General features: G+C 62.8%; 54 protein-coding genes and 2 pseudogenes (2 of these 56 running past the window's edge). 28 read left to right on the top strand and 28 right to left on the bottom strand.

All coding sequences use genetic code 11. From position 1 onward, the window contains the following. Positions 1-212: 212 nt before the first annotated feature. The 4 genes from pssA to CNQ84_RS17145 all read right to left on the bottom strand — a co-directional run bounded on the left by pssA (position 213) and on the right by CNQ84_RS17145 (position 4,454). Positions 213-1,037: a CDP-diacylglycerol--serine O-phosphatidyltransferase gene (gene pssA / locus CNQ84_RS17130; RefSeq protein ID WP_083726749.1), complete on the bottom strand. Its 825-nt coding sequence runs from the start codon at positions 1,035-1,037 to the stop codon at positions 213-215. 126 nt (positions 1,038-1,163) lie between these two features. Next, a complete protein-coding gene (ilvC, locus tag CNQ84_RS17135) occupies positions 1,164-2,225 on the bottom strand; it encodes a ketol-acid reductoisomerase (protein WP_268877919.1) in 1,062 nt (353 codons plus the stop codon). 5 nt (positions 2,226-2,230) lie between these two features. After that, positions 2,231-2,722, bottom strand: coding sequence for an acetolactate synthase small subunit (ilvN, locus tag CNQ84_RS17140; RefSeq protein WP_096006057.1), 492 nt, complete (start codon positions 2,720-2,722; stop codon positions 2,231-2,233). A 1-nt stretch (position 2,723) separates the two neighbouring features. Beyond that, positions 2,724-4,454 carry an acetolactate synthase 3 large subunit gene (locus tag CNQ84_RS17145; protein ID WP_096006058.1) on the bottom strand — a complete coding sequence of 577 codons (1,731 nt, stop codon included), beginning with the start codon at positions 4,452-4,454 and terminating at the stop codon, positions 2,724-2,726. A 411-nt stretch (positions 4,455-4,865) separates the two neighbouring features. On the opposite strand from CNQ84_RS17145, the gene CNQ84_RS20840 reads away from it, so the two are divergent. Then, positions 4,866-5,300 (top strand): DUF4124 domain-containing protein, encoded by a 435-nt coding sequence (locus CNQ84_RS20840; protein WP_096006059.1) that lies wholly within the window; start codon positions 4,866-4,868, stop codon positions 5,298-5,300. Positions 5,301-5,407: 107 nt separating this feature from the next. On the opposite strand, the pseudogene CNQ84_RS20845 reads toward CNQ84_RS20840, so the two are convergent. From CNQ84_RS20845 to mrcB, 3 genes and pseudogenes are all read right to left on the bottom strand, one after another. Continuing rightward, positions 5,408-5,743 (bottom strand): annotated as a pseudogene (locus tag CNQ84_RS20845) (YqcC family protein); the annotation flags it as partial. Next, on the bottom strand, positions 5,656-6,324 hold the full coding sequence (locus CNQ84_RS17160) for a tetratricopeptide repeat protein (protein WP_096006060.1): 669 nt from the start codon (positions 6,322-6,324) through the stop codon (positions 5,656-5,658). The pseudogene CNQ84_RS20845 and the gene CNQ84_RS17160, both read right to left, overlap by 88 nt. 57 nt (positions 6,325-6,381) lie before the next feature. After that, positions 6,382-8,709, bottom strand: coding sequence for a penicillin-binding protein 1B (gene mrcB, locus CNQ84_RS17165; protein WP_096006061.1), 2,328 nt, complete (start codon positions 8,707-8,709; stop codon positions 6,382-6,384). A gap of 122 nt (positions 8,710-8,831) precedes the next feature. Between mrcB and CNQ84_RS17170 the strand changes: the two genes are divergently transcribed. The 3 genes from CNQ84_RS17170 to CNQ84_RS17180 all read left to right on the top strand — a co-directional run bounded on the left by CNQ84_RS17170 (position 8,832) and on the right by CNQ84_RS17180 (position 11,805). Then, positions 8,832-10,376 carry a bifunctional aminoglycoside phosphotransferase/ATP-binding protein gene (locus CNQ84_RS17170; protein ID WP_096006062.1) on the top strand — a complete coding sequence of 515 codons (1,545 nt, stop codon included), beginning with the start codon at positions 8,832-8,834 and terminating at the stop codon, positions 10,374-10,376. A 186-nt stretch (positions 10,377-10,562) separates the two neighbouring features. After that, entirely contained in the window at positions 10,563-10,832 is a 270-nt protein-coding gene (locus CNQ84_RS17175; RefSeq protein ID WP_096006063.1) for a TfoX/Sxy family protein, read from the top strand. A 175-nt stretch (positions 10,833-11,007) separates the two neighbouring features. Beyond that, entirely contained in the window at positions 11,008-11,805 is a 798-nt protein-coding gene (locus CNQ84_RS17180) for a cyclic nucleotide-binding domain-containing protein (RefSeq protein ID WP_096006064.1), read from the top strand. A gap of 476 nt (positions 11,806-12,281) precedes the next feature. Here CNQ84_RS17180 and CNQ84_RS17185 read toward each other — a convergent pair whose 3' ends face one another. From CNQ84_RS17185 to CNQ84_RS17195, 3 genes are read right to left on the bottom strand one after another with little or no spacing between them, the layout of a single operon-like run. Next, a complete protein-coding gene (locus tag CNQ84_RS17185) occupies positions 12,282-13,703 on the bottom strand; it encodes an efflux transporter outer membrane subunit (protein ID WP_096006065.1) in 1,422 nt (473 codons plus the stop codon). Further along, positions 13,700-16,837 carry an efflux RND transporter permease subunit gene (locus CNQ84_RS17190; protein WP_096006066.1) on the bottom strand — a complete coding sequence of 1,046 codons (3,138 nt, stop codon included), beginning with the start codon at positions 16,835-16,837 and terminating at the stop codon, positions 13,700-13,702. The genes CNQ84_RS17185 and CNQ84_RS17190 overlap by 4 nt, the downstream gene beginning before the upstream one ends. Positions 16,838-16,849: 12 nt before the next feature. Beyond that, positions 16,850-17,977, bottom strand: coding sequence for an efflux RND transporter periplasmic adaptor subunit (locus CNQ84_RS17195; RefSeq protein WP_096006067.1), 1,128 nt, complete (start codon positions 17,975-17,977; stop codon positions 16,850-16,852). A gap of 197 nt (positions 17,978-18,174) precedes the next feature. On the opposite strand from CNQ84_RS17195, the gene CNQ84_RS17200 reads away from it, so the two are divergent. After that, positions 18,175-18,834, top strand: a complete 660-nt coding sequence (locus CNQ84_RS17200; RefSeq protein WP_096006068.1) for a TetR family transcriptional regulator — start codon at positions 18,175-18,177, stop codon at positions 18,832-18,834. Here the strand turns inward: CNQ84_RS17200 and CNQ84_RS17205 are convergent. The 5 genes from CNQ84_RS17205 to CNQ84_RS17225 form a co-directional block, all read right to left on the bottom strand. After that, on the bottom strand, positions 18,807-19,670 hold the full coding sequence (locus CNQ84_RS17205; RefSeq protein ID WP_096006069.1) for a ChaN family lipoprotein: 864 nt from the start codon (positions 19,668-19,670) through the stop codon (positions 18,807-18,809). The two genes, CNQ84_RS17200 and CNQ84_RS17205, sit on opposite strands and share 28 nt — an antisense overlap. A 7-nt stretch (positions 19,671-19,677) precedes the next feature. Continuing rightward, positions 19,678-20,442, bottom strand: coding sequence for a heme ABC transporter ATP-binding protein (locus CNQ84_RS17210; RefSeq protein ID WP_096006070.1), 765 nt, complete (start codon positions 20,440-20,442; stop codon positions 19,678-19,680). Continuing rightward, positions 20,442-21,485 carry a FecCD family ABC transporter permease gene (locus CNQ84_RS17215; RefSeq protein ID WP_096006071.1) on the bottom strand — a complete coding sequence of 348 codons (1,044 nt, stop codon included), beginning with the start codon at positions 21,483-21,485 and terminating at the stop codon, positions 20,442-20,444. Before CNQ84_RS17215 ends, CNQ84_RS17210 begins: the two co-directional genes overlap by 1 nt. A gap of 87 nt (positions 21,486-21,572) precedes the next feature. Further along, on the bottom strand, positions 21,573-22,415 hold the full coding sequence (locus CNQ84_RS17220) for a heme/hemin ABC transporter substrate-binding protein (protein WP_096006072.1): 843 nt from the start codon (positions 22,413-22,415) through the stop codon (positions 21,573-21,575). A 20-nt stretch (positions 22,416-22,435) separates the two neighbouring features. Beyond that, positions 22,436-23,497 (bottom strand): hemin-degrading factor, encoded by a 1,062-nt coding sequence (locus tag CNQ84_RS17225; RefSeq protein WP_425439979.1) that lies wholly within the window; start codon positions 23,495-23,497, stop codon positions 22,436-22,438. Between the two features lie 258 nt (positions 23,498-23,755). On the opposite strand from CNQ84_RS17225, the gene CNQ84_RS17230 reads away from it, so the two are divergent. Beyond that, positions 23,756-24,097: a Rieske (2Fe-2S) protein gene (locus CNQ84_RS17230; protein ID WP_096006074.1), complete on the top strand. Its 342-nt coding sequence runs from the start codon at positions 23,756-23,758 to the stop codon at positions 24,095-24,097. Here the strand turns inward: CNQ84_RS17230 and sfsA are convergent. Further along, positions 24,087-24,794, bottom strand: coding sequence for a DNA/RNA nuclease SfsA (sfsA, locus tag CNQ84_RS17235; protein WP_217350122.1), 708 nt, complete (start codon positions 24,792-24,794; stop codon positions 24,087-24,089). The genes CNQ84_RS17230 and sfsA overlap by 11 nt on opposite strands. Next, positions 24,794-25,975: a pyridoxal phosphate-dependent aminotransferase gene (locus tag CNQ84_RS17240; RefSeq protein WP_096006076.1), complete on the bottom strand. Its 1,182-nt coding sequence runs from the start codon at positions 25,973-25,975 to the stop codon at positions 24,794-24,796. The genes sfsA and CNQ84_RS17240 overlap by 1 nt, the downstream gene beginning before the upstream one ends. Before the next feature lie 219 nt (positions 25,976-26,194). Here CNQ84_RS17240 and dksA point away from each other — a divergent pair, with 219 nt between their 5' ends. The 13 genes from dksA to CNQ84_RS17305 all read left to right on the top strand — a co-directional run bounded on the left by dksA (position 26,195) and on the right by CNQ84_RS17305 (position 43,737). After that, a complete protein-coding gene (dksA, locus tag CNQ84_RS17245; protein ID WP_083726794.1) occupies positions 26,195-26,638 on the top strand; it encodes an RNA polymerase-binding protein DksA in 444 nt (147 codons plus the stop codon). A gap of 54 nt (positions 26,639-26,692) precedes the next feature. Next, positions 26,693-27,583 (top strand): tRNA glutamyl-Q(34) synthetase GluQRS, encoded by an 891-nt coding sequence (gene gluQRS / locus CNQ84_RS17250; protein WP_096006077.1) that lies wholly within the window; start codon positions 26,693-26,695, stop codon positions 27,581-27,583. A gap of 146 nt (positions 27,584-27,729) precedes the next feature. After that, on the top strand, positions 27,730-27,906 hold the full coding sequence (locus tag CNQ84_RS17255; RefSeq protein WP_090475058.1) for a hypothetical protein: 177 nt from the start codon (positions 27,730-27,732) through the stop codon (positions 27,904-27,906). Further along, positions 27,890-30,841, top strand: a complete 2,952-nt coding sequence (locus tag CNQ84_RS17260; protein ID WP_096006078.1) for a sensor histidine kinase — start codon at positions 27,890-27,892, stop codon at positions 30,839-30,841. The genes CNQ84_RS17255 and CNQ84_RS17260 overlap by 17 nt, the downstream gene beginning before the upstream one ends. Before the next feature lie 34 nt (positions 30,842-30,875). Beyond that, positions 30,876-32,303, top strand: a complete 1,428-nt coding sequence (locus CNQ84_RS17265) for a sigma-54-dependent transcriptional regulator (RefSeq protein ID WP_096006079.1) — start codon at positions 30,876-30,878, stop codon at positions 32,301-32,303. An 814-nt stretch (positions 32,304-33,117) separates the two neighbouring features. Beyond that, positions 33,118-34,488, top strand: a complete 1,371-nt coding sequence (locus CNQ84_RS17270; RefSeq protein ID WP_096006080.1) for a polynucleotide adenylyltransferase PcnB — start codon at positions 33,118-33,120, stop codon at positions 34,486-34,488. Beyond that, the gene (gene folK / locus CNQ84_RS17275; protein WP_096006081.1) at positions 34,488-35,018 is read left to right on the top strand and encodes a 2-amino-4-hydroxy-6-hydroxymethyldihydropteridine diphosphokinase; all 531 of its coding nucleotides are present in this window, start codon (positions 34,488-34,490) and stop codon (positions 35,016-35,018) included. Before CNQ84_RS17270 ends, folK begins: the two co-directional genes overlap by 1 nt. A 162-nt stretch (positions 35,019-35,180) precedes the next feature. Continuing rightward, complete coding sequence (panB, locus tag CNQ84_RS17280) at positions 35,181-35,975, top strand: 3-methyl-2-oxobutanoate hydroxymethyltransferase (RefSeq protein WP_096006082.1); 795 nt, start codon at positions 35,181-35,183, stop codon at positions 35,973-35,975. Positions 35,976-35,979: 4 nt separating this feature from the next. Beyond that, positions 35,980-36,831: a pantoate--beta-alanine ligase gene (gene panC / locus CNQ84_RS17285; RefSeq protein ID WP_096006083.1), complete on the top strand. Its 852-nt coding sequence runs from the start codon at positions 35,980-35,982 to the stop codon at positions 36,829-36,831. Positions 36,832-37,193: 362 nt separating this feature from the next. Then, complete coding sequence (gene acs, locus CNQ84_RS17290) at positions 37,194-39,134, top strand: acetate--CoA ligase (protein ID WP_096006084.1); 1,941 nt, start codon at positions 37,194-37,196, stop codon at positions 39,132-39,134. A gap of 117 nt (positions 39,135-39,251) precedes the next feature. After that, complete coding sequence (locus CNQ84_RS17295; RefSeq protein WP_096006085.1) at positions 39,252-40,433, top strand: acetyl-CoA C-acetyltransferase; 1,182 nt, start codon at positions 39,252-39,254, stop codon at positions 40,431-40,433. Positions 40,434-40,570: 137 nt separating this feature from the next. Further along, on the top strand, positions 40,571-41,662 hold the full coding sequence (locus CNQ84_RS17300) for an acetyl-CoA C-acetyltransferase (RefSeq protein ID WP_133065915.1): 1,092 nt from the start codon (positions 40,571-40,573) through the stop codon (positions 41,660-41,662). Continuing rightward, the gene (locus CNQ84_RS17305; protein ID WP_096006087.1) at positions 41,659-43,737 is read left to right on the top strand and encodes an enoyl-CoA hydratase-related protein; all 2,079 of its coding nucleotides are present in this window, start codon (positions 41,659-41,661) and stop codon (positions 43,735-43,737) included. The genes CNQ84_RS17300 and CNQ84_RS17305 overlap by 4 nt, the downstream gene beginning before the upstream one ends. Here the strand turns inward: CNQ84_RS17305 and CNQ84_RS17310 are convergent. The 6 genes from CNQ84_RS17310 to CNQ84_RS17335 all read right to left on the bottom strand — a co-directional run bounded on the left by CNQ84_RS17310 (position 43,717) and on the right by CNQ84_RS17335 (position 48,838). Continuing rightward, a complete protein-coding gene (locus CNQ84_RS17310) occupies positions 43,717-44,397 on the bottom strand; it encodes an MOSC domain-containing protein (RefSeq protein ID WP_096006088.1) in 681 nt (226 codons plus the stop codon). The genes CNQ84_RS17305 and CNQ84_RS17310 overlap by 21 nt on opposite strands. A 57-nt stretch (positions 44,398-44,454) precedes the next feature. Next, entirely contained in the window at positions 44,455-44,883 is a 429-nt protein-coding gene (locus CNQ84_RS17315) for a hypothetical protein (protein ID WP_133065916.1), read from the bottom strand. A 97-nt stretch (positions 44,884-44,980) separates the two neighbouring features. Continuing rightward, on the bottom strand, positions 44,981-45,550 hold the full coding sequence (locus tag CNQ84_RS20850; RefSeq protein WP_245841465.1) for a CPCC family cysteine-rich protein: 570 nt from the start codon (positions 45,548-45,550) through the stop codon (positions 44,981-44,983). Positions 45,551-45,813: 263 nt separating this feature from the next. Continuing rightward, on the bottom strand, positions 45,814-46,188 hold the full coding sequence (locus CNQ84_RS17325; RefSeq protein ID WP_096006090.1) for an MmcQ/YjbR family DNA-binding protein: 375 nt from the start codon (positions 46,186-46,188) through the stop codon (positions 45,814-45,816). 10 nt (positions 46,189-46,198) lie between these two features. Next, entirely contained in the window at positions 46,199-47,770 is a 1,572-nt protein-coding gene (locus tag CNQ84_RS17330) for a sensor histidine kinase (RefSeq protein ID WP_096006091.1), read from the bottom strand. Positions 47,771-47,824: 54 nt separating this feature from the next. Further along, positions 47,825-48,838, bottom strand: coding sequence for an AraC family transcriptional regulator (locus tag CNQ84_RS17335; RefSeq protein ID WP_096006092.1), 1,014 nt, complete (start codon positions 48,836-48,838; stop codon positions 47,825-47,827). A 108-nt stretch (positions 48,839-48,946) separates the two neighbouring features. Between CNQ84_RS17335 and CNQ84_RS17340 the strand changes: the two genes are divergently transcribed. Further along, positions 48,947-49,879: a sterol desaturase family protein gene (locus tag CNQ84_RS17340; RefSeq protein ID WP_096006093.1), complete on the top strand. Its 933-nt coding sequence runs from the start codon at positions 48,947-48,949 to the stop codon at positions 49,877-49,879. Between the two features lie 26 nt (positions 49,880-49,905). Further along, positions 49,906-50,615, top strand: a pseudogene (locus tag CNQ84_RS17345) (pseudouridine synthase). Here CNQ84_RS17345 and CNQ84_RS17350 read toward each other — a convergent pair. The 3 genes from CNQ84_RS17350 to CNQ84_RS17360 are packed head-to-tail and all read right to left on the bottom strand — an operon-like array spanning position 50,594 to position 52,429. Further along, a complete protein-coding gene (locus CNQ84_RS17350; RefSeq protein ID WP_096006094.1) occupies positions 50,594-50,962 on the bottom strand; it encodes a cupin domain-containing protein in 369 nt (122 codons plus the stop codon). The pseudogene CNQ84_RS17345 and the gene CNQ84_RS17350 sit on opposite strands and share 22 nt — an antisense overlap. Continuing rightward, positions 50,962-51,495: an RNA 2',3'-cyclic phosphodiesterase gene (thpR, locus tag CNQ84_RS17355; RefSeq protein ID WP_165771321.1), complete on the bottom strand. Its 534-nt coding sequence runs from the start codon at positions 51,493-51,495 to the stop codon at positions 50,962-50,964. The genes CNQ84_RS17350 and thpR overlap by 1 nt, the downstream gene beginning before the upstream one ends. Further along, positions 51,470-52,429 carry an AraC family transcriptional regulator gene (locus tag CNQ84_RS17360; protein WP_133065917.1) on the bottom strand — a complete coding sequence of 320 codons (960 nt, stop codon included), beginning with the start codon at positions 52,427-52,429 and terminating at the stop codon, positions 51,470-51,472. The genes thpR and CNQ84_RS17360 overlap by 26 nt, the downstream gene beginning before the upstream one ends. A 39-nt stretch (positions 52,430-52,468) precedes the next feature. Between CNQ84_RS17360 and CNQ84_RS17365 the strand changes: the two genes are divergently transcribed. The 3 genes from CNQ84_RS17365 (at position 52,469) to CNQ84_RS17375 (ending at position 54,227) form a co-directional block, all read left to right on the top strand. Continuing rightward, complete coding sequence (locus CNQ84_RS17365; protein WP_096006097.1) at positions 52,469-52,930, top strand: carboxymuconolactone decarboxylase family protein; 462 nt, start codon at positions 52,469-52,471, stop codon at positions 52,928-52,930. 83 nt (positions 52,931-53,013) lie between these two features. After that, positions 53,014-53,457 carry a MarR family winged helix-turn-helix transcriptional regulator gene (locus CNQ84_RS17370; RefSeq protein WP_165771322.1) on the top strand — a complete coding sequence of 148 codons (444 nt, stop codon included), beginning with the start codon at positions 53,014-53,016 and terminating at the stop codon, positions 53,455-53,457. A gap of 14 nt (positions 53,458-53,471) precedes the next feature. Beyond that, positions 53,472-54,227, top strand: a complete 756-nt coding sequence (locus CNQ84_RS17375; RefSeq protein ID WP_096006099.1) for a siderophore-interacting protein — start codon at positions 53,472-53,474, stop codon at positions 54,225-54,227. Here the strand turns inward: CNQ84_RS17375 and CNQ84_RS17380 are convergent. Together CNQ84_RS17380 and CNQ84_RS17385 are read right to left on the bottom strand one after the other, a co-directional pair. Next, entirely contained in the window at positions 54,212-54,814 is a 603-nt protein-coding gene (locus CNQ84_RS17380; RefSeq protein WP_096006100.1) for a GNAT family N-acetyltransferase, read from the bottom strand. The genes CNQ84_RS17375 and CNQ84_RS17380 overlap by 16 nt on opposite strands. Continuing rightward, entirely contained in the window at positions 54,811-55,731 is a 921-nt protein-coding gene (locus CNQ84_RS17385; RefSeq protein WP_096006101.1) for a LysR family transcriptional regulator, read from the bottom strand. Before CNQ84_RS17385 ends, CNQ84_RS17380 begins: the two co-directional genes overlap by 4 nt. A 184-nt stretch (positions 55,732-55,915) precedes the next feature. On the opposite strand from CNQ84_RS17385, the gene CNQ84_RS20555 reads away from it, so the two are divergent. After that, on the top strand, positions 55,916-56,065 hold the full coding sequence (locus CNQ84_RS20555) for a hypothetical protein (RefSeq protein ID WP_165771323.1): 150 nt from the start codon (positions 55,916-55,918) through the stop codon (positions 56,063-56,065). A gap of 297 nt (positions 56,066-56,362) precedes the next feature. Next, on the top strand, positions 56,363-56,554 hold the full coding sequence (locus CNQ84_RS17390) for a hypothetical protein (protein WP_096006102.1): 192 nt from the start codon (positions 56,363-56,365) through the stop codon (positions 56,552-56,554). Positions 56,555-56,659: 105 nt separating this feature from the next. Further along, positions 56,660-57,055: the 5' portion of a hypothetical protein gene (locus CNQ84_RS20975; protein WP_342745779.1), read on the top strand. 6 nt of this gene lie beyond the right edge of the window; only the first 396 of its 402 coding nucleotides appear in the window; the start codon lies at positions 56,660-56,662; its stop codon lies beyond the right edge, outside the window. Next, positions 57,051-57,055, top strand: partial view of an HAD family hydrolase gene (locus tag CNQ84_RS20980; RefSeq protein ID WP_342745780.1) — the beginning only. It continues 583 nt past the right edge of the window; the window shows 5 of its 588 coding nt (coding positions 1-5); the start codon lies at positions 57,051-57,053; the stop codon falls past the right edge of the window. The genes CNQ84_RS20975 and CNQ84_RS20980 overlap by 11 nt, the downstream gene beginning before the upstream one ends.

A 57,055-nucleotide genomic window follows, 5' to 3' on the forward strand; every position in this document is an offset into this window, starting at 1 on the left:
TCTCATCTCACTCGATTCGGGCTCTTTCGAAGCACCGTTCCAAGGTGGCGCATTCTACGCCGTTTCGCTGGACTGTCAAGCCTTATTTTCAAGCTAACTTATTGATTAATAAGCGCTTTCGAATGAGCGTCCTGCCCTGCGAGAGCGCGAATTATAGAGACCTCAGCGGACGCGTCAAGCCTTTTCTTGCAGATTTATTACCCGCACCGAATTTACTCGGCTGCAGCCGGGCTTTTACGCCGCCGCCACAGGGCAAGCAACGGCCCGGACAGCGTGTAGCAGACAAAGATGGCCCAGAGGATCCGCGAGGGGTCCGACGAGATCACCGCAAACACCAGCACCACAACCAGAATGGCGAAGAACGGCACGCGCCCTTTGAAGTCCAGGTCCTTAAAGCTGTAATAACGTACGTTGCTGACCATCAGCAGGCCACCCAGCGCAGTGAGAATGCCAACCAGCAGCGCGATATTGCCGCCATCGATACCAAAGTCCGCGAGCGACCAGACCATGCCAGCAACCAGACCGGCACCAGACGGACTCGGCAAGCCGGTAAAGTAGCGCTTATCGTCATCACCAATATGCGTATTGAAGCGCGCTAGCCTGAGAGCGGCACCCGCGACGTAGATAAAAGCGAACACCCAACCGACCTTGCCCAGATCGGTCAACGCCCAGCTGAACACGACAACCGCCGGCGCAATGCCGAAAGCGACCATATCCGACAACGAGTCGTACTCGGCGCCGAATGCGCTCTGGGTATTGGTCAGGCGCGCGACGCGACCATCCAGGCCATCAAGCACCATGGCAATGAAAATGGCGACCGCCGCATGGGTAAAGTTGCCATCCATTGCACTGACAATGGCGTAGAAGCCGGAAAACAGCGCCGCCGTGGTAAACAGGTTGGGCAGCAGGTAGATGCCTTTGTGGCGGACCTTGTTGCCATCCGGCCCGGGCACTTCCTCGACGTGCTCGTCAATCGGCAGCAGGGTATGTGCGCCCTCTGCGTCGGTGTCCTTCGGGGTATTCTGATGCTCTGTCATAGGGTTACCTTGCAACAATGCCGGGCCCGACAGTGTGGCAAGTTGGCGGGCAAATGACCAGCCAGCTCAACCTCGAGGCATAAAAAAACGCGGCTGGAAGCCGCGTTTTCTTCAAGCTCAATCGACTCAGTTCTTGGACTTGTCGACGATCTTGTTGGAAGCAATCCACGGCATCATGCCACGCAGCTTCTCACCTACCTGCTCGATCGGGTGCGCGGCGTTGTTACGACGGGCAGCGGTCATGGACGGGTAGTTGTGTGCGCCTTCAGCGATAAACATCTTGGCGTATTCACCGCTCTGGATGCGCTTGAGGGCATTGCGCATAGCTGCACGGGACTCATCGTTGATGACTTCCGGGCCAGTCACGTACTCACCATACTCGGCGTTGTTGGAGATGGAGTAGTTCATGTTGGCGATGCCGCCTTCGTACATCAGGTCGACGATCAGCTTCAGCTCGTGCAGACACTCGAAGTAAGCCATTTCCGGCGCATAACCTGCTTCGGTCAGGGTTTCGAAGCCGGCCTTGACCAGTTCAACCGCACCACCACACAGAACAGCCTGCTCGCCGAACAGGTCGGTTTCAGTCTCATCCTTGAAGGTGGTTTCGATGATGCCGGTACGACCGCCGCCCACGCCGCTGGCGTAGGACAGGGCAACGTTCTTGGCATTGCCGGACGCGTCCTGGAAGATCGCGATCAGGTCGGGGATACCGCCGCCCTTGACGAACTCGGAGCGCACAGTGTGGCCCGGCGCCTTGGGAGCGATCATGATGACGTCCAGATCGGCGCGCGGCACGATCTGGTTGTAGTGGATGGCGAAACCGTGCGCAAAGGCCAGCGTAGCGCCCTGCTTCAGGTTCGGCTCGATCTCACCCTTGTACAGTTGAGACTGGAACTCGTCCGGGGTCAGGATCATGACCACGTCGGCAGCTGCTACAGCGGCCGGTACATCGCTGACTTTCAGGCCGTGTGCTTCGGCCTTGGCGATGGAGCTGGAACCAGGACGCAGACCGACAGTCACGTCTACACCGGAATCTTTCAGGTTGCAGGCGTGGGCATGGCCCTGCGAACCGTAACCGATGATGGCAACCTTCTTGCCCTGGATGATGCTCAGATCACAATCTTTATCGTAATAGACTTGCATGAAGTTCCCCTGCTTACTTGTGCGGACCGCCTGGCCCGCGACCAATTAGTTTAGATACTCAAAACCTTTTCACCGCGGGCAATGCCCGACACACCGGTACGTACCACTTCGAGCACCGAGGTCGGCCCAACGGCCTCTATGAAGCTGTTCAGCTTGTCGCTGGTGCCAGTCAGCTGCACGGTATAGACGCTTGCCGATACATCCACGATCTGCCCGCGGAAGATGTCGGTAGTGCGCTTGACCTCTGCGCGCTGGGCGCCAGTGGCCTTGACCTTGATCAGCATCAGCTCGCGCTCGATGTGAGCGCCCTCAGACAGATTGACCAGTTTGACTACCTCAATCAGCTTGTTGAGGTTTTTGGTGATCTGTTCGATCACCTCATCCTGACCAACCGTGGTAAGCGTCAGACGCGACAATGTCGGATCCTCGGTCGGTGCCACTGTCAGGGTCTCGATATTGTAATTGCGCTGCGAGAACAGCCCAACCACCCGAGACAACGCGCCCGGTTCGTTTTCCAGAAGAACGGAAATGATATGTCTCATGTCAGGTGCGCTCCGTTTTGCTCAGCCACATATCTCGCATCGCACCACCACGAATCTGCATCGGGTATACGTGCTCGCTGGTATCCACCGCGATATCGAGGAACACCAGGCGATCCTTCATCGCAAAGGCTTCGGCCATCTTGCTCTTGAGTTCCTTGGGATCGGTGATACGGATACCGACATGACCATAGGCCTCGGCCAGCTTGACGAAGTCCGGCAGCGACTCCATGTAGGAGTGCGAGTAGCGGCTGTTGTACTGCATGTCCTGCCATTGGCGAACCATGCCCAGCGCACCGTTATTCAGGTTGACGATCTTCACCGGCATGTCGTACTGCAGGCAGGTAGAAAGCTCCTGAATGTTCATCTGAATACTGCCTTCACCGGTGACACAGGCAACCGTTGCGTCCGGGAAGTTCTGCTGTACGCCCATGGCCGCCGGAAAACCGAAGCCCATGGTGCCCAGGCCGCCGGAGTTGATCCAGCGATTGGGCTTGTCGAAGCGGTAGTACTGAGCTGCAAACATCTGGTGCTGCCCAACGTCGGAGGTAATGAAGGCGTCGCCACCTGTCACTTCCCACAGCGCCTCGATAACCGCCTGCGGCTTGATGATGCTGCCGTCGCCCTTGTCGTAAGGGAACAGGTCACCATCACCGCGCCATTCGTCGATCTGCTTCCACCAGGAGGCCTGGGTATCGGCATCCGGGCTCTCGCCCATCTCCTTATAGATAGCAAGCATGTCTGTCAGCACGCTTTCAACCGGACCAACAATCGGAATATCGGCCTTAACAGTCTTGGAAATGGACGCCGGATCGATATCGATATGGATGACCTTGGCATTCGGACAGAACTTGCTGGCGTCGTCGCCATTGATGACGCGGTCGTCAAAGCGCGCACCGACGGCCAGGATCACGTCCGCGTGATGCATGGTCAGGTTGGCGGTGTAGCTGCCGTGCATACCCAGCATGCCGACGAACTGACGATCGGTACCCGGATACGCGCCCAGCCCCATCAAGGTGTTGGTCACAGGCAGATTGAGCGCGCGAGCCAGCTCGGTCAGCGGGCGCGAGGCACCGCCGAGAATGACGCCACCACCGGAGTACATGACCGGACGCTTGGCTTCCAGCAGCATCTCTACCGCTTTGCGGATCTGCCCGGAATGACCACGGGTAGCCGGGTTGTAGGAGCGCAGCTTGACCTTCTTCGGGTAGCTGTACTCGAACTTGTCGGCCGGGTTGGTCATGTCCTTGGGAATATCGATCACAACCGGACCCGGACGGCCGCTCTGCGCCAGATAGAAGGCTTTCTTGATGATCTCGGGAATCTCGCGCGGGTCCTTGACCATAAAGCTGTGCTTCACGATGGGACGGGAAACGCCGACCATGTCGGTTTCCTGGAAGGCATCGGAGCCGACCATGTTGCTCACAACCTGGCCGGAAATCACGACCATCGGGATCGAGTCCATATACGCTGTCGCAATACCGGTCACGGTATTGGTCGCGCCGGGACCGGAGGTCACCAGCACCACACCCGGCTTGCCGGTGGCACGCGCGTAGCCGTCTGCCATGTGGGCAGCAGCCTGCTCGTGACGGACCAGAATATGCTCTACGTCGTCTTGCCGGAAAATGGCATCGTAGATATGCAGAAGGGCACCGCCCGGATACCCGTAAATATATTTAACACCCTCGTCACACAATGAGCGGACGACCATCTCAGCGCCGGATAAAAGCTCCACTTTAGAATCACCTCTAGCTTGCCACCCACCAGCGGCGGGCAGCAGGGTACCTGTTTACTGCTCGGCAGCGCAGAACAACGGTGGTTGTGCTGCATCAGCTTGACTACGTGCTTGGAGGCCGGCTCCTACTGTTGCGGAGTAGCCTCACCCAGCGCGAGGTAGCGCGTGCGGGTGCCAGGCCGGGCGTTGACGGGTTTCGTCTCCCGGAATGAGCAACAAAACCGCGTGCGTCGATGCGGGGTGAGCACCGATTGCAGCGGTTTATGAGAACCTCGAATTGTTTACACTCGAGACTGACAAGTCAAGCCAAGTTGCAGAAAACCCCTACCAAGGGATATACCTGTGCCACAGGCGCGTTATCGCACTTCAGAGTCGCGCCCGCTCACTGTGACAGAACAAGGAAGAAACGCCATGCGCAAGATCGTCATTTCCGCCGCCCTGAGCCTGGTTTGCACCAGCGCCATGGCCACCCAGCTGTACCGTTGGGTGGATGAAAACGGCGTCACCCAGTTCAGCCAGCAGCCGCCTGCCGAAGACCAGTATCAACGCCTGCAGGTCAAGCCGGCCCCGGAGCTCGGAACCGGCAGCCTCGCGCCCGCCGCCGACGCCTCTGCCGAGGAGCAGACCGAGGCAACTGAGCCAGCAGCGGCCCCGCAGCCGACGCCGGAGCAGCAGGCTAAGCTGGCCGAGCAGTGCGACGCGCTGCGCGCCAACCTGACTACCATGCAGAACAACCCGCGCCTGCGTCGTACGCTGGAGGACGGGACAGTAGAGCGAATTGGTGAAGATGAGCGCCAGGCGATGATTGCCAAGGCACAGGCAGATCTGCAGGAGCACTGCCAGTAAGCATCAACGGGGCGTTGCGCCCCATTGTCAATCGACCAACGTGCTGGCGTGTCGATCAATGCGCGCCAGCACCGCCAGCACAAATCTACCTGGCGACGACCCAGGTGCACAAAGGCCTGCTCCCCCATCGGCCGCAGCGCACAGGGACCGGGCAATGGCGCCCCGGCTGCCAGCAACTGCTTAACCTGCGGGATAAACACCCACTGCAACCACTGCTCAAAGGCAAGGGTGTCAGCGCAGAACGGGAGCTGACTGGCGAGCTGCTCTGCCGACGGCGACTCCAACGACCATAGCCCCCACCGGCGCAACTCGCCTTCAAGGTCCTGCAAGGCAGCGGCAAGCGCCGCCGAGCCGCTCACGAGGAAACGCGTGCCCGCTGGCGCGCCTGCTCGGCACCCGCCGCATCGCCCTGCTGTTCGCGTGCCTGCGCGACCAACTCCCACAAACCGGCCTGCAAAGACGGACGGCCCGAGGCATAGGCCAAGCCACGGCGCGCCAGCTGCTCGGCTTGCGCTGCATCACCCTGGCTCAAACGTACCTGCGCCAGACGGTACAACACCTGCGGCTCACGCGGCGCGATGCGCATGGCGCGCTCCAGGCTGGCGTTGGCGCCATTGAGGTCACCATTGCTTTCCTGCTGACGCGCCGTGGTCAGCAAGGCCAGCACCGGTCCGTCGAGCTGCTCATCGGCCTGCAGTGCTCCGCTGGAAGAACCGGGGCCGGAGCCGACAGCCGGCGACGAGGTGATGCCACCACTGGAAATCGAGGGCTGGTTATCCAGCGGGTAGGACTGCACGGCACTGGAGCCGCCCTGCCCGTCCGGCACCATGACCACCACGCCGCTGTCCTGCTGCGTCGCCGGGGCTTGCGGTGTCGAGGTGCCCACACGTCCGGCACCGGTCCGCATGTCCTCATTGGAGACCGGGCGCCCCGAATCCACTACCGGAATCGCGCCGCCGGAGCCTGCGCAACCCGACAGCACGGCGATCACGGCGCCCAGCAGCGCGACTTGTCTGATGCCCATCTGTTCAATCCTCTCTCATCCGTTATGCGACGAAGGCGACAGCATACTGGCAGCGCCTCAGCGCAGCCAGTCGCGAATGGTGTCGAGCACCCGATTGGCGCCGTCGCGAATCACTTCGGTGTCGATCACCGGCTTGCAACCGGGCCCCGGCAGCGGCTCATAGCCAGCCCGGAACGGGATCTCGACACTGCCCTCGCAGGATGGATCGCTGCCAAGGCCGGTCAGCGGATCGGCCCAGGCGGTGACAATCTCCGCCGGCGGCACGTCGGCCAGGCTTTGCGGATGCGCTGCGCCCATAAAGCCGTTCCAGACCTGCAACGCACCGGTAGCGCCGGTCAGGCGAGTGCGATCGTTATCGTCACGTCCGACCCAGGCCACGGCGACCAGGTCATCCGAGAAGCCGGCGAACCAGCTGTCACGCAGATCGTTGGTGGTCCCGGTCTTGCCGGCCAGGCGAATATTTGAAGACACATGGTTATAGGCCGAGCGGCCGGTCCCCTCGGTCATCACATGGGTCATCGCCTGCTGAGTCAGGTAGATGGTCGCCGAATCAAAGCGCTGACGAACCTCAAACGGATAGCGCTTGAGCGGTTCGCCCTGCGCCGTCAACACGTTGCGAATGGCGCGCAGTGGCGTATTGAAGCCGCCATTGGCAATGGTCTGGTACATGTCAGCAACCTGCATTGGCGTCATCGCACCCGAGCCCAGCAGCATCGCCGGGTAAGCGGGCCAGTCATGATCAACACCCAGCCGGCGTACCGTATTCAGCACGCTATCAACGCCCACTTCCGTGCCCAGTCGCACCGCAGCCTGGTTATAGGACTTGGCCAGCGCCAGGTACAGCGGCACCCGCCCGTGGCTTTGACGATCATAGTTCTGCGGCGACCAGGTCTTGCCGGGCTCAGCCTCCAGAGTGATCGGGTCATCATCAATCGGCGTAATCAGCGAGTAGCGCTCCGGTTTCTCCAGCGCCGTCAGGTAGATCGCCGGCTTGATCAGCGAGCCAATCGGCCGCGATGCATCCAGCGCGCGGTTGAAGCCGGAAAAGCGCGGATTGGCGCCACCCACGACCGCCAGCACTTCGCCGGTCTGCGCGCCCGTCACCACCATGGCGGCCTCCAGCGGCTTCTTGTCCGGGGTCTCGCCAAAGCGTTTGAGCGTACCCTGCACTGCGGTTTCAGCCTTGTGCTGCAGCAATGGGTCAAAGCTGGTGAAAATCCGCAGCCCTTCGCTGGTCAGATCCTCGTCGCGGTAATCGGCACGCAGCTGACGCTTGACCAGATCCATGAACGCCGGGTAGCTGGTGTTGGCCAGGCTGCCGCCCTGGGTCACGTCCAGCGGCTTGTTCTTGGCGTCGGTGGCCTCTTGCTGGCTGATCATGCCCTGCTCGGCCATCAGATCCAGCACCAGATTGCGGCGCGTGGTGGCTCGTTCAGGGTTGCGACGCGGGTTGTAGTAGGAAGCGCCCTTGACCATGCCGACCAGCAGAGCCACCTGGTGCAGCTGCAGCTCCTGCAGCGGCTGGGCAAAGTAATACTGACTGGCCAGGCCAAAACCGTGCACTGCGCGATTGCCGTCCTGGCCGAGGAAGACCTCGTTGAGGTAGGCCTCGAGAATCTCTTCCTTGCTGTAATGCAACTCCAGCAGCACCGCCATCATGGCCTCAAGGCCCTTGCGGATAATGTTGCGATCAGCCGTCAGGTAAAAGTTCTTCACCAACTGCTGGGTCAGGGTACTGCCGCCCTGACGCAAACTGCCGGTGGTCAGGTTGACGAACATCGCGCGGGCGATGCCTTTGGGCGACACGCCAAAGTGCTGAAAGAACTCGCGGTCTTCCACTGCCACCAGTGAATCCACCAGGTAAGGAGGAGCCTGATCCAGACGAATCAGAATACGGTCCTCGTTGTGCGCGGGGTAAATGCCCCCGATCATCAGCGGCTCGAGCCGCGCCATGATCAGGTCCTGCGCACCACTGATGCTGGCAACCCGGTTGCCGTCGAAGCGCACACTGACGCGCTGGGCGCGCTCAGCACCTTCAAAAAACTGGAAGCCACGCGTGTAGACGTCGATGCGGCTGCCTCCCACGGCCATCTGCCCTGGCCCGTTGGCCGCGTTGCTCTGCCGATAGCCCAGCGCCTTCAACTCGGTGAGAAAGTCGTCGCGGCTCAAAGGGCGGCCGGCGTACAGCTCCAGCGGACGCGCAAACACCTTGGCCGGCACGGCCCAGCGCTTGCCGGAAAACTTCTCCTGTACGATAGCGTCGAGATAAACCGCCAGCGCTCCTACCAGCACCAGGCCAACCAGCCCGAGCTTGAGCAGCCAGCCCCAGATGCGACTGCGACCACGGGACTTTCCCTTGCCCCGCGACTTGCGTTTGTTAGCCATGTTTCCTCACGTCGTTACCCTTCTGATGCCGGCATGCACTCACGCACGGCCCTCTGCTACGGTTGGCCTGTGACCCGCCAGACCGCATAATGTTCGCATTGCCGACCAAACAAGGAAACGTCGTGAGCCTGACCCTGTTAACTGCGCTGCAGAACCCTGACCTGTATGACCACCCGGTAAGCGGTTTTACTCTGATCGAAACCCATATTTCCTGGGTGCTGCTGACCGGCGACTATGTGTACAAGGTCAAGAAACCGGTCAACTTCGGCTTTCTCGACTATTCCTCGCTGGAACAGCGCCAGCATTTCTGCCAGGAAGAAGTTCGCCTGAACCGCCGCCTGGCACCCGAGCTGTACCTGGATGTCATCACTGTCACCGGCAGCGCCGAGGCGCCCGTGCTGGGCGGCGACGGCCCAGCCATCGAATACCTGGTCAAGACCCGCCAGTTCCGCCAGCAGGACCTGCTCGGCAACCTGCAGCGCGATGGCGGCCTCACCGCCGGCCACATTGACGAGTTGGCCGGCGTGCTGGCCCGCTTCCACGGCCAGATCGAGCATGCCGGTCTCAATACGCCGTTCGGTACACCGCAGCAGGTACATGCCCCGGTCACCCAGAACTTCGAGCAGATTCGGCCGTTTCTGAGCGACGCAAGCGACCTGCAACAGCTCGACGCCCTGGAACAGTGGGCGAATACTACCCACCAACGGCTGATTCCCCAAATCAATGAACGCAAGGCCGCCGGCCTGATCCGCGAATGCCATGGCGATATCTACCTGGATAACGTCACCTTGGTTGACGGTCAGGTGACCCTGTTCGACTGCATCGAGTTCAACGACGCCTTCCGCTGGACCGATGTCATGGCCGACGTCGCCTTCATGAGCATGGACCTGGAAGATCGCGGCCTGCATGCCCTGTCCCGCCGCTTTGTCAGCGCCTATCTGGAGCACACTGGCGACTATCAGGGCCTCGCTGTTCTCAACTACTACAAGGCCTACCGCGCCATGGTACGCGCCAAGGTAGCGCTGTTCGGCCTGAACGAGCAGATGAGCGCCGAACAGCGCGCCAGCGTCATGCAGCGCTACTACGGTTACGCGGCACTGGCCGAAAGCTACACCGAGGTGGCGCCGCGCTTTGGCCTGCTGACCTTTGGCGTGTCCGGCAGCGGCAAGAGCACGCTGGCGGTCAAACTGGTCGAGCAGTTGGGCGCCATTCGCCTGCGCTCGGACGTTGAGCGCAAGCGCCTGTTCGGCAGCGACGACAATCCCAGCCTGGACTCCGGCCTGTATGCACCCGAGCGCAGCGAACAAATCTACCAGCGCCTGGCCTGTCTGGCCGCGCAAACCCTGGCCAACGGCTACCCGGTGATCGTCGACGCCACGCACCTCAAGCAGGCCCAGCGCCAGCTGATGCGCGATGCCATCGAAGATCAGGGCGCGCCCTGCCTGATCCTGCACTGCGACGCCCCCCAGGCCAGCATCGAGCAGTGGCTGAGCGAGCGCCAGCAAGCCGGCACAGACATCTCGGATGCCGGTATCGAGGTCATGCGCCATCAACTGCAGGAGATGGAGCCGCTGGACGCCGATGAGGCCGCCCTCAGCATCCGCGTGGACACGGCCAGCGAAACAGCCATGAGCGACCTGTCGGAGCAGCTGAAAAAGCGCCTGTAGGCCGCGCCAGACGGGCGCTGTACGGATACGGCAGCGCCTACTACACTGGTGGTCGGGACACCAATAACAACAGCAGACCCGACGCCATGCCGCACACAGACCTGCGCCCGATCGCACGAACGGGCCCCGCGCAGCCATCTGCCCACCTGCCAACATGCACCCTGCAGCCATCAGGAGGAGCCCGGCATGGAGCCAGATGAGCTACTCGGCCTACGCAACCTGGGCAAAACCTCCAGCCAGTGGCTGCATGCCACCGGCATCCACACCCCTGAACAACTCCGCCAGCTTGGCCCCGTCGAGGCTTACCGCGCCGTACGTGCGCGCGGCTTCAACGCCTCCAAGGCGCTACTTTTTGCGATCGCCGGCGCACTCCAGGACACCCATTGGAAAGACCTTGACCCCGCCTACAAGCAAAAGCTGCTGGAGCAACTTCTGCAGTCCGGCAGGCGAGATTAAGCGACCTGGCTCACACAGCCGCAGCCACTCGCTTGCCTGCGTTGCAGACAGGCTTTTATGTTGACGACAGCCTGCCCCGCTGAGGTAATGTAAGCCGATACCTGCCGCACCGGCGCAGACGGTACTCCATGCCAACCCTGCAGTAGGTCAGGACTACAAAAAAAGGAATTCTGCCATGTATCTGATAGGCGACCAGCCACCTTACGCCGAGAAGCTGATCAACACGCTTCAGAGCATCCCTCAGCAACTGCTCGAGGATCTCGAACCCTGCGACGCCGCCATTGAGCTGGATGCAGTGGCCGATCTTTACAACCATATCAGCCCCGCTCGCCTGTATTTGCTCAAAAGTGGCCTGCTGCACGCCCAGATTGACGGCAAGCCGCTGTTTTACATCCAGGAAGGTGACCTGATCGGCCTGCGCCAGGGCCTGAACGCGGCGCCCTGCACCTACCTCAGTGAAGAGCCGCTGGTGCTGATTCCCTATGACCGTGAAGCGCTGTTCAAGCACATCCATTCCGACAGCCGCAAGCAGGAACAGTTTACCCAGTACATTCTCGGCCAGGCCGCGCTGATGTCGGATGCTCTGGCGCACACCAAACAACCGGAAGTCCGTCCGGTGACCGGCTTCCAGCACTTTGCCCCCGGTGCCGAGCTGATCCGTCAGGGCGACGACGCCGATCACGTTTTCATTATTACCGAAGGACACGCCGAAGCCTTTGTTGAAGGTATCAAGGTGGGCGATGTGCAGAAGGACGAGATCTTCGGTGCCATGGCTCTGTTCACCCGTGAGAAGCGCTCAGCGACCGTCATCGCCAGCGTGCCGACCACGGTGATGATGATTCCCAAGGAACAATTTCTCGCGCTGATGCAAAGCAACCCGCGGATTGCTCATAGCCTGATTGAAAGCATGGCGCGCCGCATTGACCTGATGAACAAGGAACTAACCCACTACAAGCAGCTGAACGAAAAATAATTCAACAAAGGGGTTGACCCGCTAATGATAAGCGTTATCATTAGCAACAAGTCATCGCGAGATGGCTGTTGATAACAGATTGTCGCGAGACAAACGGTTATCTCCTCATCAGGCTAATCACGGATTTTTGCCCGCTCATTGAGCGGGCATTTTTTTGCCTGCAACAGGCACGCTCCGCTCCCGAGTCCCACTTCGCGGCCGAAAATGTCTAGGCGTTCTCATTCCGTCGCGCACCAAATAAAAATAATTCCCATTTACTATTGACGCAAAAATGATAACCGCTATCATTAGCAACAAGTCATCGCGAGATGGCTTCGGATAACAGCTTGTCGCAAGACAAACGGTTATCTCCTCATCAGGCTAATCACGGATTTCGCCCGCTCAATGAGCGGGCATTTTTTTGCCCGACAAAAACGTGACCAACAAAAAAGCCGCAGCGGTTACCCGCTGCGGCGTTCTGCACATCAGCTGCAAGGTCAGGCTTCAGGAGCCTCCCGGCGCTCTGCAGCCTGATTGGCAAAATCACCACCGCCCAGCGCACGGTACAGCGTGATCTCGCTCAGCAGTTGGCTCAGGCGATCAGAGATGACCCCCTGCCGCGCCTCGAACAACTGCCGCTGCGCGTCCAGCAGCGTCAGATAGCTATCGACACCGATGTTGTAGCGCCGGTCAGCCAGGCGGAAGTAGTCCTCCGAGGCCTCCAGCAGCGCACGTTGCGCGTTCAACTGCTCGACATAGGTCTCGCGTGCCTCCAGGCCGTCTGCCACTTCCCGGAAGGCGTTCTGAATGACTCCTTCGTACTGGGCAATTTGCTGATTGCGGCTGATCTCGGCATAGTCCAGGCTCGCCTTGAGCGCCCCGGCGCGGAAGATCGGCACGCTGATGCTCGGCGAGAACGTCCAGTACTCCGAACCACTGCCGAACAGCTCATCAAGGTCGCTGCTGGCACTACCGGCCGCACCTGTCAGGCTGATGCTCGGGAAGAAGGCAGCTTTGGCCGCGCCGATACTGGCGTTGACACCCAGCAGCTGATGCTCGGCCTGCAGCACGTCCGGACGCTGATACAGCACCTCGGACGACAGACCGACCGGCAGCTCGGCCAGCACGTCCTCATCCAGCAACATCGGATTAGCCGCCGTCGCCGACCAGGGCTGACCGACCAGAACGGTCAGCGCGTTGCGGTCCTGAGCCACCTGACGACGATAACGCGCCAGACTCGCCCGGGCAGACTCAACCGCCGTGCGGGCCTGGGCCAGCTCCAGACTGGAAGCCACACCCACTTCGTTACTGCGCTTGGTCAGCGCGTAACTTTCTTCGTAGGTCTTCAGGGTGTCGGCGGTCATATCCAGCAAGGCCTGGTCCGCCTGCAGCGTCAGATAGGTACTGGCAACATCGGCGACCAGACTGATCTGCACCCCACGACGGGCCTCGTCGCTGGCAAGAAAGTCCTGCAGCGCCTGCTCGCGCAGGCTACGAATACGACCAAACAGGTCCAGCTCCCAGGACAGGCCGAGGGTCGCGGTGTACTGGCTGGTAATCATGCTGTCGCCACTGTTGGACAGGTCCGCCGGCATCCGGGTGCGGGTGCCGTTGCCGTTGACATCCACCTGCGGATACAACTCGGCGCCCTGAATGTCGTACAGCGCGCGGTTGGCCTCCACGTTCAATGCCGCCACGCGCAGATCACGGTTGTTCTCCAGGGCCTGACCAATCAACCGCTGCAGCTCCGGATCCTTGAAGAAGCTGCGCCAGCTGATCACCTGGGTTTCCTGCGGGTTGCTTTCAACACCCTCGGTCCAATTGGCGGGCACCGGCGCCGCTGGGCGCTCGTACTCGGGGATCAGCGAGCAGCCGCTAAGCGCTGCCAGTACCGCCAGGCTCAATACGCTGCGTTTCACTGTGCATCCTCCGTCGTTGTTGCTTTCGCGCCTTTGCGCTCGGTAAACAGGGTAGTCACCAGTACATAGAACAGCGGCACCCAGAATATCGCCAGCACCGTGGCGCTCAACATACCGCCGATAACGCCGGTACCAATGGCGTGGGAGCTGCCAGCCCCCGCACCGGAGGCCAGAGCCAGCGGCACCACACCCAGGGTAAAGGCCAGCGAGGTCATGATGATCGGGCGCAGACGCAGACGGCAGGCTTCCACCGCTGCCTCGACGATGCCCATCCCCTCTTCGTGCAGGTCCTTGGCAAACTCCACAATCAGGATCGCGTTCTTCGCCGTCAGGCCGATCGTCGTCAACAGACCCACCTGAAAGAACACGTCGTTGGATAGCCCGCGCCCTAAGGTCGCCAGCAGCGCACCAATCACACCCAGCGGCACCACCAGCATCACCGCCATCGGGATCGACCAGCTCTCATACAATGCCGCCAGACAGAGGAAGACCACGATCAGCGACAGGGCGTAGAGCGCGGGTGCCTGGTCACCTGACAAGCGTTCCTCGTAGGACAGCCCGGTCCAGGAGACACCAATGCCTTTCGGCAGTTGCTGCGCCAGCTTCTCGATCTCGGCCATGGCGTCACCGGTGCTATAGCCCGGCGCCGGTTCGCCCTGGATCTCCATCGCCGGCACGCCGTTGTAGCGCGACAGCTTGGGTGAGCCGTACACCCACTCGCCGGTGGCAAAGGCGCTGAACGGCACCATCTCGCCGCTGCTGTTACGCACGTACCACTTCTGCAGGTCCTCGGGGTTCATCCGCGATTCAGCCTGACCTTGCATATAGACCTTCTTCACCCGGCCACGGTCGATGAAGTCGTTGACGTAGCTGGAACCCCAGGCAATCGACAGCGTCTGGTTGATGTCGCTCAGCGACAGCCCAAGCGCACTGGCCTTTTCATCGTCCACCAGCAGTTGGAATTGCGGCTGGTCATCCTGGCCGTTGGGGCGCACGTTGGCCAGTATGTCGCTTTGCGCAGACATACCGAGCAACTGATTACGCGCCTGCATCAGCACGTCATGACCAACCCCGGCGTTATCCTGCAGGAACAGGTTGAAACCGGTGGCCGTACCCAGCTCCATCACGGCCGGCGGGGCAAAGGCAAACACCATCGCATCAAGGAAGCCGGCGAAGTGCTGTTGCGCCCGCTGTTGCAGGGCAAACACACTTAGCTCAGGCGCCTGACGCTCTTCCCATGGCTTCAGGCCAACAAACGCCAGGCCCGCACTCTGACCACGGCCAGCAAAGTTGAAACCGGTGACCGTGAATACCGAACTGACCGTGTCGGATTCCTGCTCCAGTAGGTAGGTACGCATGGCATCAACCGTCTGCTGAGTACGCTCAGCACTCGAGCCAACCGGCGCCTGGACCTGCACGTACAACACGCCTTGGTCTTCATCTGGCAGGAAGGAGGTGGGCAGACGGGTAAACAGGAAGGCCATCAAGCCAACAATCACCACGTAGAGCAGCAGATAAGGCGCTTTGCGCTGCAGAATGGAAGCGACGCTGTTTTCGTAGCGCTTCACCCCGCGATCAAAGGTCCTGTTGAACCAGCCGAAGAAGCCGCGCTTCTCGTGTGTGTGGCCTTTCTCAATCGGCTTGAGAATGGTGGCACAGAGCGCCGGCGTGAAGATCAATGCCACCAGCACCGACAACAACATGGCCGAGGCGATGGTGATGGAGAACTGCCGGTAGATGACCCCGGTCGAGCCACCAAAGAAGGCCATCGGCAGGAATACTGCCGACAGCACCAGACCGATGCCGATCAACGCGCCCTGAATCTGCCCCATCGAGCGCCGGGTTGCTTCCAGTGGCGACAGTCCCTCCTCGGCCATCACCCGCTCGACGTTTTCGACCACGACAATCGCATCGTCCACCAAGAGCCCGATGGCCAGCACCATGGCAAACATGGTCAGGATGTTGATGCTGAAACCAAAGGCCGACAGCAGGCCGAAGGTGCCCAGCAGAACCACCGGCACGGCCAGGGTCGGAATCAGCGTGGCACGGAAGTTCTGCAGGAACAGGTACATCACCAGAAAGACCAGCACGACCGCTTCAAACAGCGTGTGCACCACGCCCATGATGGACTCGGAGACAACCGGTGAGGTGTCATAAGGGAAAACCACCTTCATCCCCTCGGGGAAGAAGGGTTCCAGCTCGGCAATGGTTTCACGCACACCGCGCGCGGTGTCCAGTGCGTTGGCGCCCGTCGCCAGCTTGATCGCCATGCCCGATGCCGGCATGCCGTTATACAGGGCAGAGATGCTGGCGTCCTGCGCGCCCAGCTCGACCTGAGCGACGTCACCCAGGCGGACCTGGGAGCCATCGGCCTCGACCTTCAGCAAAATCTCGCGAAACTGCTCGGGGGTCTGCAGCCGGGTCTTGCTGAGGATGGTTGCGTTGAGCTGCTGGCCGGGTACTGCCGGCAAGCCACCAAATTGACCGGCAGACACCTGAACGTTCTGCGCCTGAATGGCGGCGCTGATGTCGCCGGGGGTCAGCTTGAAGCTGTTCAGCTTGGCCGGATCCAGCCAGATACGCATCGCGTAAGGCGCACCGAACACCTGAAAGTCGCCGACACCCTGAGTCCGCGAGATCGGGTCCTGGATGTTGGAAACGATGTAGTCGGCCAGGTCGAAACGGTCCATGCTGCCGTCTTCGGACACCACACCGATGACCATCAGGAAGTTACGCACCGCCTTGGTAACGCGGATACCCTGTTGCTGCACCTCTTGCGGCAGCAGTGGCGTAGCCAGCTGCAGTTTATTCTGCACCTGCACCTGGGCGATGTCCGGGTCAACGCCCTGATCGAAGGTAACCGTGATGCTCATGCTGCCGTCAGAGTTACTCTCCGACGAGATATAACGCAGACCGTCAATACCGTTGAGCTGCTGCTCAATGACCTGCACCACCGTGTCCTGCACGGTCTGCGCAGACGCACCCGGGTAGGAAACCGAAATACCAACGGCCGGCGGCGCGATGCTGGGGTACTGGTTGATCGGCAGCTTGAGGATGGCCAGACCACCCGCCAGCATGATGACCAGCGCGATCACCCAGGCGAAGATCGGCCGGTCAATAAAGAAGCGCGACATAAATAAGATTCCTTACTGGGCGGCGGGCTCGGCAACATTGCCGGCGGGCTCAACATTCACGCTGACACCCGCGCGGACGTATTGCAGCCCTTCAGTGATAAGACGGTCACCCTCGTTCAGGCCGGAGCGAATCAGCCAGCGATTGCCGACCGTGCGCTCGGTCACCACGTCACGGCTCTCCACCTTGTCTTCGTCGTTGACTACCAGCGCTGTCGCGTTACCACGCGGTGTACGGGTAATACCCTGCTGCGGCGCTAAAATGGCATCGCTCTTGGAACCGGCCACCAGTTCGGCATGCACAAACATGCCCGGCAGCAACAGGCGATCCGGGTTGGGGAATACCGCCCGCAAGGTCACCGAACCCGTGCCCTCGTCCACACTCACCTCGGAGAACTCCAGCTTGCCCTGCTCGCTGTAGGTACTGCCGTCTTCCAGCGTCAGGGTCACTGCGGCGGCGTTGTCGCCGGCTTTCTGCAGACGTCCGGCCTCCAGATCGCGACGCAGGTTCAGCATTTCGCGCGAGGACTGGGTAATGTCAACGTAGATGGGGTCAAGCTGCTGAATGGTCGCCAGCTGCTGGCTCTGACCGCTGGTCACCAGCGCACCTTCACTGACAGCAGACCGGCCAATGCGCCCGCTGATCGGCGCCAGCACCTTGGTGTAACGCACATTGATGCGCGCCTCGTCCAAGGCTGCCTGGGCCTGCAGGCCGGCTGCACGCGCCTCGTCATACTCCTGCTGACTGACGGCGTTCTCCTTGACCAGGATGCCGTAGCGCTCTGCCAGCGAGCGGGTGGAGATGCTGCTGGCCTCTGCGCTCTTGAGGGCCGCCTGATAGACATCGTCGTCAATCTGGTAGAGCTGCTGCCCTTCTTCGACCTCTGCGCCCTCTTCAAACAGACGCTTCTCCAGGATGCCGTTGACCTGTGGACGCACTTCGGCGATCCGGTAGGCCGTGGTGCGGCCCGGCAGGTCGTTGGTCAGCAGGAAGTGCTCGGCCCTGAGCGTCACCACGCCCACAGTCGGAGTTTGCTGTTGCTGCTGTTGCTCGGCCTGCTGTTCCGACTCCTGACAGGCACCGAGCAGCAGAGTAGAGACAAGGAGCGGGAGCAACGCGAGGCGCGCGGGCTTCATCGGCATGGAAAGACCTCGTGGGGAAACCGGTTATGACTGACTGTTTTCATATGCCCCCGGGATCACGCAGAGGCACGAGTGATTGGCGCACAATATAATTACATTCACACCTGTTTGTAAATCAATTTGGTCCTACGCTAACATTAGCTCACAACTTGATCCCGGGCAGGCCGCCAAAGGCCTCCCACCCTGTGAGATTCGCCATGGTAAGACGCACCAAAGAAGAAGCCTTTGAAACCCGTGAAAGCATTCTCGACGCTGCCGAGCAGTGCTTTCATGCCAAAGGCGTCTCGCGCACCTCTCTGAGCGATATTGCCCAGGCGGCCGGCGTCACCCGTGGCGCCATCTACTGGCACTTTCATGACAAGGCTGACCTGCTGGATGCTCTGTTTCAGCGCATTCAGATGCCACTGGAAGAGCTCAGCCAGAAAAGCCAGGATGCCAGCGCCAGCGACCCGCTGGAACGCTTCAGCAAACTGCTGATCACCGTGCTCCAGCGGCTGGAGGCCGATCCGTCTGCACGGCGGGTCAACGAAATTCTGCTGCTCAAGTGTGACTATATTGAGGAGCCCTGCGGACAGCAGAGTCACCTGCAACGAATGAGCCAGCACCACGACGACAACCTGCGCAACACCCTGCACCTGGCCATCGCCTCCGGTGAATTACCTGCGGACCTCGACCTGGAGCTGGCCCTGTTCTGCGCGCACGGATTCATCTACGGCGTACTGCATCAGTGGCTGATGCACCCGACGCGCCTGAGCCTGGTCGAGCGCGCCCATGAGGTTGCCGCCACCTTGCTGGACATGCTGCGCAACAGCCCTCACCTGCGCAGTGCTCAATCAGACTCCCAGTCGGCGCAATAATCTCGCTCGGGCGTCGCCGGGGTCAGCCAGAGGTAGTCGGTTTGCTGCGCTCCCGGCAGGGCGCCTGCGCTCACCCCCTGCAGCTGCACAATCACCGGCGCTGCCGAGGCTCGTGGCCAGTGCACCGGCATCCCCAGATCACGCCGGGCGTGATAATTACCGGCCAGCAACAGTGCTGGCGTCGGAGCGTTCGCCAGGGCCGCTGCCATGGCTTGGTCGCGCGCCTGCTGAATCGCCAGCATGGCGGTTACCTGTTGCTCGTCGATACGGCCGCAATGGCTGGCTTCAATCGTATCGCGCAGACGCCGCACGGCCTCGGCACTGTAGCGCGGCGACAGCGGCGGCGGGCGGCGATACAGCGTCATCATGGTATCGCCGTCCAGATTGGCTGCCAGCAGCTGCGCCGGGACATCCAGCCCCCAGCGCACCAGCGGGCCGTACATCGCCCAGTCCCAGCCGGGCTGCCAGTCCAGCTGCTCCTGCAGGGCAGCATCCCCAGGTAACGATGTGCCTTTCAGCGCAGCCACCCTGGCCTGCTGGGCCGGCTGCAGCATTTCCAGCAGTAGCGACCGCTGCGGCCGGGCTGCCTGCAGGCGCTGCAGCAGCCACAGCTGCAAAGCGTGATGATCGGGATTATCGTGCTGTTCGCCGACCACCACATAGGGTGCAGGGGCAAGCCGCTCGACCAGCGCCTGCGGCGTGATCCAGCGCTGCTCGGCGGTCACCCAGACCTGCCCCAGATGCGGGTCGGCCAGCCCTTCCGAGCCTTGCCAAGACGGCAAAGAGGCACCACACGCCGACAAGCTCAGCAGCAACACCAGCAACATCGGTTTCATGACAATCTCAACTCAATACCAGCGGACAATCGTGCAGCGGATGCGGCTGCACCCTGACCGGCACCTTGAAGACCTGCTCCAGCCGCTCGACCTGCAACACCTCCCAGGGCGAGCCTTGGGCGCACACCCGCCCCTCATGCAACAACAGCAAGCGATCAGCGTAACGCGCGGCCAGATTCAGGTCGTGCAGCACCACCAGCACCGCCAACCCGCGGGCGGCCATCTCGCGCGCCTGTTGCAGGGTCAGATGCTGGTGGGCCAGATCCAGCGATGCGGTCGGCTCGTCCAGCAGCAGACAACCCTGCTCGGCGCTGTCCCACACCTGCGCCAGCACCCGCGCCAGGTGTACGCGCTGACGCTCGCCGCCAGACAGCGACAAGTAGCTGCGCGCAGCCAGGTGACTGACATCCGCCGCCGCCATAGCCTCGCGCAGAATCTCGGCATCGCGCCGTTGACCGCTGGCGTGGGGCATGCGCCCCATGGCCACCACTTCCTCGACCTGAAAGGCAAAAGCCAATACCGAACTCTGCGGTAACACCGCCATACGCCGCGCGCGCTCCTGCGCCGTCCAGCTTGCCAATGGGCGCTGATCCAGCAACACCTGCCCGGCGCTGGGCGCCAGCTCACCGGTCAGGGTCGCCAGCAGGGTACTCTTGCCCGCACCGTTAGTACCCAACACCACCAGCACCTCACCCGGCTCAAGTGCCAGCTCGACCTGCTCCAGAATACGACGATGCCCACGCTGGCAGCACAACTGCAATGCCTGCAACATCACAGACCTCCCCGGCGCTGCATGCGCATCAGCAAGGCGATAAAGAAAGGGGCGCCCAGCAGCGCGGTGAGAATGCCCAGCGGCAGCTCTGCCGGCGCCACCAGCAGACGCGCCGCCACGTCCGCCAGCAGCAGCAAGGCGGCGCCGAGCAACATGCAGGCGGGTAACAACTGGCGATGGTCCGGGCCCAGCATCAGACGCACCAGATGCGGCACCACCAGCCCGACAAAGCCGATCAACCCCGCCGCCGCCACCGCCGCGCCGACCCCGAGCGCGGTCAGCAGCACCAGCTCACGCTTGACGCGCTCAACCTCAACTCCAAGGTGGCGCGCCTCGGACTCCCCCAGCAACAGCGCATTCAGTGCCCGGGCCTGGCGCGGAAGACGCCACCAGACCAGGCCGCAACACAGCACCAGCATGCCGACCCGGTCGTAACTGGCGGCACCCAGACTCCCCAGATTCCAGAAGGTCAGCGCGCGCAGCATGGCGTCGTCGGCAATGTAGGTCAGCAAGCCCACCACCGCGGCGCTGAGCGCAGCAATCGCCACGCCAGCCAGCAACATGCTGGCCATGGAAACACCCTGCGCCGAGCTGCCCAGGCGGTAGACCAGCCAGGTTGTCAGTAACGCCCCGGCGAAGGCACCCGCAGCTTGGGTATAGGGCGTCAGCGCCGCCGGTAACGCGGCCAGCCAGACCCCACCCAACACAATCACCATCGCCGCCCCCAGGGCAGCGCCGCTGGAGACACCAATTAGTGCCGGGTCAGCCAGCGGATTGCGAAACAGGCCCTGCATGGCGGCGCCCGTCAGCGCCAGGGTTGCGCCAATCAGGATGCCCATCAGCGTTCGCGGCAGGCGAATATGCTCAACGATCAACTGGGTGTCCGCAGCCACCGGCCAGCCGGTCAGCGGACGCAGCAAGGCGCTGATCGCGTCAGTGAAGGGAATGGATACCGGCCCCAGGGCCAGCGACAGCACGATGGCCAGCAGCAACAGCAGGCCGAGCGAGAAGAGGATGGTGCGTTTTACTGCCGGTACTGACATGGGAATCCTATTCAGACACGACCGGGCTTGAAGAACAACAACGCGTCACCGCAGCAAAGACGCTGGCGCGTTGCACTGTCGCCTGCGCTACTGGTCAGCCGCAGTTTCACGCAGCTCGCGCAGCGTCGGCGCGATCTGCGGGCTAAAGCCACCGACCAACAGACTGTCATCAATGTCGATAACCTGCTGCGCCAACCCTGCCGGTGTCGCCGCCAGCGCCGGCTGCTGGCTCAGCAAGCCGTCAACACCGCCGACCATCTCCAACCCCTTGGTGGTCGTCAGAATCCACTGCGGTGCCAGGCTCAGCAACGACTCGGCCGACAGCACACGATACTGCGCAAAGCTGTCAGCGGCCGGGTTACTCATGCCGCCAAGGCGAATCAGGCTATCACCGATGGTGCCTTCGCCTGCCACCAGCATGCCGTTGGCGCTGTGGGTCAGGACAAAGATCGCGGGCGGCGCTGGCTCTGGCGATGCCGGCAAGGCAGCGATGTCCGCCTGAATGCGCTGGGTCAGATCCGCTGCCTGCGCGCCCTGTCCAAAACGCTCGCCGACGGCGGCGATATTGGCGTAGAGCGTCTCAAGGCTGGGGCTGGCGCTAAGGACCACCACATCAACCCCAGCCTCGCGCAACTGCGCGAGCACGGGCGGCGGGCCCATTTCCTCGGTGCCCAGCAATACGTCCGGCTCGAGCGACAGCACGCCCTCGGCGCTGAGCTGACGCTGATAACCCACATTCGGCAATCCGCGCTCCTCAAGCAGCGGCACGCTGGTGCTGTCGATACCGACCACCTGATCAACAAAGCCAAGCTCCTGCACGATGGCCGTGACACTCGCACCGGCGGTTACCACCCGCAACGGCTCGGCCGCCATCGACCAGGCGCTGCCCAGCAGCAACACCCAGAGGCAACGCTGCATCCACACTTTCATCACCCTCTCCTTATTCCGTATCAACGCGCCGGCTGACGTTCTACCAGCGCACGCCACCAGCTCTGTTCGGGCTGCCCCGGCTTGCGCTCACCGAACAGCTGAATAACCAGTTCACCCTGGCGGTCATAGGCTTCCACCGAGGTGACCATACCATCTGCGGTGGGTTTACGTACCCGCCAGACAGAGGCCAGATCCGTCTCGCGCAGATGCAGACTGAAGTCCGGGTCCAGCACATTGAACCACTCACCCAGCCGCCCCACCCGCTGTACCGGGCCGGTATGAATCTGGATGCAGCCATGGTTGCCGACGAAGACCATAATCGACTGACCGCATGCGGCCACCTGCTCCAGCGTGTCGGTCAACGCCGCCTCCGGCAGCCGCTGAGCCCACTGCTCACCCGCCAGGCGTAGTGCCTGCAAACGGTCGACACCGTGGCGTCTGAGCAGTGCCACAAAATGATGGGTATCCTGCAGCGCGGCCCAATCAGCCTGCAGGGCTGGCTCGTCCACCGCCACGTCGTCGAGCAGGCCCTGCTCGGGCGGCCGCGGCGAGATGGTCAACGGCTCAAGCGACTCGTCAATGAGGCTGTCGCATAGATCGAACCAGGCGGCCGCGTTGCTGTGCTCGGTCAGATAGATCTTGTGCACGGCCACGCCCTGACGATCAAAGATCTGCAGACTGCGACGCATGTTGCCGTCTCTCTGCGGCTCGCTGACAGCAAACAGGCTGGACCACTCACGCATGAAGAAGCGCAGATCGATCGCGCCGTTGACCACCAGCCCAAGCCGGCCGCTGCCGCCGATGCTGATGTTGTCGTACAGGCCATGACGCTCGTGTACGCAAGACGCGTTACGCGTTAGCGCCATGACCTGCCCGAGTCCCTTCAAGCCATGCAGCAGTGCCTGCCAGTCCGAACGCAGACGCTGCACGCCACGCCCCAGCGAGGCATGGACCAGCTCGGCCTCGCTGACATTAAGCAGCGCCGCGCCGTCGCGTATGCGCAGCCCCGGCTGGCTCTGACGCAAATGCTGCCAGGCGCCCAGCAGATCGGCACCGGCAAATACCGGGATTGGCTGTTGCATCGTCATAACCGCACCTCCCCTGTCATCAATGCGTCCTGCGGCAGCGCTGGCGCGACCGGTGCAAAACCTATTGCTGTGCTGCTCAGACGCCTCAGGTGCGGCCTTTCAACCGCACCACCAAGTCAAACAATAATCATTCTCATCTTATGCGGCGATTATGGGCTAACCAAAGCGCTTGTGGCAAGTACGCTAGTGATGCGAGCACGCAGGTCCGAGCAAGGGCTGGCCATTTCCTGCCAGCCCGGCCGATAATGCGCCATGCCCAACAACACTCCCCCCTCCCCCCTGTGCCTGCTCAGCGATCTGCCCATACGCGGCAGCAAGGGCGTGCAGCACGACGGTCGTCATCTCATGGTGGTGCGCCAGGGCGCGCAGGTGCATGTTTACGAGAATCGCTGCCCGCATCGGGGCATACCGCTGGAGTGGGTGCCGGATCAGTTCCTGGACCAGTCCGGCCGACTGATCCAGTGCGCCAGCCACGGCGCGCTCTTTCTGCCCGAGTCGGGCGAGTGCATCGCCGGCCCGTGTGTTGGCCAATCGCTGCGTGCCTTTGCCTGTGAAGTGCGTGAAGGAGGGATTTACCTGACGTCTACAGACTGACCGGCAGGGCGCCGCGCACCCGCAGCCCCTCAGGCTCCGGCCAGACCGACCAGGCCAGCACCTCTACCCCCGCAGCCGCAGCCTCGCGCAACAGCCGCCCATACTCCGGGTCGATTTCATCGGCGGGCCGTACCTGGCTGATGCCCGAGTGCATGACGCAGAACAGCAGGCAGGCCCGGCGCCCACCGCGTACCACCTCGATCAGCTCGCGCAGGTGCTTCTGACCTCGCTGGCTTACCGCGTCGGGAAAGGCACCGACGCCCTCTCCCAGCGCCAGCGTGACGCTTTTGACTTCAACCACGCAATCCGGCTGCTCAGCGCCAGACAAGAGAAAGTCAAAGCGGCTGGCCAGGTCTGGCAGTTTTACCTCCGCTCGCTGCTGCGGATAGTCCGCCAGCGGTGTGATCCTGCCCTCGGCCAGCGCGGCGCCTATCACCCGGTTAGCACGGGCGCTGTGAATGCAGGCCAGCTGTCCTGGCGCCACCTCAACCAGCTCCCAGGTACCGGGCAGCTTACGCCCGGGCTTGTGCTCCAGGCTGACCCAGACGCGATCACCCGGCTGCCCGCAGTGACGCATCGAGCCGGTATTGGGGCAGTGCACGGTCAGCTCCTGACCGCCTGGCAGACGGACATCGGTGAGAAACCGCTTGTAGCGGCGCAGCAGCACCGCTTCCTGCAAGGCCGGCGCAAAAGGGATCAACATGTCGGAGACCAACTGCCCAATGCCCGCTGCAGACGCTCGACTGCCTGTTCCAGGCGCTCCAGCGATGTCGTGTAGGCCAGGCGCAGATGCTGATCGGCGCGGTGTTGCCCAAAATCCAGCCCCGGCGTCAGGGCAACAAACTCACGCTCGATGACATGCTGACAAAAGGCCGCGCTATCGCCGCCCAACACCTGCATGTCAGCGTATAGATAGAAGGCCCCCTCGGGAGTGACGGGCACCGAAAAACCCAACTCGCGTACCGCTGGCAGCAGGAAATCGCGGCGCACCTGAAAGGCACGCCGGCGCAGTTCACAGATCTCCCGACTCTGTTCGCCGAACGCAGCCAGCGCCGCCTGCTGAGCCATGTGCGGCGCGCAGATATAGAGGTTTTGCGCCAGCTTCTCCAGCGCCGGTACCGCGTCTTTGGGCGCCACCAGCCAGCCCAGGCGCCAGCCGGTCATGCCAAAGTATTTGGAGAAGCTGTTGAGAACAAAGGCGTCGTCTGCGACCTCCAGCACCGAGGGCGCCTCCAGGCCATAGGTCAGGCCGTGATAGATCTCATCGACAATCAGTTGACCACCCAGACGCCGACAGCAGCTCGCCAGCGCCTGCAGTTCGGCGCGTGACAGCAAGGTGCCGGTCGGGTTGGCCGGTGAGGCCGCGAGCACACCAACGCAATCAGCGTCCCAGTATTGCGCGATCAGCTCCGGCGTCAGTTGGTAACGCGTCTCGGGACCGGTCGGCACCAGCACCGCGCGCCCTTCGACCAGCCTCAAAAAATGCCGATTGCACGGGTAAGCCGGGTCAGCCATGAGTATCTTCTTGCCCGGCTCGACCAGCAGTGCACTGACCAATAACAAAGCCGCCGAGCCGCCCGGCGTGACCACCACGCGCTCCGGGTCGAGCGCCAGGCCGTGGCGCTCGGCGTAGAGCCCTGCAATAGCCTCGCGCAGCGCCGGCAACCCCAATGCCGGCGTGTAGCCCGTGCAGCCATCAGCCAGCGCCCGCTGGCCGGCCTGAATGATCGGCTCCGGGGTGGTGAAGTCCGGCTCGCCAATCTCCATATGAATGACATCGCGCCCGTCGGCCTCCAGTGCCCTGGCCCTCGCCAGCACGGCCATGACATGAAAGGGTTGGATATCCTGCACCCGCTTGGTCCAGCGTTGCTGCGCCATGAAATTCTCTCGCCATTACCGCAAAAACGCCGATCATACCCTGCCAGAGCCCCTGCCGCAGCGGCCCGATCCACCGTGCCGTACCATCGAGCGTCAAACAGTAGCGCGGGCCTTAAGGTTCTGGTAGCTTTGCCCGCTTGCAGGATTTTGGTCGGCCCCCGCCAATGTGCGTGCGCCGGACCTGAAACAGGAAGATTGAGAGAAAAGTGAGGGGTCCTCATGCCCAGCAATGCCAAGCAGAAAACATCCATGTTGATCCGCGGCTTCGTCCCTTACCAGGAAAAGAAGGGCGAGGAGTACATGAACGAGCAGCAGCTCGAGCACTTCACCAACATTCTCAACACCTGGAAAAAGGAGTTGATGGAAGAAGTCGACCGCACCGTGCATCACATGCAGGACGAAGCGGCCAACTTCCCCGATCCGGCCGACCGCGCCAGCCAGGAAGAAGAGTTCAGCCTGGAACTGCGTACCCGTGACCGCGAGCGCAAGCTGATCAAGAAAATTGACCAGACCCTGCAGCGCATCGAAGACGACGACTACGGCTTCTGCGACTCCTGTGGCGTCGAGATCGGCATCCGTCGTCTGGAAGCACGTCCCACGGCCACCCTGTGCATCGACTGCAAGACCCTGGCTGAAATCAAGGAAAAACAGGTCGGCAGCTAAGCCGCCTTGTTGTTCAGCAAGCCCGCCAGGCGGGCTTGCTGCTACCCTCCCCGCATGACCACCTCCTATATCGGGCGCTTTGCCCCCACCCCCAGCGGCCTGCTGCATTTCGGCTCGCTGGTAGCCGCACTGGCCAGCTACCTGGATGCGCGCCACGCCGATGGCCAATGGTTGCTGCGTATCGAAGACCTGGATCAGACCCGCAGCCAAGCCGACGCCGAACGCCAGATATTGCAGGCACTGGAAGACTTCGGACTGGAGTACGACGGCACCCCGGTACGCCAGAGCGAACGCCTGGAGCTGTACCGCGCACAGACCGAGCGCTGGCTGGAGCAGGGGCTGGCCTACTACTGCGACTGCCCACGGCGCGCACTGCTCGAGCAAGGCCCCGTGTACCCGGGCACCTGCTCCCGGCGGCATCTCGGCGCCAGCGCGGACCACGCCGTGCGGGTGCGCGTCGACGATCAGGCCATCACCTGCCACGACCGCCTGCAGCCACCCTTGACTCAGAGTCTCGCCCGCGAGCTGGGCGACTTCATCATCCGCCGGCGCGACGGCGTTTACGCCTATCAGCTGGCAGTGGTGCTGGACGACATCGATCAGGGCATCACCGATGTGGTGCGCGGAGCCGACCTGCTCGACTCAACGCCGCGCCAGATATGGTTGTACCGGCTGCTCGGGCAACCGGCACCACGCTACCTGCATGTGCCGCTGATCATGCGCGAGGACGGCGAGAAGCTGAGCAAGCGCCTGGGCTCGGCGCCGCTGCGGGCTGACCAGGCGCCGCACACCCTGTGGCGCGCCCTGCGCGCGTTGGCCCAGCCAATCCCCACCGATCTGCGCGGCGCGCCAGTGGCGCAGCAGTTAGCCTGGGCCATCGCCCACTGGCAACCGGACCGGCTGCCAGCAACCGCGCACATCATGGAACACAGCCTGTGCGACTGACGCCGGCGCCCGCCATGCTGCCGGCGCAATAAACCGGCGCGTCGCTTGGCAAGCACTGCCTGGCTGGCTACCATCGGTGTCCTGAACCTGACGCCCCGACCGAGCGACACCACCCTGTCGGCGCGCTCCCCGGATTACGGACACCCATGTATATCTATCGCCTGGTATTGCTGCTGGTCATCGGCATCTACCTGTTCTCCCCGGCCATCATGGACTGGTGGATAGAACCCCAGGGTGCCTGGTACCGCCCCTACGTGCTGTGGTTGATTCTGATCATCGCCGGCATGCTGCTGCAGAGCCCGAAAGATGCCGATGAGCTTTGACCTGAGTCAGCTGCTGCTGATCAGTATCGTTTACCTGATCCTGCTGTTCGGCGTGGCCTGGGCCACCGAGAACGGCCATATTCCCCGCGGCCTGCTGCGCCACCCGGCGATCTACACGCTGTCACTTGGGGTGTACGCCAGCGCCTGGGCGTTTTACGGCACCGTGGGGCTGGCGTACCAGTATGGCTACGGTTTTCTCACCTACTACCTCGGCGTGTGCGGTGCATTTTTGCTGGCTCCGGTACTGCTCAACCCCATCCTGCGCATTACCCGCACCTATCAGCTGTCGTCGCTGGCCGATCTGTTTGCCTTTCGTTTTCGCAGCACCTGGGCCGGCACCCTGACCACCCTGTTCATGCTGATCGGCGTACTGCCGCTGCTCGCATTGCAGATACAGGCGGTGGCCGACTCGGTGCAGATTCTGACCGCCGAGCCCGGACAAGGCACCGTCGCGCTGGGCTTCTGCGTCTTGATCATTCTGTTTGCCATCCTGTTCGGCGCGCGGCACATCTCCGCGCGGGAAAAGCACGAAGGCCTGGTCATGGCGATTGCCTTCGAGTCGGTGGTCAAACTGGTCGCCATTGCCGCCATCGGCCTATATGCGTTGTACATGGTCTTTGACGGACCGCAGGGCCTGCAGCTGTGGCTGAACAGCAATCAGGAGGCCCTGATCACGCTGCACACGCCGCTGCAGGAAGGTCCCTGGCGAACCCTGCTGCTGGTGTTCTTTTCCGCCGCCTTTGTGATGCCACACATGTATCACATGGCTTTTACCGAAAACCTCAACCCGCGCGCCCTGGGTACCGCCAGCTGGGGACTGCCGCTGTTCCTGCTGCTGATGAGCCTGGCTGTACCGCCGATTCTCTGGGCCGGCCTGCACCTGGGTGTGCGCACCAATCCGGAGTATTTCTCCCTTGGTCTGGGGGTGGCGGCCGGGTCGGAATGGCTGTCCTTGCTGGCCTTTGTTGGCGGCCTGTCGGCGGCCAGCGGCCTGATCATTGTCACCACGCTGGCGCTCTCGGGCATGGTACTCAACCACGTGGTACTGCCGCTGTACCAGCCCAGCGCCGACAACAATATCTATCGTTGGCTGCTGTGGACCAGACGCAGCCTGATTGCCGCCATCATCATGGCAGGCTACGGCTTTTACCGCCTGCTCGGCGCCGAACAGGATCTGGCCAACCTGGGCATCGCCTCCTTCGTTGCCACGGTGCAGTTTTTGCCTGGCACCCTGTCGGTGCTCTACTGGCCGCAGGCCAATCGCCGCGGCTTTATCGGCGGGGTGATGGCCGGCATGCTGGTCTGGAGTACTACCCTGCTGCTGCCGCTGGTGACCGAACTGCCGGGCCTGCAGCTGTTCGGCCTGACCCTGGCCTTCAACGCCGACACCTGGCATCTGGCCGCCATCAGTTCACTGGCTGCCAACGTGCTGGTGCTGGCGGTGGTCTCGCTGTTCACCCAGCGCTCCAGCGAAGAGCAAAGCGCCGCCGAAGCCTGCTCGGTGGACAACGTCAGCCGTCCGCAGCGCATGCAGCTGATGGCGTCCTCGCCGCAGGAGTTTGCCCAGCAACTGGCCAAGCCGCTGGGTAACAAGACCGCACAGTACGAAGTCGAACAGGCCCTGCGCGATCTCAAACTCCCCTTTGACGAGCGCCGCCCCTACGCCCTACGCCGTCTGCGCGACCGTCTGGAGGCCAACCTGTCCGGTCTGATGGGCCCCTCGGTCGCACAGGACATCATCGAGACCTTTCTGCCGTTCAAGATGGGCCGCGACGGCTACATGACCGAGGACATTCACTTTATCGAGAACCGGCTGGAGGATTATCACAGCCGCCTGACCGGTCTGGCCGCCGAGCTGGACGCTCTGCGCCGCTATCACCGCCAGACCCTGCAGGACTTGCCGATGGGCGTCTGCTCACTGGGTCAGGACAGCGAGATTCTCATGTGGAACCGCGCCATGCAGGTACTGACCGGCATCCAGGCGGACACGGTGGTGGGCTCACGCCTGCACAGCCTGCCCGAACCCTGGCGCGAGCTGCTCGAGCGCTTTGTCGAGGACCAGTCGGCCCACCTGCACAAACAGAAGCTCAGCATCAACGGCCATACCCAATGGCTCAGCCTGCACAAGGCAGCCATCGACGAGCCGGGCTACGTCGGCGGCAGCGGCCTGGTGCTGCTGATCGAAGATCAAACCGACACGCAGATGCTGGAAGAAGAGCTGATGCACTCCGAGCGGCTGGCCTCAATCGGTCGCCTGGCCGCCGGTGTGGCCCATGAAATCGGCAACCCGATTACCGGCATTGCCTGCCTGGCGCAGAACCTGCGCGAGGAATCCGAGCAACCGGAAGCGCGCGAAGCCAGCGAACAGATTCTGGAACAGACCCGCCGGGTCTCGCGTATCGTGCAGTCGCTGGTCAACTTCGCCCACGTTGGCAGCCGCCATCACAACCCCAACGAGCCGGTCGACCTGGCCGCCTGCACCAACGAGGCCATCCATCTGCTGTCGCTCAACCGCAAGGGGCCGGAGGTCAAGTATGTTAACCTTTGCCGACCCGAGCACGTGGTAGCCGGCGACGCGCAACGCTTGGTGCAAGTGCTGATCAACCTGCTCGGCAACGCGCGGGACGCGAGCCAGAGCGGCGACAGCATCACCATCGCCAGTCAGGAAAACGAGCATCAGGTGCTGCTGCAGGTGGAAGATCAGGGCAGCGGCATCGACAAGGACATCAAGGATCGCCTGTTCGAGCCCTTCTTCACCACCAAGGAACCAGGGACAGGGACCGGGCTCGGATTGGCACTGGTCTACTCCATCATCGAAGAGCATTATGGGCAGATTACCATCGACAGCCCGGTCGACCAGACAAACCAGCGCGGCACCCGCTTCACCATTACATTGCCGCGCTACAGTATGAGCGCTAACGGCGCCCCTGCCTGAGCTGTATCAAGGCGCCGTCACGCACGAGGTAACTATGTCAGATATTCTGGTTGTTGAAGACGAAGCCATCATCCGCACGGCACTCAAGCGGCTGCTGGAGCGCCACCACTACCAGGTAGCGGAAGCCGGATCGGTCAGCGAGGCCTGCGAACGCCACAACCTCGACAACTTTGACCTCATCATCAGCGACCTGCGCCTGCCAGGCGAGCCCGGCACCGAACTGATTCGCCGCGCCGCCAACACGCCGGTGCTGATCATGACCAGCTACGCCAGCCTGCGCTCGGCCGTCGACTCGATGAAGCTCGGCGCTGTCGACTATATTGCCAAGCCCTTCGACCATGACGAGATGGTCGAAACCGTGCAACGCATCATTGCCAGCGGCAGCGCACGCAAGCAGCAAGCGGCCGCGCCCGAACAACCCGCAGGCAAGCAGACGCCGCAGCCAGTCCCGGACGAAGAGATTCGCAAGCAGATGGGCATCATCGGCGGCTGCGACACCATGCTCACGCTGTTCAAACGCATTCGCAAGGTCGCCCCCACCGACTCCACGGTGCTGATTCAAGGCGAATCCGGCACCGGCAAGGAGCTGGTCGCCCGGGCCATGCACGAGCAATCCCAGCGTGCCAAGGCACCGCTGATTTCGGTCAACTGCGCAGCTATTCCGGAAACCCTGATCGAGTCCGAGCTGTTCGGTCACGAAAAGGGCTCCTTTACCGGCGCCACCAGCAACCGCACCGGGCTGGTTGAAGCCGCCGACGGCGGTACCCTGTTCCTCGACGAGATAGGCGAACTGCCGCTCGAAGCGCAGGCCCGCCTGCTGCGCGTACTGCAGGAGGGGGAGATCCGCCGGGTCGGCTCGGTGCAATCGCAGAAGGTCGATGTGCGCCTGGTCGCAGCCACCCACCGCGACCTCAAGACCATGGCGCGTCAGGGCCTGTTCCGCGAGGACCTTTACTACCGCTTGAACGTGATTGAGCTGCGCCTGCCGCCGCTGCGCGAACGCGGCCGCGACGTGATGCTGATCGCCGAGGCCCTGCTGCAACGCGCTGTCGACAACATGAACATGGAAGGCCTGCACTTCAGCAAGGACGCCGAGCAGGCCATCCTGGCCTACAGCTGGCCCGGCAACGTGCGTGAACTGGAAAACGCCATCGAGCGCTCAGCCATTCTCTGTGACCACGAAGAAATCACCGCCGACCTGCTGGGTATCGAGCTGGATGCAGAGATTGAACGCGCGTCAGAGGCCGCCAACGCGTTGCAGACCATGCAGCATGAGGTGACCGCCGGCCAGGAGCCTGCAGAGGACTTGTCGCTGGAGGACTACTTCCAGCACTTCGTGCTCGAGCATCAGGACCACATGACCGAGACCCAGCTCGCCCACAAGCTTGGCATCAGCCGCAAGTGCTTGTGGGAGCGCCGTCAGCGCCTGGGCATCCCGCGCAAGAAAACCGCCAGCACCTGATCCTTCCCCTCGCAGCAGAGGCTCAGGCGGGAATCGCCGCCTCTGCTCGACCGCTGTACCGCCTCCGACGCCTTCATGTGTTACCTGTTACCGGGAAAGTTCCCGCAAAACTGTTACCGCACCCCCACCCCGCGGTAACACTTTAGTCCAATTGGAGGTAACACCTTGGGGTAACACAGGGGTAAGAAAATAAGCAAAAAAGCCAAGCTGCTGATTTTAAAGGAATTTAAAAAGTTGGCACGCGGAATGCTTTATATCTGGCACAACAACAATAAAAACCAAAACACATAACAAAAATAACATTCGACTCCACACACAATAAAAACAAGACGTGAGAGACGCAGCAAACTGATTTTTTTGGAGAATAGCAGTCAGATCGTGAGCAGGATGCTCAGTTGGATGAAGAAGAATAAAAGTTGCCCAAGCAACCCGCCATCCAAAGCCATACGCAGGCCGAGCTGAACCTACGCTTCCAAAGCAATCCGTTTGGTTTTGACAACCCGAGATGGGTCAGTCGAAAAGCGGCATTTGCCGCTTTGAACAAAAAAAGAATAGCTCTCATAACAACAATAATAAAAAACCATTAGGGGGAGTGTCCTACTCCCCTTGAGCTTTCCTTCTCCTGCAACATCCCCCCCCTTTCCTTACCTTTGCTCACAAATCAAGCTAGAATGCTCGGCAACCGTGGCCTGTCGCCACCTGCGTGCCAGGCGAGGCATACCGCCAACCCTGCCCACTCACCTTGCGCTGCCGTAACGATGCATGCTGACAACCCTGCCGCATCTCCGCACGGCCGCCGGAAACACTGCCATCTATGATTCGAAAGCTGTTGCAGAAAATGCCCTCTCCCTTCGGCCTACCCCAGCGCCGACGCACCACCCCGTCCGTCATTCCCGCCAGCCAGCACCAGGTGCGGCGAGAGCGCCTGAGTCGACACGCGGTGAGCGTAGTGGAAAAACTGCAACAGGCGGGCTTTGATGCCTTTCTGGTTGGCGGCTGTGTACGTGACCTGCTGCTGGACATCACGCCCAAGGATTTCGACGTCGCCACCAGCGCCACGCCAGAGCAGGTGCGCGCCACCTTCCGCAATGCGCGCCTGATCGGCCGCCGGTTCAAGCTGGTCCACGTGCACTTTGGTCGCGAGATCATTGAGGTGGCGACCTTCCGCGCCAACCACGAAGCACAGGCTTCGGAGGAGCAGTCCCGCCAGAGTGAGTCCGGCCGGCTGCTGCGTGACAACGTCTACGGCACCTTCGAGCAGGATGCCCAACGCCGCGACTTCACCATCAATGCCCTCTACTTCGACGTCACTACCGGGCAGATCCATGACTTTGCCCACGGTATACACGACATTCGTAACCGTCTGATCCGCCTGATCGGTCACCCCGAACAGCGTTACCAGGAAGATCCGGTACGCATGCTGCGGGCCATCCGCTTCGCCGCCAAACTGGACTTCGAGATCGAACCGCACACCGCCGCCCCGATCGAGACGCTGGCGCCGCTGCTGCACGATATTCCCGCAGCCCGCCTGTTCGACGAGTCCCTTAAGCTGCTGATGAGCGGCCAGGGCAAGGCCACCTTTGACCTGCTCTATCAGTACGACCTGATCGCACCGCTGTTCCCGGACACCGATGAGGCGATTCTGGAGAACCCGGAATACACCTTGCGCCTGGTACGCAAGGCACTGGACAACACCGACGCGCGCATCGCCCAGGACAAGCCGGTGACCCCCGCCTTCCTGTTTGCGGCGTTCCTCTGGCCAGCCCTGCCCGCACGCGTCGCCGCTCTGGAAGAGCAAGGCATTCCACCGATTCCGGCCTACCAGCAAGCGGCGCACGAGCTGCTCGCCGAGCAGTGCCTGCACACCGCCATCCCCAAGCGTTTCAGTATTCCCATGCGCGAAATCTGGGACATGCAACCGCGCCTGGAGCGACGCAGTGGACGCCGCGCCGACCAGTTGCTGGAGCACCCACGCTTTCGCGCGGCGTACGACTTTCTGTTGCTGCGTGAAGAAGCCGGCGAGCAGACCGACGGCCTCGGCCAATGGTGGACGCTCTACCAGGATGCCAGCGCAGATCAGCGCCGCCAGATGATCCGCGAGCTGGGTGACGCGCCCAAGAGTGGCGCCAAGCGCGGCCGTTCACGCTCGCGCCGCAAACCTCGCAAGCCACAGTCGACCGACTGATGCCTCAGGTCTATATCGCGCTGGGCAGCAACCAGGGCGACTCCCTTGCGCAGGTGCGCGCCGCCTGCCAGGCCATGGCCGCCCTGCCGGGCAGCCGCCTGCTGGCCTGCTCGTCGCTCTATCGCAGCGCCCCCATGGGGCCGCAGGACCAGCCTTCCTACGTCAATGCCGTGGTCTGCCTGCAGACAGAACTGGCCGCAGAGGCGCTGCTGGACTACCTGCAAGCAATCGAGCAGGAACACGGCCGCGTGCGCAAAGCCGAACGCTGGGGGCCGCGTACGCTGGATCTGGACATCCTGCTGTACGGCGACGAGGTGATCCGCACCGCACGGCTGCAGGTACCGCACTACCACATGCATGCCCGCGCCTTCGTGCTGTACCCGCTGGCCGAGATAGCGCCCGCACTGCAGATGCCCGACGGCACACACCTCGACACCCTGCTGCAGAACTGCCCGCGTGGTGATCTGCAGACATTGCCCTTTTTTATACAACAGCCTGATGCGCGATCAGACTTGACACCCCATGACTGACACGTAGGATGCCGATTCCGGCAGGGCTCTACCCCGGCTCTGACGGACAGCCGCCTTACCAAGGCTATACTCTCGCAGCAGTGCCCCTGCGCGGGAGTCCGGACTCAACGGCGCTGCTGCCCTGCAGTTGCGCACAGCAAAGGCCACACACTGGAAACAGCCATGCCTGACGTTACTCTGACCACACTGAACAAGCTCAAGCAAAGCGGCGAAAAGATCGTTTGTCTGACGGCCTACGACGCGACCTTCGCCCATGTTGAAAGCGAAGCCGGTGTCGAGGTGATGCTGATCGGCGACTCCCTGGGTATGGTTCTGCAGGGTCACGACAGCACCTTGCCCGTCAGCGTCGATGACATGGCGTACCACACCGCGGCGGTCAAACGCGGCAACAAGGGCGCGCTGATCATGGCCGATCTGCCGTTCATGGCCTATGCCACCCTGGAACAGGCACTGAGCAACAGCACCACGCTGATGCAGGCCGGCGCGCACATGGTCAAGCTGGAAGGCGGTCGCTGGCTGGCTGACAGCATTGAGGTGCTGAGCCGCAACGGCATCCCGGTCTGTGCCCACATGGGGCTGACGCCGCAAACCGTGAACGTGCTGGGCGGCTTCAAGGTACAAGGCCGCGACGAGGCTCAGGCCCGCGCGATGATCGAAGACGCCAAGGCGCTGGAAGCCGCCGGCGCGGCCATGCTGCTGCTTGAGTGCGTGCCCCCGGCGCTGGCCAACGCCATCACCCAGGCCGTCAAGGTGCCGGTCATCGGCATTGGCGCCGGCAGTGGTACCGACGGTCAGGTGCTGGTGGTCCACGACATGCTGGGCCTGTCTCTGAGTGGACGTGTGCCGCGCTTCGTGAAAAACTTCATGTCCGGCCAGCCCGACATCCCGGCGGCAATTCGCGCCTACGTCGCGGCGGTCAAGAACGTCGAATTCCCAGCAGCCGAACACGAGTTCTGAACCCATGAACACCCTGCATACCATCGCGCAAGTGCGCGCTGCGGTTGGTCGTGCCCGCCAGGAAGGCAAGCGCATTGGTCTGGTGCCCACCATGGGCAACCTGCACGCCGGTCACGTTGCCCTGGTAGAAAAGGCCCTGCAACGCACCGATTACGTGGTGGTGAGCATCTTCGTCAACCCGATGCAATTCGGCCCGGGCGAAGATCTGGACAGCTACCCGCGCACTCTGGCAGAAGACCAGAAAAAACTGCTGGAGGTAGGTGCTCACCTGGTATTCGCCCCCAACGCCAACGAAATGTACCCCGATGGCATGGACGGCCACACACGCATCAGCGTGCCCGTGGTCTCCGAGGGCCTGTGTGGGGCCAGCCGCCCGGGGCATTTTGAAGGTGTGGCCACCGTGGTCAGCAAGCTGCTCAACATAGTCGGGCCAGACGTCGCCGTCTTCGGCCAGAAGGACTACCAGCAGCTGGCAGTGATCCGCAAGATGGCCCAGGACCTGAGCCTGCCGGTACAGATCATGGGCCACCCCACCGTGCGCGCCGAAGACGGCCTGGCGCTGTCCTCGCGCAACGGCTACCTGAGTGCCGAGCAGCGGGCCATTGCACCTGTGCTGCAGCAAACCCTGCAACAGATCGCCAGCGCCGTGCAGAGCGGTCGCACGGACTACGCCCAGATCATCAACGAAGCCAGCCTGCGCCTCAGCGAAGCCGGCTTGCGACCCGACTATCTGGATCTGCGTAACGCCGAGAACCTCGCGCCGGCGAGCGATGACAGCACCGATCTGGTGGTGCTGGCAGCAGCGTATCTGGGCACCACCCGCCTGATCGACAATCTGGAATTCAGCCGCACCTGAGCGGCTGCCCCTCTCTGCTGCGCGAGCGTGGCAAGCACCGATTCATTCCGCACGCCTTCTGGCGTTCGGGCTGGGCCGCATTCGGCTGGGCCGCAATCACCGCGTGATTTCAAAGGCATGTCTGGAGTTGTCGAGAAATCACGACGCCGAGTGCAGTCTACCCGCCCACCAATAAGACGCTACCCTCTCATACCAAAGAAGGGTTGTCTTGCCCCCCTCTGATGGCCGACGCTAATTAGCCTAAACTGACCGACCAACCCCACGCGGTTTCGTCGCTCCAGATTCTCTACTGCAGTACCGGATACCCCCGCAGGGCCGGCTGACAAGAGACTGCCTGATTCAATAACAAGAGGGGAATTCCCATGTACAAGATTGAAAACCACAAGGTATCGGACGCTGCCCGCGCGCATACGCACCTGGATGACGCCGGCTACCAGCGCATGTACAAGCAGTCACTTGAACAGCCCGATCAGTTCTGGGCCGAGCAGGCCGAACGCTTTCTGACCTGGGACAAGCGCTGGAGCAAAGTTCACGAGAGTGATCTGAGCAAGGGCCAGGCCGCCTGGTTCATCGACGGCAAGCTCAACGTCAGCGTCAACTGTATCGACCGTCACCTGGCCGAGCACGGCGATGAGATCGCCATCATCTGGGAAGGCGACGACCCGAGTGATGCCCAGCGCATCAGCTACAAGCAGCTGCACGACAAGGTATGCCGCCTGGCCAACGTGCTCAAGGCACGCGGCGTCAAGAAGGGCGATCGGGTGTGTCTGTACATGCCGATGATTCCCGAGGCAGCCTACGCCATGCTGGCGTGCGCGCGCATCGGCGCGGTTCACTCGGTGGTGTTCGGTGGCTTCTCGCCGGATGCCGTGCGTGACCGCATTCTGGATGCCGACTGCCAGGCCGTGATCACCGCCGATGAAAGCGTACGCGGCGGCAAGCGCGTACCGCTGAAGGTCAACGTCGAGAAAGCGCTGCAGGAATGCCCCAACGTCCACACCGTGATTACCGTCAAGCGCACCGGTGCCGATGTCGCCTGGACCGAAGGCCGTGACGTCTGGTACGACGAGGCCACCGCCAACGTCAGTGCCGACTGCGCGCCCGAGCCGATGGACAGCGAAGACCCGCTATTCATCCTCTACACGTCCGGCTCCACCGGCAAACCCAAGGGTGTGCTGCACACCACCGGCGGCTACCTGCTGATGGCCGCGATGACCCACTACTACGTATTCGACTACGTGCCCGGCGAAGTCTACTGGTGTACCGCCGACGTGGGCTGGATCACCGGCCACTCCTATATCGTCTACGGCCCGCTGTGCAATCGCGCCACCACGCTGCTGTTCGAGGGCGTGCCGACCTATCCGGACGCCTCGCGCTGCTGGCAGGTTATCGACAAGCACCAGGTCAACATCTTCTACACCGCCCCTACCGCCCTGCGCGCACTGATGGCCAAGGGTGACGAGCCGGTCAAGTCTTCCTCACGCGCTAGCCTGCGCCTGCTCGGCACTGTTGGCGAGCCGATCAACCCGGAAGCCTGGGAGTGGTACTACCACGTGGTCGGCGAACAACGCTGCCCGATCGTCGACACCTGGTGGCAAACCGAAACCGGCGCCGCCATGATCACCCCGCTGCCGGGCAGCACCACCCTCAAGCCCGGCTCGGCCACCCGTCCGTTCTTTGGTGTGGAGCCAGCGCTGTACGACCCCGAAGGCAACGAACTGCAGGGGCCGGCCAGTGGCAACCTGGTCATCAAGCGCTCCTGGCCCAGTCAGATCCGCACCGTGTACGGCGACCACCAGCGCCTGGTCGACACCTATTTCAGCACCTACAAGGACGTGTATTTCACCGGTGACGGCGCACGCCGTGACGAGGACGGCTTCTACTGGATCACCGGTCGCGTCGACGACGTACTTAACGTCTCCGGCCACCGTATCGGCACCGCCGAGGTGGAGAGCGCGCTGGTACTGCACGACGCCGTTGCCGAAGCCGCCGTGGTGGGCTGCCCGCACGACATCAAGGGCCAGTGCATCTATGTCTACGTCACCCCGATGAACGGTGTCGAGCCGAGCGAGGAGCTGGTCAAGGAGCTGAAGGCCTTTGTTGCCGATCAGGTCGGCGCCTTTGCCCGTCCCGAGTTCATGCAATGGGCGCCGGGCCTGCCAAAAACCCGCTCGGGCAAGATCATGCGCCGCATCCTGCGCAAGATTGCCTGCAATGAGCTGGATAGCCTGGGCGATACCTCGACCCTGGCCGACCCCAGTGTTGTGCAGGATTTGATCAGCAATCGCATCGCTCACGCCTGAGGTCAGGCACTGGTGCAGCCGCCCGGCTGTACCAGTGTCGAGACAGCTTGTTCTGACCAGACCACCCCTCTATGCTTGTGCACTCGAAAAATAGTGCCTGTGTAGAGGAGTCTGTTCATGCAAGAGGTCGTGATTGTTGCCGCCACCCGTACCGCCATCGGCAGTTTCGGGGGCCAGTTTGCCAAAGTGCCCGCCCACGAATTGGGTGCGACCGTTATCCGCCGCTTGCTGGACGAGACCGAAATTGACCCGGCGTCGGTTGACGAGGTCATCTTCGGCCAGGTACTCACCGCTGGCTGCGGCCAGAACCCAGCCCGCCAGGCTGCCATCCATGCTGGCCTGCCGCACAGCGTCCCTGCGCTGACACTGAACAAGGTCTGCGGCTCCGGCCTCAAGGCGTTGCACCTTGCTGCCCAGGCGATCCGCTGCGGCGACGCCGAGATCATGATTGCCGGTGGTCAGGAATCGATGAGCCTGTCGCCCCACATCATCCCCACTTCCCGCACCGGCCAGCGCATGGGCCACGGCCAGATGATCGACACCATGATTCAGGACGGCCTGTGGGATGCCTTCAACAACTATCACATGGGCATTACCGCCGAAAACCTGGTCGAAAAGTACGGCATCACCCGCGAGGAACAGGACGCCTTTGCCGCGGCCTCCCAGCAAAAAGCAGTGACCGCACGCGAGACTGGCGTATTCGATCAGGAAATCACCCCGGTCAGCATTCCCCAGCGCAAGGGCGACGCCCTGCTGATCACTCAGGATGAGCAGCCCCGTGCAGGCACCACCGCCGAGAGCCTGGGAAGCCTCAAGCCCGCGTTCAAGAAAGACGGCAGCGTCACCGCCGGCAACGCCTCCAGCCTGAACGATGGCGCCGCTGCCGTGCTGATGATGAGCGCCAGCAAGGCCGCCGAACTGGGCCTGCCGGTGCTGGCCCGCGTCGCCTCCTACGCCAATGCCGGCGTTGACCCGGCGATCATGGGGATTGGCCCGGTCTCCGCCACCCAACGCTGTCTGGCCAAAGCCGGCTGGCAGGTCGCCGACCTGGACCTGATCGAAGCCAACGAGGCCTTTGCCGCGCAAGCACTGGCGGTCGGCAAGGAGCTGCAGTGGGACGCCGACAAGGTCAACGTCAACGGCGGCGCCATTGCCCTTGGCCACCCGATTGGCGCTTCCGGCTGCCGCGTACTGGTCACCTTGCTGCACGAAATGCTGCGTCGTGATGCCAAGAAGGGTCTGGCGACCCTGTGCATCGGCGGCGGCCAGGGCGTCGCTCTGGCGCTGGCTCGCGACTGACCTCCCCACCTGCAATGGCGCCGCCCGGCGCCATTGCCTTGCTTGCTCGCAAGCCCCCGCACTGCCCCCTACACTGTTGAACTGACCGCCCGCAAACCGGTCATAGCCTGCGCAGCACCTGTCGCAGGTGCTTACCCGTGCCACTTCAATCTTGCGAGCCCTGCATGGACAGCCAGAACAGCCCATCCGTCACTCTGCCGACCGGCACCTACCTGCTGGAGGGCACCCGTACGCCCGGCCTGAACAACGCCAGCCGAGCGCGCGCCGGCTTCAGCGCACTGGACCTGGCAGTGCAAAGCGCCCATGCCCTGCTGCTGCGCAGCGGCTTGGCTGCCGGCGCACTGGACGGCGTGGTGCTGGCCACTGGCGCCAGCCAGGCAGCAGACCAGGTACGCCAGCGTCTGCAGCTCGGTTCACTCACCCCGCTGCAGCAGTGTTCGCAGGGGCTGGATGCGATCACCCGCGCCAGCCAGCAGATCCGCAGCGGCGACGCCGATCTGCTGCTGGTGATCGCCAGCGACGCAGCTACCTTGCCTGACTCGACCGCCGTGAGCGAATCAGCCAAGCGCCTGGCAGCCCTGTTCGAGGTGGACGAGGAGGACGCCGAGGCCTACGAGCAAGCCTGCCGCCAGCGCAGCAGCGAGGCAGAGCAGAGCGGCCTGTTCAGCCCCTACCGCATTACCCTGTTTGATCGCCACGGCGAGGTATACGACACCGACCAGCATACCCCCGACAGTGGCGCCTGCGCCCTGCTGCTGGCATCTGCCAGCGGTTGCGCACAGCTAAAACGACACCCACTGGCCCGGCTCAGCAGGCAGGCACTGGCGCGCGCGCCGTCAGACTATCCCAGCCTGGCTCCGCTACTGGCCAGCACCCGACTGCTACAAGCCGAGCAGCTTGGCCTGAACGATATCGATCTCTGGGAATTACCCGACGCACCTGCCCTGGCACTGCTCGCCAACCTGGCCGCCTGGCAGGATGCGCGCTTTTGCGAGCGCCAGCTGGAGCTGGAACACCCCATGGGCCGCCTGGACCCGACCAGCCTCAACCCGCTGGGCGGCAGTCTGGCGCTAGGCGCCCTGCCGGTCAGTGGCGGCTGCCGCCAGCTACTGCAACAGGCCGACACCTTGCATCGTCACGCCCTTGGCCGGGCGCTGGTGTGTGAGCAACAAGCTGCAGATCAGGCCCAGGCCTGGCTGTTGACCCGCGCAGAGGAGACGCCGGCATGATGGACGCGCTTGACGACCTGATGCAGCGCGAGCGCTGCAACGGCCCCTTTTGCCAGCAAGACCTCGAGCAGCCGAACGAAGGGCCATGGCAGCACTGGCGTCTGCGCCGCGACGACAGCGATGTCGCCTGGCTGCTGTTTGACCAGCAAGGACAATCGGCCAATCTGCTGGGCCGCGCCGCCCTGCAGGAGCTGGGTGACGTGCTCGCCAGCCTGCGCCGCGAAATGCCCCGCGCACTGGTCTTGCGCTCGGCCAAGGCGGCCAGCTTCTGTCTGGGCGCCGACCTGCATGACTTTGCTGCTGTCGACAACGAAGCGGACGCCGTCCGCCAGCTGGTCGACGCGCATCTGCTGGCCCAGCAGCTGGTCGACCTGCCCTGCCCGACGTTGGCCGTGCTGCATGGCGAGACCCTCGGCGGAGGTCTGGAGCTGGCCCTGTGTTGCGACATGCGCCTGGCCACCCCGGACGCCCGGCTGGGCCTGCCGGAAGTACTGGTTGGCCTGCACCCCGGCCTTGGTGCCACCGCACGCCTGCCCGATCTGATCGACCCACTGCTGGCAATGCGCATGATGCTCAGCGGCAAGCCGCTGAAGGCCGAGGCCGCGACACAGGCCGGACTGGTCGACAAGGTAGCCCCCGAGCACGCTTTGCCGGCGCTGATCGATGACGCCGTCAATGGTCGCCTTACCCTGCAGCGCCGCAATCTGCGCGCCCGCCCCTACCGCCTCGACTGGGTGCGCCGACTGGCCGCTCTTGGCCTGCAGCGCCGCGCCGACGCGCTGGTGGACCCGGCGCATTACCCCGCCCCCAGCGCGCTGATCGACCTCTGGCGCAGACACGGCGGCAAACCGGACCTGATGCTGCACCGCGAGATATATTCCTTCGCCCGCCTGCTGGCGAGCGGCACCAGCGGCAACCTGATTCACCTGTTCTTCCTGCGCCAGCGACTGAAGGCCCAAGGCGCCCCCGACCCTCGTCGCCGCGCCAACCATCTGCATCTGCTGGGCGCCAGTCAGGTGGGGGTGGAGCTGGCGGCACTCGCGGCGCAACGCGGCCTGCGAGTAAGCATCGGCGACCAGCAGGCGATGACGCAGTGCATTCGCCAACTGGCCGGTACAGAGGACCTGCAGGCCAACCTGGACCGACTTGTTTTTGACCCACAGCACCATGGCGCCGCCCTCGCTGACGTGCTGATCGACGCCCAGACCGGTGATCTGCAGGCGCGTCGTGCCACGCTGGCCCGGCTGGAGCCGCAGATGCGACCACAGGCCCTGCTGCTCAGCCTGCACGATGCGCTGGAGCCGTTACGCAGCGCGCTCGGCGACGCCGGTCGCCTGCTAGGCGTGCGCTTTGCAGGGCCGGTCAAACGCGGCGCACTGACGGAGCTGGCCAACCACAGCACCGGGCGTACCATCAGCCAGCAGCACGCGCGGCAATTGCTGGGCCAGCTGGGCTGCCTGCCGGTCACGGTGAGCAGTCAGCCGGGTCTGCTGCTGCGCCGGGTCTTGGCGCCCATGCTGCTGGAAGCGCTGCTGCTGCTGGAAGAAGGCCACGAGACCAACGCCATCGACCAAGCGGCACTGGACTTTGGCTTCGACAAAGGCCCGCTGGCGTTACTCGATGACTGGGGGCTGGCCGACAGTCTGCAGCTGTTCGAACAACTGCACAGCGAACGCGACACGCCACCGATCGAGCCACCTGCGTTGCTGCGAACCTGGGTAGAACAGGGTCGTGAGCGTATCCGCCCGAGTCAGCCAGGCCGCTGGACGCTGCCGGGACGCAAGCAGGCGCGCCTGCCCGCGGAAGAAGGTGACCGCATGCTGCTGGCCTTGCTCAACAGCGCGGTGCGAGCCTGCCGCCAGGGTATCGTGGCCGATGATGAGATGCTCGACGCCGCCATGACCCTGTCCGGCCATTTCCCTGCCTTTCGCGGCGGCCCTCTGCGCTACGCCCGCAGTTGCGGACATGCGGCGCTGATCACTCGTCTGCAGGACCTCAGTCAAAGCCAGGGTCCACGCTTTACGCCCGACCCGGGCTGGACGCCGGCAGAGGATTCAGAAGCCGGGCAAGGGTGACGTCTGCTGCTCGGCCTTGGTCAGCCTGGCTTGCATCTCGGCGCGCATCTTCTCGGCCAGGGGGGCGGCCAGCAGCTGACGCAAAAAGGTCGGGTTCGCCCCCTTGCTGTGACAATAACGGAACACCTCGTTGATGGTCGGAAAGACCGCATCCCCGGCCAGCACGGTGACCTCATCGCCCGGCCTGACCTCGCCCGGGGTCAGCACGCGGGCATAGGCGCCGCAGCGCTCGGCGCGCACAAAGGCCTTGGCGAAGCGGCTGTCGCCCACCCGCACAGCCAGCGTAGAGCAAGGGATACGCGGCGCGGTGACTTCCAGCAGCAGCTCGCCAATGCGCAGCCGATCGCCAATGCGCAATGCCGGCCACCAATGTGACAGGGTCAGGTTTTCACCAAAAAAGCCGGCGGCCAACGGGCGCTGCAGCGTCTCACTCCACCAGTCGATGTCCTCCTGGCTGTAAAGATAGACCGCCTGGTCCGGGCCACCGTGATGCTTCAGGTCACCAATAAAGTCACCGGGCACGCCGGCCTGGGCGATCATCACCGGGCCAGCAAGGGACTGCTTGAAATGGCCGGTACGGGCGGTGCGCACGCCCACCTCCAGATCTTTCGCCTGGCCGGCATTGATCGACACAAGACGAGGGGGACGGGTCTGGCTCATGGGCATACTCGCAAAGGGTAGGAGAGACAGCAGTCGACCGGAAGCGGCGGCCGTCTGTCAAGCCGGCGGGCGACCGGTCAGATAGCGCCGCGCCAGAAAGAGAAAATGCGCACTGCCCACCAGCGGCAGAAAAACCAGCATGAACGCGGCCGACGGGGTCAGCTGCCAGCGCCAGAAGAACCCGAGCAAACACCCCAGCCCGATCAGCAGCATCAGCACAACGGCTTTGGGTGACACCCCCTGGCGCTGCGGCCGGGTCAGTATCAGCAGCAACTTGGTCAGCGCCCAGAGGCCACAAAAGCCACCGACCAGCAGCCCGGTAAACAGCCAGGCGAAGGCCTGCGGTTCACCGGCGGCAAAGACCAGGGGCAACTGCACCACCCCCAAGCCAAGCAGCACGACCAGAGGACCAAAGCACACCACCGCCTCCAGCAGATAGACTCGGCGCGGCGAGCGCAGCAAACGACGCAGCGGGCTTTCGCTCACGCTACTGGGCTCGACGCAGGGACGTGGCACACGACGGACAGACAGGGGGCAGATGCGTTCATGGCTTACCTTCGCCAGGCGGTGTTGCGGGCAGAAATCAGTCTCCAGAGACCTCAGGAGCACGGTAACGCTCGCGCGCCTGCCTGTCCACCCGGTCGACGGAGGCCAGGTCGCAGGCGCCAAATTCCACGAAATGCCGCCGCGCAGCCGCCAGGGTCAGCTGGTTGGGCCCGCTAACCGTGTCGGTGTCACGCACGCCGTCGTCTTCCCAGAAACATACCGAGCAGATCTCGTAGCTGGCACTGCTGCTCAGGCTGAAATAACCGCAGCACGGGCAGGCAAACATCGGCTCGGGGTTGCCTTCTATTTCCTCCAGCGCGACACCACGCTGGTTCAGCGCCTGCACCAGGTAGGCGTTGGTGACCCCGTACAGGTCTTCGACCAGGCTCACCGTTACCAGCGGGTCCAGGCGCGGGTCAGCGGTGTCCTCCGGCTCCACACCGCGCATCACCGCCATGCGCAGCTCGGCCGGCAACGCGGCGAGCTGGGGATCGGCCTCACTGAATCCACAAAAAAACCAGAAGGCGATGCGCTCACGCCGCGCCTGTTCATCAAGCTCTTTCAATAACCAGCCGGCCAATTCCTGCTTTGCCTGTTCCCTTTGCATGCCACGCCTTCCCCTGCGCCAGTTCGCCGGCGCTCAGCCAATGAGCACCTTGTCCATGTCACAGCGTAGCAGGCTGACACCATCACGCTGCACCATCTGACGGGGTGTTCAGACGAAACCCCTGGGCCTGAAAAAAAGCGATGCTGCCAGACTCGCCTCGATCCACACGCGCGGTACCCCGCGTCACGCAAACGCGGCTCTGCAGCCAGGTAAAGCTGGCTGGCAACACCCCGGCGTACTGACTCCGGGGCGCGCGCAGCGACTTATCGCTCGGCGCCGTACAGCAGGGCACGCCCATGGCGCGCCTCAAGGCCGCGCCGAATAGCGGCCGGCAGGCCCCTCACTACCAAGATGTAAGACTGGTCAATCATCCTCTGCAACTCGCCGTCAGGCACCGAACCGTCAAGCCGTACGCTATTCCAGTGTCGCTTGTTCATGTGATAACCGGGCATTACTGCAGCAAACAGGTCGCGCAAGCCAACAGCCTCATGTGGGTCGCATTTGAGATTGACGCAATCACTGCCGCCGCGCTGATACAGCAGGGCAAACATCTTGCCCTGCACCTTGAACACGGCGGCATCGGGACCGAAGGGGTAATCAAGTTCCGCCTCGGGTTTGGCCAATAGTCTGTCTTTCACCTGTCCGTTCCTACTCTGCCAAACGCGGCATGTTGACGAAAAAGCGCGTGCCCTGATCAGAGGAAACAAAGCCAATCTGCCCGCCCATCTGCTCAACCAACCCCCGCGTGATTGCCAGACCCAGGCCGGTACCACCGCTGCGCCGCCGGCTGGAGCCGTCGGCCTGGGTGAAACGGTCGAAGACCCGATCGTAAAAGGCAGTCGGGATACCCTCGCCCTGATCGGTGACGCTGATACACCAGAGATCCTGCTGCTCGTCGGCCACCACGCTGATACCGACGTCACCACCTTGCGGAGAGAATTTGACGGCGTTGGACAGCAAATTGTCCATGACCTGCTTGAAGCGGGTCGGGTCAGCCATGATGCGTGCCTGCGGGTGCGGGTTGAGGTAGCGCCAGCGCACCTGACGCTGCTCCGCGTAGCCCTGGTTTTCCTGCATGGCGGCATGCAGCAGCGTGTCGAGGTTCTCCGGCTGCACATTAAGCTGCATCTGACCGGCGACCAGCTTGTCGATATCCAGCAGGTCATTGATCAGTCGGAGCAGGTGTTCAGCGTTACGCATCGCCACCTCCACCAGATGCTGTCCGCGATCGGGCAGCGGCCCAAGGGCGCCCCCGCGCAGCAGGCCCAGGGTCCCCAAAATGCTGGTCAGCGGTGTGCGCAGCTCATGGCTGATCGTCGAGACAAACTCGCTCTTCAGGCGCTCGTTCTCGGCCCGCGCGGCGTCGCGGTCGCGCTGCTGGCGAATGGCGTTACTCCGGGTGTAACCGATCAACAACAGCACCACCAGCAGCGCCCCGTAGAGCACGCCGCGAGGCGCACCACTGCCGGCCTGAGGCGTGCGGTATTGCACCTGCAGCTGCCAGACCACGCCAGGCAACTCAATGTCCAGCACCGCTGCGGGTCGCTCAGGCACCGGCGGTGTCCCCCAGATAACCCGAGGCTCGCCCCCTGCCTGGACGCGCAGCAGCCGGATACGCAAATCCTGCCAGCGTTGCTCGCTATCCAGCATGCCCAGCAGCCGGTCTGCATCCATGACGGTACTGACCAGCCCCCAGTAACGCCGGTTGATATAGACGGGCTCACGATAGATCAGGCCATTTCCACCCTGCAGCAGCGTCAACGGACCATCCAGCACCGGCTGTGCCGACGCCATCATGCGCTCGACCGCAGCCCACTGCGGTGGCGAGCTGGTGTAGTCAAAGCCGAGCGCGGCCTCGTTGCCCTGCAGCGGGTAGATAAGCTCAATGCGGTTGTCCGGCGCCACACCGATATTGCGCACATCGCTGGTACCCGTCAGCATGCTGGCCATCCACAAGCGTATGCGCCGAGGGTCGTCCAGCCCATGCTGGCTCTGCAGATAGGAAACCAGCCCTCGACTCAGATAAATGCTCTGGTTGAGCCGCGTTTCCAGGCTGCTGCGCACGTCGGCAGCGCGGGTCACCAGCGCGTGCTCTATGCCCTGTCGCTCAATCCGCGCCAGCTCGCGTACGGCGACCTCAATCGCCGCCGCGCCCAGCAGCAGTAACACCGCCAGGGTCAGCAACAGGCCACGACATGCACGCAGCAACTCCCGATTCATTCACTCCCTCCCCGTCGCGACAGCCCTATCAGTCAAGGCATGACCTGATCGCCCCTACTCTATACCCAAAGCGGGCGCCTTCCCATGCAGGCGCCGCCATTGCAGTGGCGTCGTTCCAGACCAGCGTCGCCAGGCGCGATTGAAGGCGCTCTGCTCGCTGTAACCGAGTAACAGGGCAATTTCACCCAGCTGCAGGCCGCTATCGGCCAGATACGTCTGCGCCAGCTGCTGGCGGGTGCGCTCGAGTAGCTGCCGCCAGCTTAGTCCACGTCGCTGCAAGCGTCGTTGCACGCTGCGTACCGACAGGTGCAGGTCAGCGGCCAGCTGCACCAGGTTGACCTCGCCCTCCGGCAGACGTCGCACCAGTGCCTGCTGCAGGGCGCGATCCAGCGCATCAGCCGCTGGCAACGCCAGCAACAGCGCCTTGGCCTGCTGTTCCAGCAGGGCGCGCATGGCCAGATCGGTGTGTGCCAACGGCAACGCCAGCAGCGCCGCCGGCAACATCACAGCGGTGCAGCGCTGCGCGAAGGCGACCGCACAACCGAAGTGCACGGCGGCAGCCTGCTGCTGCGCAGCGTTCGCCGCAAAGGCAAAACACACCTGCTGCAAGCGGGCCTGCGGCAGCAAGCGCTGCAACATGCTCCAAAGCGCAGCAATCGCCACCGTATCGGCCAACGGACCGGTGGAGGCCGTCCCCGGCCAGCGCATGACCAGCAGCGAATCCTCCAGCGTCACGCTGACCAGTTGCTCACCGTAGAACAGTTGCTCGTAGCGCTGATAGGCCTGCAGCGCCTCGGCGAGCGTCGCGCTCGCCAGGCTGAGATACCCGAGCAGGCCGGCGTGTCGTGGCTGCGCGCAGGCGCCGATCTGCAGCGCGGGGGCGGCCTCCTGCGGGACCAGCTGTACGGCTTCGGCCAGCATTTGCTGCCAGAGCAGCATGGGCACGGGTTCATCCGGGCGGCGACTGTCCAGCCGCAAACGCAAGTCCGGCGCAACCAGCTGACGCTGGTCCAGCCAGTCACTCAGCAACTGGGTCCAGGCACCGGTCACCCGTACAGGAGTAGCCATCGCATCCTCACTAATTGGCGTATTTGGTCAAAAATGCGGCATCTACTGTCAATAGGCAAGCCCCAGAGCTGGGGCAGGATAGCCGTCATAACAACAACGGAGCAGACCATGGACAGCCTGAGCAACCTGTTCTCTCGCGTGATTGCCGACAGCGGATTGCACACATTGACTGACAGCCTGCCCGCTTGGTTGGCGCTGGATGAGCGCCAGCTGATCTTCGTGCTGGCGACACCCGTGTTCATCGGCGTATTCATCTGGGAGTATCTGAAGATCCGCCATGACCACCGCCTGGTAGATACCCGCGAGTCGCTGCGCAACTTCATGCTGGGCGCGGGCTATCAGACCACCGAGCTGCTGTTTGCCGGGCTGATCGCGTTTCCGCTGCATGCGCTGGCCTATCAACACCGGCTGTTCGACATCCCGCTGACGCTGACGAGCGCGCTGGCGCTCTGGGTGCTGACCGATCTGTGTTTCTACTGGATGCATCGCAGCTCGCATCGGGTGCGCTGGTTCTGGGCCGCCCATGTGACCCACCACTCCAGTGAGCGCATGAACTTCTCGACCGCCATGCGCCAAAACGCCACCAACATCTTCAACGGCGGCTGGCTGTTCTATGTGCCGCTGTCGCTGCTGGGCTTCAACCCGGTATGGATTAGCGTGTGCTATGCCCTGTCACTGGTCTATCAGTTTTTCATCCACACCACACTGGTCGGCAAGCTGCACCCGGCGATCGAGTACCTGTTCAATACGCCAAACCACCACCGGGTTCACCACGCCCGCAATCCGGGCTACATCGACACCAACTACGGCGGCGTTTTTATTGTCTTTGATCGACTGTTCGGCACCTTTACCAGCGAGCGCGCCGATCAACCGATCGACTATGGCATCACCCGCCCGGTCTACAGCAATAGTCTGCTGCTGAACTGGCTGCACGAATATCGCGACATTGCCCGCGACATGCGCCAACCGGGGCCCCTCGGCCAGAGATTGCAGCATCTGTGGCGACCACCGGAATGGGAGCGCCCGCACGACAAGGACTGACCGCAGACGCGGTATACTCCGCGGCCATGAAACTCGACCGCTTCATTGCCAACCATACGCCCCACAGTCGGCAGGCAGCCCGCCTGCTGGTCGCCAGCGGCCGGGTAACCGTTGCCGGGGAGCGCGTTTGCGATCCGCGCTTTGACGTCGATCAGTTCGTCGCCATCCGTCTGGACGGGGCACTGCTGCAAGATCGACCCGCGCTGTTCTACATGCTGCACAAGCCTGTCGGCTTTCTGAGTGCGACCAGGGATCTGCAGCACCGCACGGTGCTTGAGCTGTTTGCGCCCGAACTGCGTGAGCAGCTGCACATCGGCGGCCGCCTGGACCGCGGCTCCAGCGGTTTGCTGATGCTGACCAACGACGGCAGTTGGTCGCGGCGCCTGACCGAGCCGAAGATCAAGCTACCCAAGACCTACCAGGTAACCACCCTGCGGCCGATCAGCAGTGAGACAGCCGAACGTTTTGCCCCGGGATATATATGACCACCGAGCAGCTGACCACCTCACCCGCGCAGCTGCAGCAACTGGGTGAATGCACGTGCCGGCTGACCATCTACGAAGGCCGCTATCACCAGATCAAGCGCATGTTCCACGCCGTCGGCAATCAGGTGGTGTCACTGCACCGCGAAAGCATGGGCGCAATTCAGCTCGACCCGGCTTTAGCACCGGGGCACTACCGCGCGCTGACCGCTGCCGAGATTGCCTCGGTTGATCAGGTTTCCAGATCCTCGTAGCAGTCGGGCTCAAAGCGCGGCGTGCAGATCGCCAGAAACACCAGCGGCTCCGTCCCGATACATCGAATACGCTGCGCGCATCCGGCCGGGATCACGACCACGTCCCCCGCCGCGACCCGTTGCGGCGCCTGCCGAGCCAGCTCCACCAGCCCCTCGCCCGCCTCAATCAGGTAGCGCTCGACGACCTTGTGCAGCCGATGCCAGCGCGTCTGGCCACCCAGCGGCAGGCGCGCCCGGGCAACCGACATCAGCGGGTCGTCCATGTCATTGGATAACTCGTGGATATAGCAGCCCTCTTCAAAGTAATACTCTTCAGACGGGTCAAATCGGCGAATCAACGGGTTCATCAAATCTCCAACGGATAACGCGCCAGCACCGAGTAACGGGAGCCGCCCTGCCCCGCCTCGCTGGCAAACAGGCACACCGCTGAAACCAGCCAGGGCGCCAGTCGCAGGCCGCGCTGGGCCAACAGAAACGGCTGCAACGAGGCGCACTCCGAGCCACAGCGGGCGAGCGTGACATGGGGGACAAACGGCTGTGGATCCACCGCGCACCAGGGCAGGATCAGCGGGTCAACCTGCTCACGCAGTGCCTGCAACGGCGCCGGTGCCACAACGCCGGCCCACAGGATGCGGGGTCTTTGCGGGGAGCCAAAATACCCCACGCCACCTATCTGCAGCTCGAACGCGGGTGCCTGCAGCGCCGATAGCGCCGCGGCCAGGTGCTCGGCCTGCTCCTCACCCAACTCGCCGATAAAGCGCACGGTCAGGTGCAACTGCGCCGCAGATTGCCAGCGCAGACCCGGACCCGGCTCAGCAAGTGCCAGCAAAGCCTGAGCTTGCGCAGCAGGCAGTTCAAGCCCGATAAACAGTCTTGGCATCGCCCCTCTCTGCATCGTGATAGCGGGCCTGCGCGCGGCGCAGGTACTGGCCAGGGGGCACACCGACTACCGCTTTGAAATCATGACTGAAGTGCGCCTGATCGGCATAGCCCGCCAGATACGCGATCTCGACCAGCGGATCGGGTTCACACTGCTTCAACAGCTCACGACTGTAAGCGACCCGGTGCAGGCGACTGTACTGTTTGGCGGTCAGCCCGAGATAGCGCTTGCACAGCCGCTCCAGTTGACGCTGGCCCAGCCCGCTCTGGGCCAACACCTCGGGCAGCGGCTGCATCCCCCGACTTACGCGCAGCAGCTCCAGCGCCCTCGGCAGGGCATCGGCAACCCCGCCACCGGTTGCCAACGCCTTGCCCAGCGCCACCTCCAGCAGGCGCACGCGCTCGGACATGTCCCCCGCCGCCAGCAGTTGCTCCGTCACTGTCGCCAAGTCGAAACGCAGGTATTGAGCGCATTCGAGCCCCATCAGCTCGCCGGCAAACTCACTGGCGGCAGCACGCCAGAACGCGGCGCCCATGCCCGGGCGAAAGCGCGCTGCAAACACCTGCACGCCAGGCTCCAACGCCAATGCGCCGGACTGCGCGGCCGCCGGGTTGAAGATAACCCCTTGCCGCGCCGGCTGCGCATCGACGCTCAAACGTCCTTGCAGCTGGAACAGCAGGGAGGAGCCACCGTCCGGGTGCAACAACTCCCGGTGCTCCGAACCATGGGCGGCCGGCAACGACAGCTCCCAGTAGTGCTGCACATAGGGTGCCAGTGCCGGAGCAGGCGGCAGTTGCCGATAGCCGAAGCCCAGCAGACTGCGTTGCCAGGCGGGCGGGCCGGGCGGCTGAAGAGAAAGGGAGGTCATCACCGCAGAATAGCAAAGCGCCGCCCGGCGCAGGTCGGAAATATACAATACGGTCCGCGCGGACACGGATAGATTGGACTCCCATTCAACCGCTGGAGAGACACAATGCGAGTCGACTACTTCACCGCTGCACCAGGCGTAGCCCGCGCCATGATCGGCCTGGAAGGCTACCTGAACAAGGAGGCCACGGGCGACGACAAATTGCCCAAACGCTTGCTTGAACTGGTCAAGATCCGCGCCTCCCAACTCAATCAGTGCGCCTATTGCCTGGACATGCACACCAAGGACGCACGCGCGCTCGGCGAAACAGAGCAACGCCTCTACGCCCTCAGCGCCTGGCGCGAAACCCCGTTCTTTGATCCGCGCGAGCGCGCGGCCCTGAGCTGGACCGAGGCGCTGACCCGGCTGGAACCTGGCACAGTGACAGAGGCCCTGTTCGAGCAGGTGCATGCCCAATTCAATGATCGCGAACTCAGCGACCTGACCCTGGCCATCTGCGCCATCAATGCCTGGAACCGCTTCGGCGTCGCCTTCGAGCCAGAAGTGGGCAGCTATTCCCCTACCTGACCTGCGCCTGCGGGCAAACTGATTGACAGTGTCAACCAAAACAACTTATGGTTGACACTGTCAACTTATTAGAGCCCTCACCAATGCAGCGCCCCTCCCTCAGCCATGCCCTGCAGCAAGTCGCTCACGCCTACCGCGGCCACATGGCGCAAACCATTCGCCAAGCCGACTTGCCTCTACCCGGCACCCATGTTCGCGCACTCAAGGCCGTCTGCTACATGGAAGGCTGCACCGCCCAGCGCATTGCCCAGCGCATGCGCCGCGACAAGGCGCAGATCACCCGCGTGCTGAACGACCTGCTCGACAGCGGTCTGATTCTCAAGGCGTGTAACCCGGCCGACAAACGCAGCCAGATACTGCATCCGACGTCCGCAGGCGAGATGATGATGCAGCGCATTCAGGCGCTTGAGCAGCAGACGCTGACACGTATGACCCGTGACCTGACCCAAGAAGAGGTCGAGCACTTTATCCGCATTGCCTGGCATATGACCCAGAACCTGGAAGGCGACCTGCCACCAGACAACTGATTGGAGACTGAACCATGGCCAGACCTACACCACGCACCCTGCACGTCATCGGCAAACAGCCGATCAGTCGCAACATGTTGCGCGTGACCCTCGGCGGCGACGGCATGCACGCCTTCCCGGATGACCAGGCCGGGGCCTATATCAAGCTGATTTTCCCGGCCACTGCCGAGCAACCGCAGTTGATGCGCACCTACACGGTGCGCGCGCAACGCGAGCACGAGATCGATGTGGATTTTGTCCTGCATGATGATGGCGGCCCTGCATCGCGCTGGGCCAGCGATTGCCAGCCTGGCGACAGCATACTGGTCGGCGGCCCGGGCCCACGCAAAGCGTTGCACGAGGGACCCGACTGGTATCTCATCGCCGGTGACATGACCGCGCTGCCCGCCATCAGCGTCAACCTGGAGAACCTGCCGCAAGAGGCCCGCGGAGTGGCCGTACTGGAAATACTCGACGAGGCCGATATCCAACCACTGCGGCTACCCGCCGGTATCCAACTGATCTGGCTGGTGAATCCGCACCCCGGCAGTGACGACCACCCGCTGGTCGAGCGCATTCGCCAACTGGACTGGTCAGAAGGACGGGTTCAGGTCTGGGCTGCCTGCGAATTCGGCAGCATGCGCGCGCTGCGGCAGTTTCTGCGTGAAGAACGCAACGTAGCGCGCGGCGACCTCTATATTTCCAGCTACTGGAAAAACGGGGTCAGCGAGGATCAGCACAAGCTGGCCAAGCGCGCCGACGCCGAACAGGCCGATCAGCCCGCAGCATGACGCGCCAAGCGGTGTAGCAGCGCCTTGCGCACCGACGGCCATTCGCTATCGAGAATGGAAAACACCACGGTGTCGCGCCGCGCGCCGTCGGCTTCGATGCGGTGATTGCGTAGTACCCCATCCTGCTTGGCACCGAGGCGGGCGATCGCCGCACGCGAGCGATGATTGTGCCAATGGGTACGAAGCTCGACAGCGATGCACTCCAACTGATCAAAAGCATGCTGCAGCAGGGCCAGCTTGCATTGGGTATTGAGCGCCGAGCGCTGATAGCGCTCGGCGTACCAGGTGTAGCCAATCTCCAGCCGACGGTGGGCGCTATCGGCGTTACACAGCCGCGTGGTTCCAACGACCTCACCGCTCTCGCGCTCAACAACCACAAAGGGTAGCGCGCGGCCGGCGGCTTGTTCGCCCAGGGCGTAGTCGATGTACTCTGCGACACCCTGCGCATCCGGCACCTGGGTAAACCACAACTCCCACAGCCGGCCATCGCTGGCCGCAGCCACCAGCGCCTCAGCGTCCTCACGGCGCAAGGGCCTTAGCTCCGCTAGCTCGCTCTCCAGGGTGATCTCATGCAACCATTGGGTCATGTCCAACTCTCGCGTCCACCGCGTTGCGCCAGGGTTTCGACGCAGTGATCAATGAAGGCTCGCACCGGCGGCAGCATGCCTCGGGGGGTGGTGAATACCATGTGAATCTGCCCCTCCAGCGCATGCCATTGCGGCAGGATATGCACCAGCCGACCAGCACGTATTTCTGCCTCGCAGATATGCTCAGGCAACAGCACCACGCCTCGTCCGGCCACTGCCGCCTCACAAATCAACTGCAGATCGCCGCTACTGAAATGCGGCACATGGTGGTGGTCACAGGTCTCGCCGTGATCATTGGCAAACTCCCAGCGGTCACGCTCCAGCATCTCGCCTACCGACAGCGTAGGAAATCGCGCCAGATCATCCAGCATCTCAGGCGCGCCCCCCAGGCGCTGCAGCAACGCCGGGCTGGCAGCCAGAATACGAGCACCGACGCCAAGCGAGCGCATCGCCAGCGACTGATCGGTATCAAACCGGGTCGCGACCCGAAAGGCCACGTCAATGCGCTCATTGATCAGGTCTACCCGCTGGCTCGACAGCCGCAGCTGCAGCCGAACCTCCGGGTAGCGCGTCATAAAGTCCACCAGCGTCGTGCGGCCCAGGTACTCCAGCATCCCGGCGGACATGGCCACCCGCACCGTACCACGCACCTCATCTCGCGCGGTCATCGCCAGCGCCTCCGACGCCTCCAGCCGCTGCAGAATGACTTCGCATTCGCGGTATAGCTCGCGGCCGATGTCGGTCACCCGAAAACTGCGCGTCGAACGTTCAATCAATCGCGCACCGAAGTCACTCTCGAGCCGCGCGACGCGCTTGCTCAGCTTCGACTTGCGCTCACCAGTGGCGCGCTCAGCCGCCGCAAACCCGCCGTAACGCACCACGCAGGCAAAACACAAAAGGTCATTCAAATCCTGCATCGCATCCGCCAATAGTTTCCAAAAAGAAACAATGAATAACCAACATTATGGCTACAAACCTTATAAAACGGGGATTAATATAAATACAGATCAACCAGGCGGACAGAAACCCTTGCAAACCATAGCCCAATAAGGAAACAGTGATTTCAGGCAGACAACCGCCACCCACCTCGGAGATACCTTCATGAAATACCTGCTCCCGTTACTGATCGCACTGAGCGCGCTGACCGCACCACTGGCGCAGGCCGAAGATGGCAGCAAGCGCTTCAGCGACATGCTGGAACAGCAGCATGGCAAGCTGCAACAAGACCTCAGTACGCCCCACAGGCAATAACCCGAACCTGTCTGAGCTTCGCCCTGCTTGCACCCGCAAGGCAGGGCAAGCGACTCCCGCCCCGTCTCTCCGCCGCATCGCGTCGCAGCCCTCTCATCTGTTTCCAAAAAAGAAATACTGCATCATCAAAAAAGGCGCTACTGCGACAGTTTGTCACCCCCATATAGTGAACACAACGGCCTAATACCGACTGCCTCCGGAAAACATGCGACCAGTCTGTTCGCCCAACCGGAAACAGTTTCAGAATGTTTCACTATAAATCGCAAGCCGGGCCGACCACCACTAGGAGATACAGCCATGAAAAATCTTTCAGCCCTGATCATTGCGTCGTTTCTCGCCTCCAGCCCCGCCGTACAGGCAGATGACGACCGCCATCGCCTGAGCACCAGCGATCGCTCCACCAGCCAAAGCACCGGCGACTACCTTCAGGGGCTAATTGAAGCGCAGGCTCGCGCCGACAGCCAGCGTGAAGACGACCCGCAGAGCTGACCTCGACTGCCCGGGGCAACCGGACACCGCTTAAAACGGCGTCTACACTCCTAAGGACACGCCCGCGCAAGCGGGCACGCCCAACGTGCATAGGAGTATCCGAGCGTGAAAGGACTTGCCCTGCTATTCACACTGCTGATCAGCCTGACCTGCCAAGCTGACACCAGCACGCCACTCTCTTCCTGGCAGGACGGCGCCAGCCGCCAAGCCATTATTTCCTTCGTTCAACGGGTCACTGATCCAGCCTCGCCAGAGCATGTAGCCCTCAGCGACCGCATCGCCGTCTTCGACAACGACGGCACACTCTGGGCAGAGCAACCGATTTACACCCAACTGCTGTTTGTCGCTGACCGGGTACGCGCCCAGGCTGGCGAGAACCCTGCCTGGGAAAGCCAGGAGCCCTTTGCCTCGGTACTCAAGGGAGATCTGGCTGGCGCGTTCAGCTCAAGCCACGACGCCCCGGTACAACTGATCCGTGCCAGCCAGGCAGGCAGGATTGGA

Origin of the sequence: Pseudomonas abyssi (assembly GCF_002307495.1) — a bacterium.
Classification (GTDB): Bacteria; Pseudomonadota; Gammaproteobacteria; order Pseudomonadales; family Pseudomonadaceae; genus Halopseudomonas; species Halopseudomonas abyssi.

Coding starts and splice junctions, on each gene's coding strand:
- CNQ84_RS17200 (WP_096006068.1), top strand. CDS start 18,175: ATGGTAAGACGCACCAAAGAAGAAGCCTTTGAAACCCGTGAAAGCATT.
- CNQ84_RS20555 (WP_165771323.1), top strand. CDS start 55,916: ATGAAATACCTGCTCCCGTTACTGATCGCACTGAGCGCGCTGACCGCA.
- CNQ84_RS17385 (WP_096006101.1), bottom strand. CDS start 55,731: ATGCAGGATTTGAATGACCTTTTGTGTTTTGCCTGCGTGGTGCGTTAC.
- CNQ84_RS17350 (WP_096006094.1), bottom strand. CDS start 50,962: ATGAACCCGTTGATTCGCCGATTTGACCCGTCTGAAGAGTATTACTTT.
- folK (WP_096006081.1), top strand. CDS start 34,488: ATGCCTCAGGTCTATATCGCGCTGGGCAGCAACCAGGGCGACTCCCTT.
- CNQ84_RS17330 (WP_096006091.1), bottom strand. CDS start 47,770: ATGAATCGGGAGTTGCTGCGTGCATGTCGTGGCCTGTTGCTGACCCTG.
- panB (WP_096006082.1), top strand. CDS start 35,181: ATGCCTGACGTTACTCTGACCACACTGAACAAGCTCAAGCAAAGCGGC.
- CNQ84_RS20850 (WP_245841465.1), bottom strand. CDS start 45,550: ATGCAAAGGGAACAGGCAAAGCAGGAATTGGCCGGCTGGTTATTGAAA.
- CNQ84_RS17370 (WP_165771322.1), top strand. CDS start 53,014: ATGCAGCGCCCCTCCCTCAGCCATGCCCTGCAGCAAGTCGCTCACGCC.
- gluQRS (WP_096006077.1), top strand. CDS start 26,693: ATGACCACCTCCTATATCGGGCGCTTTGCCCCCACCCCCAGCGGCCTG.
- acs (WP_096006084.1), top strand. CDS start 37,194: ATGTACAAGATTGAAAACCACAAGGTATCGGACGCTGCCCGCGCGCAT.
- CNQ84_RS17210 (WP_096006070.1), bottom strand. CDS start 20,442: ATGTTGCAGGCATTGCAGTTGTGCTGCCAGCGTGGGCATCGTCGTATT.
- CNQ84_RS17260 (WP_096006078.1), top strand. CDS start 27,890: ATGCCGATGAGCTTTGACCTGAGTCAGCTGCTGCTGATCAGTATCGTT.
- CNQ84_RS20840 (WP_096006059.1), top strand. CDS start 4,866: ATGCGCAAGATCGTCATTTCCGCCGCCCTGAGCCTGGTTTGCACCAGC.
- CNQ84_RS17390 (WP_096006102.1), top strand. CDS start 56,363: ATGAAAAATCTTTCAGCCCTGATCATTGCGTCGTTTCTCGCCTCCAGC.
- mrcB (WP_096006061.1), bottom strand. CDS start 8,709: ATGGCTAACAAACGCAAGTCGCGGGGCAAGGGAAAGTCCCGTGGTCGC.
- CNQ84_RS17255 (WP_090475058.1), top strand. CDS start 27,730: ATGTATATCTATCGCCTGGTATTGCTGCTGGTCATCGGCATCTACCTG.
- CNQ84_RS17225 (WP_425439979.1), bottom strand. CDS start 23,497: ATGCAACAGCCAATCCCGGTATTTGCCGGTGCCGATCTGCTGGGCGCC.
- CNQ84_RS17175 (WP_096006063.1), top strand. CDS start 10,563: ATGGAGCCAGATGAGCTACTCGGCCTACGCAACCTGGGCAAAACCTCC.
- CNQ84_RS17265 (WP_096006079.1), top strand. CDS start 30,876: ATGTCAGATATTCTGGTTGTTGAAGACGAAGCCATCATCCGCACGGCA.
- ilvN (WP_096006057.1), bottom strand. CDS start 2,722: ATGAGACATATCATTTCCGTTCTTCTGGAAAACGAACCGGGCGCGTTG.
- CNQ84_RS17335 (WP_096006092.1), bottom strand. CDS start 48,838: ATGGCTACTCCTGTACGGGTGACCGGTGCCTGGACCCAGTTGCTGAGT.
- CNQ84_RS17270 (WP_096006080.1), top strand. CDS start 33,118: ATGATTCGAAAGCTGTTGCAGAAAATGCCCTCTCCCTTCGGCCTACCC.
- thpR (WP_165771321.1), bottom strand. CDS start 51,495: ATGCCAAGACTGTTTATCGGGCTTGAACTGCCTGCTGCGCAAGCTCAG.
- CNQ84_RS17215 (WP_096006071.1), bottom strand. CDS start 21,485: ATGTCAGTACCGGCAGTAAAACGCACCATCCTCTTCTCGCTCGGCCTG.
- CNQ84_RS17205 (WP_096006069.1), bottom strand. CDS start 19,670: ATGAAACCGATGTTGCTGGTGTTGCTGCTGAGCTTGTCGGCGTGTGGT.
- dksA (WP_083726794.1), top strand. CDS start 26,195: ATGCCCAGCAATGCCAAGCAGAAAACATCCATGTTGATCCGCGGCTTC.
- CNQ84_RS17365 (WP_096006097.1), top strand. CDS start 52,469: ATGCGAGTCGACTACTTCACCGCTGCACCAGGCGTAGCCCGCGCCATG.
- CNQ84_RS17230 (WP_096006074.1), top strand. CDS start 23,756: ATGCCCAACAACACTCCCCCCTCCCCCCTGTGCCTGCTCAGCGATCTG.
- panC (WP_096006083.1), top strand. CDS start 35,980: ATGAACACCCTGCATACCATCGCGCAAGTGCGCGCTGCGGTTGGTCGT.
- CNQ84_RS17305 (WP_096006087.1), top strand. CDS start 41,659: ATGATGGACGCGCTTGACGACCTGATGCAGCGCGAGCGCTGCAACGGC.
- pssA (WP_083726749.1), bottom strand. CDS start 1,037: ATGACAGAGCATCAGAATACCCCGAAGGACACCGACGCAGAGGGCGCA.
- CNQ84_RS17190 (WP_096006066.1), bottom strand. CDS start 16,837: ATGTCGCGCTTCTTTATTGACCGGCCGATCTTCGCCTGGGTGATCGCG.
- CNQ84_RS17180 (WP_096006064.1), top strand. CDS start 11,008: ATGTATCTGATAGGCGACCAGCCACCTTACGCCGAGAAGCTGATCAAC.
- CNQ84_RS17220 (WP_096006072.1), bottom strand. CDS start 22,415: ATGAAAGTGTGGATGCAGCGTTGCCTCTGGGTGTTGCTGCTGGGCAGC.
- CNQ84_RS17310 (WP_096006088.1), bottom strand. CDS start 44,397: ATGAGCCAGACCCGTCCCCCTCGTCTTGTGTCGATCAATGCCGGCCAG.
- CNQ84_RS17375 (WP_096006099.1), top strand. CDS start 53,472: ATGGCCAGACCTACACCACGCACCCTGCACGTCATCGGCAAACAGCCG.
- CNQ84_RS17160 (WP_096006060.1), bottom strand. CDS start 6,324: ATGGGCATCAGACAAGTCGCGCTGCTGGGCGCCGTGATCGCCGTGCTG.
- CNQ84_RS17240 (WP_096006076.1), bottom strand. CDS start 25,975: ATGGCGCAGCAACGCTGGACCAAGCGGGTGCAGGATATCCAACCCTTT.
- CNQ84_RS17380 (WP_096006100.1), bottom strand. CDS start 54,814: ATGACCCAATGGTTGCATGAGATCACCCTGGAGAGCGAGCTAGCGGAG.
- CNQ84_RS17340 (WP_096006093.1), top strand. CDS start 48,947: ATGGACAGCCTGAGCAACCTGTTCTCTCGCGTGATTGCCGACAGCGGA.
- CNQ84_RS17295 (WP_096006085.1), top strand. CDS start 39,252: ATGCAAGAGGTCGTGATTGTTGCCGCCACCCGTACCGCCATCGGCAGT.
- CNQ84_RS17195 (WP_096006067.1), bottom strand. CDS start 17,977: ATGCCGATGAAGCCCGCGCGCCTCGCGTTGCTCCCGCTCCTTGTCTCT.